Source organism: Sulfitobacter sp. HI0027 (assembly GCF_001634775.1).
GTDB lineage: Bacteria > Pseudomonadota > Alphaproteobacteria > Rhodobacterales > Rhodobacteraceae > Sulfitobacter.
In genome coordinates, this window is the sequence record NZ_LWER01000345.1 from 1 (window position 1) to 46214 (window position 46214).

Genomic DNA, 46214 nt, shown 5'->3' on the forward strand with positions numbered 1-46214 from the left:
GCGCGGGCAGGTCCTCTTTCAGGGGCGGTGGCGTTTCTTTTGGCGTGGGGGCCAGTTCTGCTTCCGCCGCGGGGGCTGACGCTTCTGTTTCCTTTGCCGCAGGGACCATTGCCGCGTCCAGCGCGGCCAGGTTTTCCTCAAGGAGCGGGGGCGTCTCTTTGGGGGTCGGCTCCAACGCCGCCGGGGGTGTTTCCGGCGATTCCTCAGGGGTGGCCAACTCGGGCAGGTTTTCCTCTGCCGGCAGCGGTGTCTCTTCGGGCGTAGCGACGAGATCAGGTTCCGCTACGGGTGTGTCAGCCACGGGCGTATCGGCCACCGGTGTGTTGGCCACCGGTGTGTCGGCCACGGGCGTTGTCTCATCCGTGTCGACGATCGGCCCCGCAGGCGCGCTCATCACGCCGGAGATCACGATGGGTTCCGCTTCGGGGGTCACGGTTTCGCCGGGGTCCAAAAGCGCCGATGCGGCTTGGGTCATGCCGAAATGCGGCACACCTACAAACGCCTCGGCGGCAGGGGCGGCGGCAAAGCTGACAGGGTGGAAACGGTGCTCCACCGCAAAGGCTTCGGCCTCTTCCAAGGTTTCGCGGGCCACGGCGGCCACATGGCTTTGCGCGCCATCGGCGTGGACGTCGAACACCAGATCAGCCACCGGATAGGGCGTTGCCCCCTCAAGCGCCTCCGCCGCTGTGGCACGGCGGGCGGCGGTGTCCATTCCGGCGGTGTCGATGGCAAGGTATTTGATCTGCGCATCCGGGATCAGCAGCAGGCTGCGCAGCCCGCCGGGCTCCAACGCTGTGGCGGTTTTGCGCAAGACCGCCAGTTCCGCCGCCAGATCGGCGCTGTCGAGCGCCACTTCACCAACAAGCTGCCAGCCGCCTGATGTGCGGTGGAGCAAACGAATGCCGTCGAACGACAGGGAGAGGGTAAAATTCGGCTTCATCGGGGTCGACTTTAGCATGGGGTCGGGCGCACTTACAGACGCGCCGCAGTCTTCGCGAAGGATAGAGCAGGAGTTCGCCCAAGGGAAGGGTGCGCGCCGCGCAGGTGCTTGTCAGCGGGGGCCCGCAATGGGCAAATGGCGGCGCATTGATGCACGGAAAGGAACGAACATGCGACTGATGAATTGGGTGGCACTGGCGTGGATGGCGGGGGCGGGGCTGGTCTCGGCCCAGGAGGGACCGGAAGAGGGGATTATCGTCACCGGCCAAGGCAGCATCGCCGCCGCGCCCGACATGGCGACGATCACGCTGGGCGTGACCGAAGAGGCCGAGACCGCCAAAGCCGCGATGGACAAGGTGACCGAAGCGGTATCTGCGATCCTGACCCAGCTTGACGCGCAGGGCATCGCGGCGAAGGACCGTCAGACCAGCCGCTTCTACCTCCGCCCCGTGCATGACCGCCGCCCCGTCGAAAATGGCACGCCGCCGCGCATCACCGGCTATCAGGCGGGTAATTCGGTGACCGTAAAGGTCCGCGATCTGGACCGTCTCGGCGCGATGATGGACGCGGTGATCGACGAAGGTGCGAATGATTTCAACGGTTTGGAATTTGGTCTTCAAGATCCGAAAGACGCGCTGGCCGAAGCGCGCAAAGCCGCAGTTGCCGATGCTACCGAACGCGCCCGACAACTGGCCGATGCCGCGGGGGTGAAGCTGGGCACGCTGATCCGCATGACCGAGAATTCGCATTCCCAGCCCAAGATGTTCGAGGCCGCCCGCATGGGCATGGCGATGGACAGCGCCGTGGCCGAAGGCGAGGTCGAGCTGCAGGCCGAGGTCTCCATGACCTTCGCGATTGCGCCGGGGCAGTAAGCCGCCTTGGATGAAAGTTCCCCCGCCGAGGTGATCGGCGGGGGCGAAGGTTTAGCTGGTCGCTTTGGTCAGCGCTTGATCGAGATCGGCGATCAGATCGTCGGCGTCTTCTGTCCCGATTGAGATGCGCACCACGCCCGGCCCGGCCCCTGCCGCTTCTTGCTGCTCTTGCGTCAGCTGTCGGTGGGTGGTCGATGCCGAGTGGATGATCAGCGAGCGCGTATCGCCCAAGTTCGCCACATGGCTAAAGATCTCGAGGCTGTTCACCAGTTTCACACAGGCGTCATAACCGCCTTTGACCGCAAAGGTGAAAAGCCCGCCCGCGCCCTTGGGACAGACCTTTTGCATCCGCTCGTGATAGGGCGATGACTTCAGCCCGGCGTAGGTGACGTAATCAACGCGGTCGTCCTGTTCGAGCCATTCGGCAACCTTCACCGCGTTCTGCACATGGCGGTCCATCCGCAGTGACAGGGTTTCGATCCCCATCAGCGTGTAATGCGCCGCCTGTGGGTTCATCGTCATGCCCAGATCGCGCAGCCCGATGGCGATGCCGTGGAAGGTGAAGGCCATAGCGCCGAAGGTCTCGTGGAACTTCATCCCGTGATAGGCTTCCTCAGGCTGGCTAAGCGAGGGAAACTTGTCATTAGCGGACCAGTCGAACTTGCCCGAATCCACGACGCAGCCGCCCATGACGGTGCCGTTCCCGGTGAGGTATTTTGTGGTCGAATGCACCACCAGCGTCGCGCCGTGTTCAATCGGGCGGCAGAGGTAGGGCGTGGCGCTGGTGTTGTCGATGATCAGCGGAATGCCCGCCGCATCGGCCACATCGGCGATGGCGCGCACATCCATGATATAGCCGCCGGGGTTGGCGATGGCCTCACCAAAGACCGCGCGGGTGTCGTCGTCGATCGCATCGGCGACGGCTTGCGGATCGTCGAAGTCGACAAACTTGCAGGACCAGCCAAAGCGTTTGATCGTATGGCTGAACTGCGTGACCGTGCCGCCATAAAGACGGGTGGAGGCGACGATATTCTTGCCCGGCCCCATCAACGGGAACAGCGCCATGATCTGCGCCGCGTGACCCGAGGAGCAGCAGACCGCCCCCACACCGCCTTCGAGCGTGGCAATCCGCTCTTGCAGGACGGCGTTGGTGGGATTGGTCAGGCGCGAATAGATGTAACCCACCTCTTGCAGGTTAAAGAGAGCCGCCGCGTGGTCGGCATCGCGAAAGACATAGGCCGTGGTCTGGTAGATCGGCGTTTGTCGCGCACCGGTGGCCGGGTCGGGCGTGGCGCCTGCGTGAATCTGCAACGTATCAAATTGATGTTTGGGGCTATCGGCCATTGGTCTGTCCTCTCAGAAAAATGGATTTCGCGCAGCCTAGGCGCAAAGAACCGTTCAGACAACGGGGGACGGATCGCTCAGCGCATCCAAAAACCGTTGGATTTGATCCGGTTGCGGATCGCCTGTTCGCGGCGCGGCAGGTTGTCTTGATCAAAGAGCGCGCGCACCTTGGCGCCGCGCCCCTGATAGACCATCCGCTTGAACGCATCGCGCTGCTTGAGCAGCTTTTTCATCTGGTTGGGGGCGGTGATGGTCTCTAGAACCTCAATCGCATGGTCGCTTTCGCGGGCATAGAGCAGCGGCAGAAAACGGTAGTGGCAAGTCACCGAGCCATCCAGCAAGCCGGAGGGCAGGGCATCCCGCCCGCCGCCGAGGGCGTGGATCACCAGCGGCAGCACGATCTGGTCGAGCCATGGGTCGAAGCTCTGCGCGCAGAGTTCCACAGGAGGATCATCCCGTACCGCCAGCGCATAGCGCAAAAACAGCGCGCCAAATTCGTGCGGGCAGCGGTAGTAGAAGAACCCGGCGTTAAAATAGAGATAACGGCGCCAATATTCGTCCGGCTGGCTCAGGTCGAGGCTGCTGGCGAAGTCGAGGTCGAACTTGTCGTAAAGCGACTTCCAAAGCGCGGTATAGCCCGGCCCGTAAAGCTGCGGCTCAGGCCATGTCCCTTCGCGCCGCAGGGAGGCCGATGGCCGGTTGAAATCAAAAGGCACGGCCGCCAGATCGCCAGTGATCAGCGTATCTGTGTCAAAGAAAACAAAGGGTTCACCCGCGGGCAGGGCGCTGAGCATCTCGATTTTGTTGCCATAGGGGTAGGCGCTGCCGAAATGCTGGCTCTCGAAGGGGATGAACTCTGCCCCAAGGTCGCTCAGCGCCTCACGCAGCGCGGTATCGGTGATGCGCGGGTCGTTGTCCCAAAGCGGTCCGGGCTGCGGCTCGGCGATCAGCAGGCGGCCTTGGAACTGCGGGCAGGAATGGCGCAGAGAGGCGGCAAAGAGTAGCGCCTCATATGCCAGCCGGCCCTGTTGCCCCACGATGACGACGTTGAAAATTTGCGGGGAACGCGAATTGCGTGTCATACTTATGTGCGGCCTCATGTTTTTTAGCCAGTATAGGGGCAGGCGTCTCTTGGCAAAAGCCAGCAAATTGAGCGGCCTGCAGGAGGGTTCGGAATGTTCGATTTTGTCTTTGCCGTGATCGCGATCAGCTTCGGCGGATCAGCCGCGCCTTTGGACGGGGTTGGCCGACCCGATGCGCCGATGACGGTGCAGGCCCCGGCGCGCCCCGCAGCACCGGCCAGTCCGGCAGCACCTCTCGCACCCGCAGAACCGCCGCGGGCGTTCCACATGGCGGCCGTGCCCCCCGGATTGGTTGCCGAAGATCAGACCCCCACGGGCCGGTTCACAACCGCCGCGGAGGTGAAGCCGATCCTGAACGCCACGCGCGGCAGTTGGATCGCGGTGCGGGAGTATGACGGGCAGGACCTCGTCTATGTCACACATTTGTGGAGCTGGCGATGCGGGCTGGCCGCCATGGCGATCGCGGTCAACGACGCGCCGATGCAGGACTGGCCGATGCCCCCCTGCCACGAGGCGCTGCCTTCGCCCAATGCGATTCTGGATGACGATCCGCAGCCGTATCTGACATTCGACCTCGGGTCTGTTCAGACGGTTCGGGTTCAATTGGTATACGACGATCTCAGCATGGAGCTTGAGGCGTTTTCGCGGGGGGATGTGCTGATCCCGTGAGGCGGGTACGTTGCCGTCGCGTACAGGATTGAACCAACGCCACGACCGTAGCGGTGGCGGAAATCAGTGTCATCGTAGAAGGAGAAAGTGGTGGGCGACACTGGACTCGAACCAGGCGTGCGTCTCCGCGAGGGAGCCGCAGGCGGGCCCTGCCACATGGCTGTAGCACGCAGGATCGATCCGGGGGATCGATCGGTGGCCACGGGCGTATCGCTCGCGTGGTTCCGCGGTCATCTACGGAGGAGAAAGTGGTGGGCGACCCTGGAATCGAACCAGGCGTGCGTCTCCGCGAGGGAGCCGCAGGCGGGCCCTGCCAAATGGCTGTAGCACGCAGGATCGATCCGGCGGATCGATCGGTGGCCACGGGCGTATCGCTCGCGTGGTTCCGGGGTCATCTACAAAGGAGAAAGTGGTGGGCGACCCTGGAATCGAACCAGGCGTGCGTCTCCGCGAGGGAGTTACAGTCCCCTGCCACACCTTGCGGCCTGTCGCCCACTTTGTCCTGTGCATTGCACCTGACGTGGGGGCGTGATTACAAGCGACCCAAAGAAGCGTCAAGGCGAATTCCTGAGAAAAGTCGGGGAAATCGCACGAAAGGATAAAGAGATGAAGAAACCCAAATGGGTCGTGCAAAAAGAGCAGGACAAGAAGGCCGAAGCGGCGCAGACGGTCTGGCTTTTTGGTCTCCATGCGGTCCGCGATGCGCTGATGAATCCGAACCGCGAAAAATTGCAGCTGATGGTAACTCCGAATGCCCAAGCCAAGTTGGAGGATGCCATCGCAGAGGCGGGAATCACGCCGCAGGTCGTCGATCCGCGCAAGTTCCGTCCGCCGCTCGATCCCAACTCCGTTCACCAGGGTGCAGTGCTGGAAGTGAAGCCGCTGAACTGGGGCCGGTTGGAGGATGTCGCTATCGGTGATTCCGCACCGCGGCTGCTGTTGCTCGACCGGGTGACCGATCCGCATAACGTCGGCGCGATTCTCCGCTCGGCTGAAGTCTTGGGCGCTTCGGCGGTCATCGGCACCAAGCACCACTCCGCGCCTGAGACCGGCGCGTTGGCCAAGACCGCCAGCGGCGCGTTGGAGCGTCAGCCCTATCTGCGGGTGCGCAACCTCGCCGATGCGATCCGCGCCCTGCAGGATATGGGGTATCTGGTGCTGGGGCTGGATGGAGAGGCCACACAGACCATCGAGGGCGCCGTAGAGGGCCGCCGTGACCGCCCTGTGGCGCTGGTTCTGGGGGCCGAGGGTCCGGGGCTGCGGGAGAAGACCCGCGAGACCGTGGATGCGCTGGTGCGGATCGATGCGGCGGGCGGATTTGGGTCGCTCAATGTCTCTAACGCCGCGGCGATTGCGCTATATGCCAGCCGGGTCGGGGGCTGAGAATCGGCAAGAACTGGCTCAAAACCGGGCAGGGGGCGGGGCGACAGGGTCCAGCCCCTTTGAAAACGGCCAAGGGTTCCTAAATTTAAAGGTGACCGCAGGCCCGGAACGCCTGCCGGCCACCTACTGTCCCTCGTTCCGTACCTTACGCCCCGTGTTCGTCATGGGGCGTTTTTTTATGTGGGGGCGAGATACACAAAAGCCGCCCCGAGGGGCGGCTTTGCGTCTCCTACGGGGTGGTAGGATCAACCTGGAGCGGGCGAGGCGATTCGAACGCCCGACCCTAACCTTGGCAAGGTTATGCTCTACCCCTGAGCTACGCCCGCATCCGGTTGGTGAGGGGGGAATACCCATTCGCGCAGGGGGCTGCAAGGGGGAAAATTACCGTGATGCGGGGAAAGCGCGAGATTTGTTGGGCTGCGTGAATTAGGGACCAGAAAGCACAAAGGGCCGCATCCGAAGATGCGACCCTGTGAAAACCAGATGGAGCGGGCGAGGCGATTCGAACGCCCGACCCTAACCTTGGCAAGGTTATGCTCTACCCCTGAGCTACGCCCGCTTACCGTCTGGTGAGGGCGAAATACCCATTGGGGCGGGGGGCTTCAAGAGAGAAATGTGGTTTTTAGTGGAAAAAATTGCGCAGGGCGGGGGCGCCGCCCCCGGACCCCCGAGGTATTTGAAAAAGGATGAAGATGAGGGGGCGGTGCGGGTTAATGTGGAGGGCTGATTGGGGCGGTGAGCGGGCTTTAGGGGCAAAAAGAAAAGGCCCCGCGCGGGGGCGGGGCCTTTGATGATTTTGGCAAAGCTTAGTGGCTGTGCTGTTTGTCCCAGTCTTCCTGTTTTGGAAGCTGCTCGAACGTGTGTTCGGGCGGTGGGCTGGGCAGGGTCCATTCCAGCGTGTCCGCAAATTCGTTCCACGGGTTGTTCGCTGTGGAGCGGGCGCCGCGGGTCAGCGTGTAGGCCATGATCCCGAAGAAGAACAGGAAGGAGGCGAAGCTGAGGAAGGCACCGATCGAGGACCACTGGTTCCAGTAGGCGAAGGCCTCGGGGTAGTCGATGTAGCGGCGTGGCATGCCCTGACGGCCCAAGAAGTGCTGGGGGAAGAAGGTCAGGTTGGCGCCGATGAACATCGCCCAGAAGTGCAGCTTGCCGGCCCATTCGGGGTACATGCGGCCTGTCATCTTGGGCAGGTAGAAGTAGATGCCTGCGAAGATGGCGAAGACGGCACCGAGCGACATCACATAGTGGAAGTGCGCCACGACGTAGTAGGTGTCGTGATAGGCGCGGTCCACGGCAGCCTGGCTCAGCACGATGCCGGTGACGCCACCGACGGTGAAGAGGAACAGGAAGCCAAAGGCCCAGAGCATCGGTGTTTTGAACTCGATGGAGCCGCCCCACATGGTGGCGATCCAGCTAAAGACCTTTACCCCTGTCGGCACCGCGATGACCATGGTGGCCAGCATGAAGTAGGCCTGCTGGTTCAGGGTCATGCCCACGGTGTACATGTGGTGCGCCCAAACGACGAAGCCCAGAGCGCCAATCGCGATGATCGCCCAGACCATCGGCAGGTAGCCGAAGACTGGTTTGCGCGAGAAGGTCGCGATGACGTGGGAGATGATGCCGAAGCCGGGCAAGATGATGATGTAAACTTCCGGGTGACCGAAGAACCACAGGATGTGCTGGTAGAGGATCGGGTCACCACCGCCTGCAGGATCGAAGAAGGCGAAGCCGAAGTTGCGGTCCATCAGCAGCATGGTGATCGCGCCCGCCAGAACTGGCAGGGAGAGAAGGATCAGCCAGCTTGTAACGAAGATCGACCATGCGAAGAGCGGCACTTTGAACAGGGTCATGCCGGGGGCACGCATGTTCAAGAAGGTGGTGATCATGTTGATCGCGCCGAGGATCGACGAGGCACCCGAGACGTGGACCGCGAAGATCGCGAAGTCCATCGACATGCCTGCTTCGCGCACGGAGAGCGGCGGGTAGAGCACCCAACCCACGCCGGACCCCAGTTGGCCATTGCCACCCGGTGTCAGCAGCGAGCAGACTGCCAGGGTGGTGCCCGCGACATAGAGCCAGAAGCTGAGGTTGTTCATCCGCGGGAACGCCATATCCGGCGCACCGATTTGCAGCGGCATGAAGTAGTTGCCGAAACCGCCAAAGAGGGCGGGAATCACGACGAAGAACATCATCAGGATGCCGTGGCCGGTGATCAGCACGTTCCACAGGTGGCCGTTGGGCGTACAGGCGGCAGAGCTATCCGCGATGAAACGCGCGCCTTCCATACACATGTATTGAACGCCGGGGTTCATGAGCTCAAGGCGCATGTAAACGGTGAATGCCACCGAGATAAGACCGACCAAGGCCGAGACGATCAGATAAAGGATACCGATGTCTTTGTGGTTTGTGGACATGAACCACCGGGTAAAGAACCCCCGGTCGTCGTGATGATCTTGGCCGTGAATGGCTGCGTCTGCCATGCGGTGCCTCCTGCAAATGAATTGGACACATGGCGCCAGAGGCGGCACATGCGGTGTCGCGCCCGTTTTAGAGCGACCGTCTCGCGGGGGCAATGGGCGCGATGGTCGCAGGGAGGGTATTTTTTCCGCTGCGGCTATCGACGTATATTCGGGTTCTAACGCCGCTTGGCGCGCGCTTTGCCTCTCTCAGGAGGCGATGTCGCAGCTGGCGGAGGGGTCATTTGCAAAGACATCATCGAAGGTGGCGCGCAGGGCCAGATCGACATCGTCCATCGTCACGGGCAGACCCAGATCGACCAGTGAGGTCACCCCATGGTTCGTGATGCCGCAGGGCACGATGCCGCCAAAATGGCTGAGCTCCGGTTCAACATTGATGCTGATGCCGTGGAAGCTGACCCATTTGCGCAGCCTGATTCCAATCGCGGCGATCTTATCTTCGGCGGGGCTGCCATTGGGCTGGGCGGGTTTCTCGGGCCGCTGTACCCAAACGCCGACACGCCCAGGGCGAACCTCGCCGCGCAGGTTGAATTGATCCAATGTGGCGATCACCCAATTTTCAAGCTGGCGCACGAAACAGCGGACATCGCGGCCCCGTGCGGCGACGTTCAGCATCACATAGGCCACGCGCTGGCCCGGTCCGTGATAGGTGTACTGCCCGCCGCGCCGGGTGGGATAGACGGGAAAGCGGTCCGGCTCTGTCAGGTCTTCGGCACGCGCCGAGGTGCCCGCGGTGTAGAGCGAGGGGTGCTCTACCAGCCAGATGCATTCCTCGGCTTCGCCCGCGGCGATGGCGGTGGCGCGCGCCTCCATCCACGCCTCGGCGGTGCGGTAATCGGTCAAGCCGTCGCTGATGATCCATTCAACCATAGGGATGCCTTAGCAAGACCCGCGCCGCACCGCCAGAGGCTCTGCGTCAGGCGGCGGCGTCGCGTTCTTCCAGAACCTTGCGGAGCATCTGGGCATAATTGTCGGCCCCTTGCGCTCCGGTTACGAGGTATTTGCCCTCAAAAATCATCGACGGCACGCCGGAAATGCCGCGCGAGGTCCAAAATTGCTGCGCTTCGCGGGTTTGTTCGGCGAAGCTGCCGCTGCTGAGCACCTCCAGCGCCTCGCTGCGGTCCAGCCCGACGGAGGCCGCGACATCGGCCAGCACGTCGGGATCATTCACATTGTGCCCTTGCGTGAAATGCGCATCGAAGAGCGCCATTTTGAGCGGGTGTTGCAGCCCCTTGGCCTGCGCCCAAGTGAGCAACTGATGCGCGGCGAATGTATTCTGCATCCGCGTGTCGTCAGAAAAGTTGAAGGCAAAGCCCAAGTCGCTGCCCATTTGGGACAGCCGCTTGCGATTCTCGACCGATTGCGCGGGGGTTGAGCCGTATTTCTCGGCCAGATGTTCGGCCATGTTTTGGCCTTCGGCTTGCATCTGCGGGTTCAACTCAAAGGGATGCCAGCGCAGATATGCGCCCACACCGACCGCGCCGAGCGCTTGTTCGAGTTGTTTGTAGCCAACGATACACCAAGGGCACATGACATCCGACACGATGTCGATCTGCACGGTGGGGGCGTCAGTTGAGGGCGTGGCGGTATCTACGGGCATGGCGTGTTCCTTGTTGCTTGGTCCACAGATGGCTTGCCGGGCGCGACGTTTCAACGTCTGAGGTGTCAGATTGCAGGGCATTGAAGGGATTGTGATCAGCGAAGTGGCCCCAGGAAAATAGGGGCTTAACTCGGTTTCTGAAACTCACTGAAAAATTTTGCCGATTGCCTCTTCACAAGCCCTTGGTCTTTGGCTAAACCCCGCCCACCAACCATGGCGTGCGGTCGTGGCGGAATGGTAGACGCGCAGCGTTGAGGTCGCTGTGGGGTAACACCCGTGAGAGTTCGAGTCTCTCCGACCGCACCACCATGCTTTGCAATGGCAAAGCGATGGTTGGATCACCCAAAAAAGAAAACTCATTTCAGCCCTCGTCTCTCGTCGCGTGCAGACTACACTTTGCTGCGCGGTATTTTGCCGATTTTGCGGTCCACTTCTGTGCGAGGCGGGCGAACAGGGCTCTCATACCGCGATTGCCCCGGCAGAATGTTTGCAGCCAAGGCGGCAATGCCGTTTAACGGTTGATGAGAAAAAGGCTCGTGCTGAGCGGGCTAAGGAAAACCGGCGCGAAAACCGGGGTGACGAAACGCAAGGAGGGTAGCGCGTGGCGCAACAAGGGCAGACTCAAGGGGCGGCGTATTGTCTCGCCCTTGGACTTCTTCTTGGTGGGGGGGCTGCGGCGCAGGCGGCAGAACTGGCCATCACCGGTATCGACGATGATTCAGAGCTTTATGCCACCCTGCGCGACGGGTCGCTGCTGGCCGAGCAAACCGATGAGGATGCCGAACCGGCCACACCGCAGGAATTGGTCGCCGCAGCGCAGGCGGACTATGGCAGGCTTTTGGCGTTGCTTTACGACAATGGGTATTTCGGGCCGACGCTTAAAATCACATTGGACGGCGTCGATGCCGCCGCGATTCCCCCGGTGCAGCCGCCGCGCCGCATTGACCGCGCCGTGATCACCGTAGACCCGGGGCCAAAGTTCCGCTTTGGCGCGGCCCGTATCGCGCCCGTTGCCCCCGGTACCGAACTGCCGGAGGGTTTCGCCAGCGGCGAAACTGCGAGCCTTGGTGTGCTCAAGGAAACCGTCTCGGCCGGGGTCAGCGGCTGGCGCGATGTGGGCCACGCAAAGGCGGAATTGGCCGATCAGGATCTTGTGGCCAAACACCGTGAACGGCAGATCGACGCTGCCTTGCGGATCGCCCCGGGGCCAAGGCTGCGCTTTGGTGCGCTGACCGTGACCGGCAACGAAGACGTGCGCACCGCCCGCCTGATTGAGATCGCGGGGCTGCCGGAGGGGGAGGTCTTCTCTCCCGAGGAGTTGGAACTGGCCACCGAACGGCTGCGCCGCACCGGCGCGTTTGATGCCGTGGCCCTGATCGAAGCAGATCGGATTGGCCCCAATGACACGCTGCCCATTGCCGCGCAGGTGACAGAAGCGCCTAAGCGCCGCTTTGGGTTTGGCGCGGAACTGTCTTCGCTCGAAGGGCTGACGTTGAGCACCTTTTGGCTGCATCGCAATCTGCTGGGCGGGGCCGAACGGCTGCGTCTGTCGGCTGAGGTCGAAGGAATCGGCGGCAACTCAGGCGGCGAAGACTATGCGCTCTCCGCTCGGTTCGAGCGTCCGGCGACCTTCAACGAAGATACCGATTTCTATGCGCTTGCCACGCTAGAGCAGCTCGACGAGGTGAATTTCTTTTCGCGTCAGTTGGATCTGGAAGCGGGAATTGAGCGGATCGCTAACCAAAACCGCACCTATTCTGCGGGCCTTGGCCTGCGTGTGGCCGAGACAGAAGATGCGTTCGGCACCAACCAATACACCCTGCTGACCCTGCCGCTGGGAGCCGAGTTTGACTACCGCGACAAGGAACTGGACGCGACGGAGGGTTATTACATCGATGCCAATATCACACCCTTCGTCGCGCTGTCGGGGTCTGAAAGCGGTCTGAGGACCTATTTTGATGCGCGTTACTACCGCAGCTTTGGAACCGAGCGCCCCGTGACACTGGCCTTCCGGGGGCAGCTTGGCTCCGTCGCTGGGCCGGACCTTTCCGAGGCGCCTGCGGATTACCTGTTTTACTCTGGCGGGGGCGGCACCGTGCGCGGGCAGCCCTATCAGTCGCTGGGGGTTGATCTGGCAAGCGGCGACACCGTGGGCGGGCGCAGCTTTGTCGGCCTCTCGGCAGAAGCGCGCGTGGCCCTGACCCAGAAGATCGGCGTCGTGGGCTTTGCCGATGCGGGCTATATCGGGTCAGAAGAATTCTACGACGGATCAGGGACTTGGCACTCCGGCGCGGGGCTGGGGCTGCGCTATGCCACGGGCATCGGGCCGATCCGTCTGGATGTGGCCGTGCCCACGTCGGGGCCGGAAGTTGATGAAGATTTCCAAGTCTATATCGGGATTGGACAAGCGTTTTAATGCGACAGTTTTTGCAGATTCTCACCGCCAGTTTCGTCTATCTGGCCTGCCTCACACCGGCTTTTGCGCAGGATGATGATAAGGGCTTTCTCACCCGGACCATTCAGGATGCGCTGAGTGGCGCGGGCCGCACCGTCAGCATCGACGGGTTTTCGGGGGCGCTGAGTTCGGCAGCCTCCTTTGATCGGATGACGATCTCGGACGACGATGGCATCTGGCTGACACTGGAAGAGGTGGTGCTGGATTGGAACCGCTCGGCCCTGCTGCGCGGGCGGCTAGAGGTTGAGCAACTCACCGCCGGGCGGCTGGATGTTGAGCGTCTGCCGGTCAGCAATGAGGTCGATCTGCCCGATGCCGAGGCCAAACCCTTTGCCTTGCCCGATCTGCCCGTTTCCATTGAAATCGCTGACTTTTCCGTAGATGAGATCAATCTGGGCGAGCCCATTTTGGGTGAGGCCGCGCAGCTTTCGGTTCGCGCCAATGCGCGGCTGACCGATACGGTCGGTATTGTCGATTTTCAGGCCCGCCGGACCGATGGCAAAAAGGGTGAATTCGACATTCAGGCAGATTTCGACCGCACGGAAAACGTGCTGGATCTGCTGTTGAACCTGACCGAAGACCCCGAAGGCATCGCCTCGAAACTGCTGAACCTGCCGGGGCAGCCTTCAGTGCAGATGACCGTCGAAGGCGCGGGCCCGCTGGATGATTTCGCGACCGATGTGACCATCGCCACCGATGGGCAAGAGCGTTTGGCCGGGCAAGTGACCCTTGGCACGCAGACCCCACGCCGCGCCAGCGAAACCCCTGACCGTCGCATTCAGGCCGATATCGGGGGCGACATCACTGCGCTGCTCGCTCCGCGCTACCGCGAATTTTTCGGGGAAGACGTGCGGTTGGCGGTTGATGCGCTGCTTGAGAGCAACGGTGCCGTTGAGGTCAGCAGCTTTGCTCTTGCGGCGAATTCCGTCGATCTGGAGGGGCAGGTCATGCTGAACCAAGAGAAGTGGCCGACCCTGATCGACATCTCTGGCCGGATCGCAAACCCCGATGGCACTTCGACCCTTTTGCCGATTTCGGGGGAGGGCACGCGGGTAGAAGCCGTGACCCTGCGCGTGGACTACGATGCCGCCGATGGCGACCGCTTTGAAAGTGCGTTCGACATCACAGGGCTGGACACGGGCGCGCTGCAAATCGCGCAGACGCAACTGGCGCTTGATGGGATCCTCGAAGGGGACCTTGGCAGTTTGGGCCAATTCCTTGGCGATGTGACCTTTGCCACCGAGGGGCTGTCGCTGACCGACCCGGCCAGCGCCGAGGCCATTGGGGACGCGATCATTGGCAGCGCCGAGATTCGTTTCGTCGAAGGAGAACCGATTGAGATCAACGGGCTGACCCTGTCGGGGGAAGACTATGGCCTGACAGGCGAGGCGGCGATCGATGGGGTGGATACCGGGCTGCTCACGCAGTTGAAGATGACGCTCGAAGCGCAGGATATCAGTCGCTTTTCCGCGCTGGCGGGCCGCGATATCGCGGGCGCCACGGCACTGGCGCTGAACGGGACGGTCACGCCTTTGGGCGGTATGTTCGATCTGGCGATTGCGGGCGGGACGGATGACCTTGAGATCGGGATCGAACAGGCCGATGCGGTTCTGGCGGGGCGCACCAGCCTCAGCATGGTCGCAAAGCGCAATGAGACCGGGACTTATCTTCGTGATCTGGACCTCAAGAACGACGCGATTGATCTGACCGGCAATGTCGAGTTGCGCAGCGAAGACAGCCGCGCGGCTTTGGACTTTACGCTCGCCGATGTCGGGCTGGTCCTGCCGCAATACGAAGGCCCCATCGCGGTCAAGGCAACAGCGGTGCAAGAGACGCGCGGCTGGGTTGTCGATGCGGTCACCGATGGCCCCTATGACGCGGCGCTGACCGTGTCGGGCTTGGCCACGGGCGAGGACGCGCAGATCGATTTCACCGCAGATATCCCGCGGATCGAAGATTTCGTACCCGACGCGGATATCACCGGGCCTGTCACGGCCAAGGGCGAGTTGCGCCAGACACCACAGGGCTGGGAGATCAACACCGACGCCAGCGGCCCGCTTGATGCGCAGGCCTCGGTCAGGGGGCTGGTCACGCCGCGCGTTGATGTGGCCTTTGACCTGTCGTTGCCAGATATCCAACCCCTCGTGCCGCAGATCAGCGGCGGGGTTGAGGCCAGTGGCACGTTGGAGCAGACCGAACAGGGGTTTGTCGTCGATACCATCGCCAATGGCCCCTACGATAGTCGCGTTGCGCTGGAAGGGCTGGCAACCGGCCCTGACATGGCGCTGCGCTTTGACCTGACCTTGCCGGATGTCAGCCCGCTGGCCCCCGGCGTCAACGGGCCGCTTGCCGCGCAGGGCACCGTCCGCCAGCAAGAGGATGGCATTGGCGTGGATGTCGCCGCGACCGGCCCCTACGGCAGCAGCGCCGTGGTCGAAGGTCTGGCAACCGGTCCGAATATGGCGCTCAGCTTTGATCTGTCGGTGCCCGACCTGAGCCCCATCGCCCCCGGTGTGAATGGCCCGCTTTCGGCCACCGGCGACATCCGTCAAACCGAAGACGGGATCGCCGTGGATGTGAGCGCCGATGGCCCCTATGGCAGCAGTGCCATGGTCGAAGGGCTGGTCACCGGTGAGGTCTCAATGCGGTTCGACGTCTCCGTTCCCAACGTGAACCCGCTGGTGCCCAGCGTCACGGGTTCTTTCGCCGCGAATGGCGTGGCGCGCCAGACCGATGCGGGGGTGGTGCTTGATGCAAGCGCCAGCGGCCCCTATGGCGCGCGGGCGACGGTCGAAGGCTTGGTGACAGGCCCCAATGCGGCGGTCGATTTCCAGCTGAACATGCCGGACATCGGCGCCTTGGTGGATCAGGTGAACGGCCCGCTGAGCGTCGCAGGCTCGGCCCGGCGCGAGGGGGAGGCCTGGCGCATCGACACCAATGCCAACGGCCCCGCCGGCACGCAGGCGACCGTGGCTGGGTTGGTGAACCCCGATGGGACGCTGAACCTTGATATCGCGGGCAACGCGCCGCTTGGCCTGTCACGGCCCTTCCTCGCCCCGCGCAACTTGCAGGGGCAGGCGCGGTTTGACTTGCAGATCAACGGCCCGGCGGCGCTGTCCTCGGTCAGTGGGCGCATCACCACCAGCGGCGCGACGTTCACCGCGCCGAACCTGCGCTTGGCGCTGCGCGGGATCAATGCGGATATCCAGCTTGGCAACAACCGGGCGCAGTTGAACGTGACCGGTCAGGCAGTCGACGGCGGAGAGCTTCGCGTGGCGGGGGGGATCACCCTGACACCGGCCTTGCCTGCAGATATCAGCGTGACCCTGCGCAATCTCGTCTATGCGGACCCAAGCCTTTACAGCACCACGCTGAACGGCGACCTGCGGCTTGCAGGCCCCTTAAGCGGTGGGGCGCAGATCACCGGGGTGATCAACGCAGGCGAGACCAATATTCAGGTGCCCGCAACGGGGCTGACCTCAATCGGGGACATTCCGCAGATCACCCATGTCAACGCGCCCGCCGATGTTCTGGCAACGCGGCGCAAGGCCGGGCTGGAGGGGGCCGAGGCGGGGGAAGACCCTGCCGAGGATGCTTCTAGCCCCGGCTTTGGCCTGAACCTGCAATTGAACGCGCCCAACCGGATTTTCGTGCGCGGGCGCGGGCTTGATGCGGAACTGGGCGGCTCGCTCAACCTCAGCGGCACCACCAATCGGATCATCTCTGCCGGGCGGTTTGAGCTGATCCGGGGGCGGCTGGATATCTTGGGCAAGCGCTTCTTGCTCGACGAAGGCTCGGTCCAGTTTCAAGGCGATTTCATTCCCTATATCCGCTTTGTGACCTCGACCGATACCGAAGCGGGCGAGGTGCGTGTCATCGTCAGCGGCCCTGCGAATGAGCCAGAGGTGACCTTTGAATCCACCCCCGCCGCACCGCAAGATGAGGTGCTGTCGCAACTGCTCTTTGGTCGCAACATCTCGGAAATCTCGGCCTTCCAAGCGCTGCAATTGGCCAGTGCGGTGGCGACCCTTGCGGGCCGTGGCGGCGAAGGGGTGATCGGCAACCTGCGCGAAGGCTTTGGCTTGGACGATCTGGATGTGACCACCACCGACGACGGTGCAACGGCGCTGCGGCTTGGGAAATACCTGACCGACAATGTCTATACCGATGTCACGGCGGCCTCTGACGGGACTGGCGAGGTTTCCCTCAACCTCGACATTACCGAAAGCCTGACGGCCAAGGGCACGCTTGGCTCGGATGGCGACAGCAGCATCGGCATCTTCTTTGAGCGGGATTACTGAGAACGGGGGCGCCTTGCGGGGCGCCCTCGGCCGCGTTCAATCCGCGTCGCGCGGGGTAAATTGGCCATAGCGGCCTTGGTCGAACATCAGCCCCGCCGCGCCATCCTCGCGCAGGGCAACCTGTTGCACATGGCCCAAAATCAGCGAATGATCGCCCGCCGGATGCACGGCGTAGGTGTTGCAGTGAAACCGGGCAAGGCAGCCCGAAAAGGTCGGCACGCCTGCGGCATCTTCGGTCCAATCGAAACCGGAAAAGTCGTGACCCTGACCGGCGAACCGCTGGGCCAAATCCTCTTGATCCGCGCCAAGGACATGGATGCAGAACGATGCGGCCGAGGTGAAACTGTCGTGCCGTTTGGATGAAATCGCAGGCGACCACAGCACCAAGGGCGGATCGAGCGAGACCGAAGCGAAGGAATTCGCGGTCATCCCCAAGGGGCCCTGTGCGGTTTTCACGGTCACCACGGTCACGCCGGTGCCGAAACGCCCAAAAGCACGGCGCAGGGCTGGGGCATCGCCGCTGTCGGGCGAGAAGGGGATCAGATCATCACTCATAGCGACAAGCGGTGCCATGTAGCGGCTGATTTGTCCAGCGGTGCCGGGGCGTTGCGCGCCCCGTCACCCTGCGCGGTATTTCGCCTCTGTGGCCACGGGCAGGAACCCCAGCCGGGGATGGGCGTTGGGTCTGCGATGAGAGGCATCATCGGCCCCTACCTGGTGTCGATGCTGGCTGTCTGAAAGGGGCGGGGCAGGTCATCTGCGCCGCCTGTCCAAGGCACCCGAATGCCGTTCAAAGCAGAAAAGGCGCGCAACGCCGCGCCGGAAAGTGACAAAAGATGATGCATGCAACCAAACTGACCCTCGGCGCCGCCCTCTTGAGCGCCACCGCTTTCGGTTCCACCGCGATGGCCGATGACAATGAGACCGTAGACCACGCTGAGATCGGGTCGCTGTCTTGCGATGTGGGCGATGGCACCGGCTTTATCTTTGGCTCCACCCGCGAGCTGACCTGTACCTTCAACCCCATCGAAGAAGGTCTCGAAGATGAGACCTATGTCGGTGAGATCAACCGCTGGGGCGTCGATATTGGCAAGACCCAGAATGGCCAGATGTCTTGGCTGGTGTTGGCCCCAATTGAGCAGGAATACTACGAAGGTGGTCTGAACGGCAGCTACAAAGGCGTTTCCGCCGAGGCGACCGTTGGTGTCGGCGCAGGTGCCAACCTGATGACTGGTGGCTCGGAAAACACGCTGGCGCTTCAGCCGCTGAGCATGAACACCCAGACCGGCGTGAACTTTGCTGTGGGCGTGGGTGAGATCAACCTGCAGCGCGTCGAAGGCTAAGCCAGCGGAAGGCGAGAGCCGAGCTTACAAATATGAAATGAACGTAAGGCCGTCCCTTTGGGGCGGCCTTTGCTTTTCGCCAAACCTCAAAGTTTGGCGAGCTGATCGCCGACCCGCACGGTGCCATCCTGCACGATCTTGCACAGGGTACCGCGCAGGCGGTGGGGGCGGTTTTCCTTTCGGTTGATCCAGCGCAGGCTGTCTTGGCCATATCTGTCGCGCCATTTGGTGCAGCCGGTATTGAACTTGTCGCTCACCTCTAGCACCGCCGATCCGGCCTGTAGCCGTGTGCCGACGGGCAGGTTCTCATGGCCAAGGTCCATGTCCACGATCATCGTATCGCCGGGATGGGGCGTGTTTGCGCGGTCACGCCAGCAGAGGTCCATGATGCGTTTGGGCAGGATCGAAACCTGTATCCGCGGGTCGGGGCTGCCATCGGGCAGGGTCAGCCAAGGTTTCTTGGTCCAACGCTCGCCACGGATGCCTTCGCCGACGGTCAGGTCCAGATGATCGGGGTGGTCTCGCAGGCCGTAATCAGAGCGGAAACAGAGCTGTTCTATGACGGCCCCATCCTTGGGCGCGGAGAGGATATCCGGCAGGGCGGCGTCACATTCCGCTGCTGTGGCGGGCGGCAGTATCTGGGGGGCGGTTTGGTCCATGTCTCTCTTTCTTAGGGCAGGGCGCGGGGGCGGGCAGCCACCCGCGCCCTGCCAAGCTTTAGCGATTCATTCGGTTGTCGATAAGATCATCCACCACGGTGGGATCCGCCAGCGTCGATGTATCCCCCAAGGCGCCATAATCGTTTTCGGCGATCTTGCGCAGGATGCGGCGCATGATCTTGCCCGAGCGGGTTTTCGGCAGGCCGGGCGCCCATTGGATCAGATCGGGCGAGGCAATGGGGCCAATTTCTTGCCGGACCCAGTTGCGCAGCTCGCTGCGCAGGTCTTCGGAAGGCTCTTCACCGCTCATCAGGGTGACATAGCAATAGATGCCCTGACCTTTAACATCATGCGGGTAGCCGACCACGGCGGCTTCGGCCACCTTGTCATGGGCGACCAGCGCGCTCTCGACCTCGGCGGTGCCCATGCGGTGGCCTGAGACGTTGATCACGTCATCCACGCGGCCCGTGATCCAATAGTCGCCGTCGGCATCGCGCTTGCAGCCATCGCCGGTGAAATAGTAGCCGGGATAATCCGCAAAATAGGTTTTCTCGAACCGCTCATGATCGCCCCAGACGGTGCGCATCTGGCCCGGCCAACTGTCGGCGATGCACAGCACGCCTTCGGCCGGGTTGCCCTCAATCTCTTGACCCGAGGTTGGGTCGAGCACCACGGGTTTGATCCCAAAGAACGGTTTCATCGCGGCCCCCGGTTTCATGTCATGCGCGCCGGGCAGGGGGGTCATCAGATGACCGCCTGTTTCGGTCTGCCACCAAGTGTCGACAATGGGACAGCGGCCTTGGCCGACGACATCATGGTACCAGTTCCACGCCTCGGGGTTGATCGGCTCGCCCACTGTGCCAAGGATGCGCAGCGACGACAGATCGCTTTTGGTGACGAATTCCCTGCCTTGGCCCATCAGCGCGCGGATGGCGGTGGGGGCGGTGTAGAACTGGGTGACCTTGTGCTTTTCACAGACCTGCCAGAAGCGGCTGGCGTCGGGGTAGGTTGGCACGCCTTCGAACATCAACGTGGTCGCGCCATTGGCCAGCGGACCATAGACGATATAGCTGTGCCCGGTGACCCAGCCCACGTCCGCCGTGCACCAATAAACATCGCCATCGTGGTAATCAAAGGTCACCTCATGGGTCAGCGCGGCATAGGTGAGATAGCCGCCGGTGCTATGGACCACGCCCTTGGGCTGGCCGGTGGAGCCGGAGGTGTAAAGGATGAACAGCGGGTCTTCGGCCCCCACGGCTGTCGGCTCGCAGGTGTCGGCGGCCTGCTCGGCCAGTACGTTGTAATCGCGGTCGCGGGCGTCGTTCCATGCCACATCCCCGCCGGTGCGGCGCACCACGAGGCATTGCACACTGGCGTCGCACTGCGCCAGCGCCTTGTCGGCATTGGCCTTGAGCGGGGTGGCCTTGCCGCCGCGCGGGGCCTCATCTGCGGTGATCACGACCTTGGCTTCGCAGCCGTTGACGCGGGCGGCCAGCGCATCCGGGGAGAACCCGGCGAAAACGATGGAATGGATCGCGCCGATCCGCGCGCAGGCCAGCATGGCATAGGCGGCTTCGGGGATCATCGGCATGTAGATGATGACGCGGTCGCCTTTGCCCACGCCCAGATCGCGCAGCACATTGGCCATGCGGCAGGTGGCGCTGTGCAACTCGCGGTAGCTGATGTGTTTGGCTGCGTCCTCGGGGCTGTCCGGCTCCCAAATGATCGCGGTCTGATCGCCGCGCGTCTCAAGGTGGCGGTCGATGCAATTGGCGCTGACGTTCAACTCGCCATCCGCGAACCAATTGATGCTGACTGACCCAAGGTCAAAGTTCACATCGCGCACTTGGGTAAAGGGTTTGATCCAGTCGATCCGCTGCGCCTGTTCGCGCCAGAACTCCTCGGTGTCGGTGACCGAGGCGTGGTACATCTTGTCATAGGTCTGCGCATCCACATGGGCGCGGGCGGCCATGTCGGCGGATGGCGGATAGGTCTTTGCGGTGGCGTCGGACATGGTGGTTCCTCCCTTGATGTTCGCGTCTTGCCACGGGGCGCAGATCTCACCCGGCTGCCGTGGCCTCCTCCTGAGCTGGATCATAGCGGCCCGTGAAAAGAAGTGAATAAGCAACTGGAATACAAGGGCTTGCCTGTAAAGGTTTTTCCCAATTGGCGGGGTATCTGTAAATTTTCCGATCTGTGCCGGGGAATGACGCGCTTTTTCAATGCCTTGGCAGTCAAGCCCTGCCCAACTGTCTTGCGGCTGTCGTATTTGCGCGGCATGACGGGGTTGGCAGGCCTGTCCCCTCGGGGTAGCCTGTGCGCCAATCCGCCCATCCAAGGGCGGCAACAATGGGAGAGAGACATCATGAAAAACCTGCTGAGCGGTGCCGCCGCCTGTGCGCTGAGCGTTGCCTTTGTTGGCGAAGCTGCCGCGACCGAATGGAACGCCTCCGTCTGGGGCAAGCGCCGCGCCTTCACCGAACATGTCGAAAAGATCGCCGAACTGGTGAGCGAAAAGACCAACGGCGAATTCACCATCAACGTCAGCTACGGGGGCCTGTCCAAGAACCGTGAGAACCTCGACGGTATCTCCATCGGTGCCTTCGAGATGGCCCAGTTCTGCGCCGGCTACCACGCCGACAAGAACCGCGCGATCACCGTGCTGGAACTGCCCTTCCTTGGCGTCAGCAACCTTGAAGAAGAAGTCGCTGTCAGCCGTGCCGTCTATGACCACCCCGCCGTGGCCAAAGAGATGGCGCAGTGGAACGCCAAGATGCTGATGACCTCGCCCATGCCGCAGTACAACCTTGTCGGCACCGGCGATCCGCGCACCACGTTGGAAGACTTTGACGGCATGCGCGTGCGCGCCACCGGCGGTCTGGGCAAAGCCTTCGAAGCCGTGGGCGGTGTGCCGACATCCGTGACCTCTTCGGAAGCCTATAACGCGATGGAATCCGGTGTTGTCGACACTGTGGCCTTCGCCCAGCACGCGCACCTCAGCTTTGGCACGATCAACAAAGCCGATTGGTGGACCGCAAACCTCAACCCCGGCACCGTGAACTGCCCCGTTGTGGTGAACATCGACGCCTATGAGGCGCTGAGCGACGCAGAGCGCGAAGCGCTTGATGGGTCCGTCGATGAGGCGCTGGATCACTACCTTGCAAACTACGGCGAGTTGCTTGAGCGTTGGGATACCGTTCTCGAAGAGAAGGGCGTCGAGAAGGTCGAATTCTCCCCCGAGGTAATTGCCGAGTTCAAAGCCAAAGCGGCCGATCCTGCGCGCGAAGCATGGATCAAGGACATGGAAGCTCAAGGCATTCCGGGTCAGGAACTCTATGACCTCGTGATGGAAACGCTGGAAAAAGAACGCGCGTCGAACTAAGCCTTGCGCGCATGACTTTAAGGGCCGTGCGGCAAACCGCGCGGCCCTTTCGACTTTAATGACGTAACAAACAGACTTTCTGAAAAGGAGAGCCGATGGCCGGATCATCCGCCGTGCTGGAGGACAGCAGCCTACTCAGCCGCCTCGACCGGGGCCTGCTGAAGCTGGAGACCTTCTTTGCCCTGATCTCGGGGATTGCCGTTTTTATGTTGATGGTGCTGGCCGTTTGGTCCGTGGGGGGGCGCAAGTTCTTTTCCACGCCGCTGGCGGGCTATGTCGACTGGATCGAAGCGGCGATGCCCTTCATCGCCATCATGGGCATCGCCTATACCCAACGTATGGGCGGGCATGTGCGCATGGACATCTTGATCGGCCAGCTTAAGGGCCGCGCGCTTTGGGCGGCGGAGCTGCTGTCGGTCGTGCTGATCCTGCTCTTGATGCTGGCGCTGACGTGGGGCGCTTGGGCGCATTTCGACCGCAGTTTTGATATGGCTGCCCCGATGTGGAGCCGCGACAGCTCGATCGACATCGGCCTGCCGATCTGGCCCAGCAAACTGGTGGTGCCACTTGCCTTTGCCGTGATCTCTCTGCGGCTTTGTCTGCAGATTTGGGGCTATGGCCGGGCCTTAGTGCTGGGGCTGGAACGCCCCGTGGCCGTGCCGCTGGTGCAATCGGCGGCAGAACAAGCAATGGCCGAGGCCGAACAACTGGATGGACGTGACTGATGGATCCTATTGAAATCGGCCTTTGGGTCTCGGGCGGCATGCTGCTTATGGTGGTGCTTGGCATGCGGGTGGCCTTTGCCGCCGCCATGGCCGGGCTTATCGGCCTTATCTGGATTTTTTGGGCCAAGAAGGGCATGGAGTGGGACCAGCTTGGCTGGGCGCTGACCGTGGCGATCAAGACCGCCGGGCAGGTGCCACACTCAAAAGTATCAAGCCAGACACTCTCGCTGATCCCGACCTTCATCCTGATCGGCTTTCTGGCCTATTACGCAGGTCTGACCAAAGCGATCTTTGAGGCCGCGAAACGCTGGTTCGCTTGGGTGCCGGGTGGTTTGGCCGTCTCGACCGTATTTGCTACGGCGGGCTTTGCGGCGGTCTCCGGCGCCTCGGTGGCCACCGCAGCGGTTTTTGCCCGTATCGCCATCCCTGAGATGCTCAAGATCGGTTATAATAAGCAATTCGCGGCGGGTGTCGTGGCAGCAGGGGGCACGCTGGCCTCGCTGATCCCGCCCTCGGCAATCCTCGTGATCTATGCGATCATCGTGGAGCAGGACGTGGGAAAGCTGCTGCTCGCAGGCTTTATCCCCGGTGCTTTCTCGGCCGTGGTCTATGCCATCTTGATCATCGGCATCGCCATGATTTGGAAAAACGTCGGCCCGCCAGTGACCGGTTTCACATGGCGTGAACGCTTTGCCTCGCTGCCTGCTGCCCTGCCGATTGTGGCGGTGGTCGTGATCATCATCTTCTTCGTCTACAACCCCTTTGGCGATGCGTGGGGCACCCCCACTGAGGGCGGCGCCGTGGGTGCGTTCATCGTCTTCTGCATGGCGGTTTTCCGTGGGATGCGTCTGGCCGAGTTGAAGGACGCGCTGTTGGAGACAGCCAAGCTGACGGTGATGATCTTCACCATCATCTGGGGCGTGTTGATCTACGTGCGTTTCTTGGGCTTTGCCGATCTGCCGGGCGCGTTTGCTGATTGGATCTCCTCGCTCGAAACCTCTCCGATGATCATCCTGATCTGCATCCTGCTGGCCTATGCGGTATTGGGTATGTTCATGGACGCCATCGGCATGCTGCTTTTGACGCTGCCCGTGGTCTATCCGGCGGTCATGGCGCTCAACGGGGGCGAGTTCGTCTCTGCGGCTGACAGCGCCTTTGGCATGTCGGGGCCAATGTGCGCGATCTGGTTTGGCATTCTGGTGGTGAAGATGGCGGAGTTCTGTCTGATCACCCCGCCCATTGGCCTCAACTGCTTTGTCGTCGCGGGCGTGCGCCCCGACCTCAGCGTGCAGGACGTGTTCCGCGGCGTGATGCCCTTCTTCATCGCCGACGCGGTGACCATCGGCTTGCTTGTGGCCTTCCCGCAGATCGTGCTTTGGCTGCCGTCCCTCGCGGGCTAGGCAGCTTTAGCCACCGGGCTTTTCCGCGGCGGGTTCATCCGCCGCGGTTGCCGCCACATCGGGGGCGGATTTATCCAGAAAATGCCCGATCATGTTGAGCGCGGTGACATTCTCGCAAATCACCTTGAAGACCACGAGGAAGGGCACCGCCACGAGCGCGCCCGCAATCCCCCAAAGCCAGCCCCAAAAGACCACGGTGAGGAACACGGCAACGGTGTTCAACTCCAACCGACGCCCCACAAGGTAGGGGGTGATGAACTGCCCCTCGATCCCGGTGAGGATCTGATAGCCGATGGGGGCAAGGATCGCATAGCCGACGCTGTCGAATGTGGCGATGGCATAGGCCCCCACCAGCACCGCGCCGATCACCCCGCCGATATAGGGCAGGAAGTTCAGCAAGAACGCCGCCAAGCCCCAGACATAAGGAACGGGCAGCCCAAGCGCGAAAAGGTAAAGCCCAACAGAGACGCCAAGCCCCGCGTTGATGATGGTGATGGTCAGCAGGTAGCGGGACACGCGGCGCTCAACGTCATAGACCGCTTTTAGCGCGCGTTTTTTGCCGGTGAAGGTCTGAAATGACTGAACTAGCTTGAGGTAAAACAGATCGCCCGAGGCCAGCAGGAACAGCGCCAGCACAAGGGCGACGGCCACCGTGCCGCCAATCCGCGCGCCGGTGTTCATGGCATTGTCGAGCAGGCCCGGCTGTTTGACCACCACCTCTTCGGGTTTGCTGGCGCCGTTATCTGCGCCGATCTTTTCGACCTGTTCCGTGGCAGAGCGGACATCCTCTACCGTCTTCATCCAGCCTTGCAGCTTGCGCTGTATCTCATTGCCCATAGAGGGGATTTCATCCGACCACGTGGCCACGGTGCCCGCCGACAGCCCGGCCAGCACAAAGATGATCAGCCCGACAAAGCCAATCAGCAGCACAGCCCCCAGCGGAGGCGAGATGCCGAATTTTTCAAAGGAACGGATCAGCGGGCTGAGTGTCAGCGCGAGGAGGAAACCAAGCAGGATCGGCAGCAGCAAATCCTTGGCGAAATAGGCAGTCACGAAGAGGGCGATCAGTACCAGCACTTCCAACAGCCGTCTGATCGCGGCGATATCGTTCAATGTATTCCCCCCAACATGCCCTGCGCAGATGCTAAGAAGCCAACGCGGGACAGGGGGAAAAGTTCATTCACGCTGGGCACTTGATGCCGTTATTTCTATCGGTCCACCGTTTGCAGCCGCAAAGCCTGTCCGCCAAGGGCACGAAAGGCGCGTTGGCGGCAGGTCAGAACGATGATTTGCATATCGCTGGCCTGCCGGTGCAACGCGTCGAACATCCGCTCGATCCGGTCGTCATCGGTAAAGACCAGCGCGTCGTCCAAGATCACCGGCGCGATGCGTCCCGCACGGGCCAGCATCCGCGCAAAGGCCAGCCGTACCAAAAGCGCCACCTGTTCCTGGGTACCGCCTGAAAGGACATCGATCGGCTCTTCGCGACCTTCGCGGATCAGCGCGTGCGGCAGCAGCGATTCCTCGCCCCATGTCAGCTCAGCATCGGGCCAAAGGAGCTGCAGCAGCGGTTTGAGTTCTTTGACGATGGGGGTGAAGTACCGCTCTCGCGCCTCGTTCCGCGCGTCTTGCAAAGCGCCTTCCAGCCGGGTGAGCACCGCAACCTCATGGGCGATCCGCGCGAGGGTCTCTTCGGCGGCCTGCAATTGGTCTTCGGTCTCGGCGAGCCGTTCCTCCACCGCGTCGCCAGAGGCGCGGGTGATGCGTTCGCTGAGCCGGGCGAGCAGGGGTCGCAGGCGGGCGACTTCCTCTCGGGCTTGCGCCTCAACCGATTCCGCGCGGGTGAGGGCGGCCCGAAGGCTGGCCGCATCTGGCGCGTCTTTGGCCTTTTCGGCGTGGGACAGGCGTGCGGCCTCCAGCGCGGCGGCGGTGCTGGCGGCTTGGGTGGCAAGCGCGTCTTCCGTGACATCGCCCAGCTTGGCCTGCTGCGCCTCGGCGCGCTGCAACCGGTCACTGAGCGAGGCAAGCTGCGCGTCTTTGACCGCGGCATCGGCCTTGGCATCGGCCAGCGCCTCGGCTGCTGTCTCCCGCGCAATCCGGCACGTCTCATGCCCGGTCTGCGCAGTTTCGAGGGCGTTTTCGGCGCGCGCAAGATCAGGTGCGTCGGAAACCTCCTCCGAGGCCGGAATGGCGGCGAGGGCTTGGTGCAGCGCGTCGATCCCCTCAGGGGCGAGGCTGTTGAGAACGGCCTTGGCCTCTCCCTGACGCGCGGCAGCCTCCACACGGGCCGCGGCGGCGGCGCGGGCTCCAGCCAGATCAGCCGCGCCGATCTGGTCGAGCGCGGCTTGCAGGCTAGCGGCGGCGGTTTCGACTGTGCCGTCCTCTGCGCCCCCCGCGCCGGGGTGGACTTCCAAACTGCCGATACCGTCGATCCGCAGGGTGGTGCTGCGCGGAAGCGGCAGGGGGGCGCCCTCCGCCAGCGGCCCGCTGTCGCTATGGATGCTGCCCGATTGGCCGGGGGCGTAGCGGACGATCACTTGGGGGGCTGCGGCATCGCGGGCGGCGCGGCTGGCGGAGAGTTCGGCAGAAAGGGTTTCAAGCCGTTGCATCGTGGCGGCGTCGGGGCCGGATTGCGCGGCGGCACTGGCGGTCTCCATCCGGCGGCGGGCCTCTTCGGCCTCTTTGATGCGATCCTCAAGCGCGCGGCGGCGGTCAGCGCCGTCCCGCGCGGCACGCGCCCGCAAAGCGTGGCGGTGGTGGTCCTCGGCGGTTTTGAGGGCGGCGCGGGCATCTGTCGCGGCGGCCTCTGCGGTGTCAAGCGTCCCGCGGCGTTCAGATAGGGTGCTGTGGGCGGTTTCTGCCGCTTTGCGGGCTGTGGCTTCGGCGGCGCGGGCGGCCTGTTGCTCGACCTCTCCGGCGCGGTAGCTGTCGAGCCGCGATGTGGCGCTTTCAGCCGTGAGACGCGCGAGGTCCACGGCCCGGGCAAGGGTTTCCAGTTCTTCCGCGTGGCGGGTGGCGGCATCATGGGCGGTGCGGGCGGCCTCAAGCTTTTGGCGGCGTTCTTCGACCAACTCGGGCGCTTCGAGGTCGGCCAAGGCCCGCCGTGCCCGCTGACGCTCGGCCAAGGCGTCCTGCAACTCTCGCACAGTGGCCGCCAGTTGGTCGCGCGTGGCGGTTAGCGCCTCCACTTGATCTTGGGCCTCTTTCCACGGTCCGCCGGTACGCGGGCGTCCGGTGCCGGTGGCGTATTGGGCAAGCTCGTCGCGGCATTGTGCCAGCGCCTTGTCCATGCGCCGCCCGCCGGTCATCGCTTCGACCTCGGCCCCGACCGAGGTCATCAGATCGCGCCGCGCCTCCAGCGCCAGTTTCTCCTCTTTGGTCGAGCCGCCGGTCAGCGCGGTCATGCCCTGCCGGACCCAGATCAGCCCTGACGGACCGCCTGCATCCCCGCCCAAAAGCTGCGCGATCCATGCCTCGGCCTCATCCGCCTGCGCGATCAGCCTGCCATCGCGGTGCACGGTGGCAAGGGGCTTTTGGAACCACCGTTTGTGAACGGTAAAGAGCCCTTCGTCGGTTTCGACCTCGATGGTCACCTCCGGCGCACCGCCCGCATGGGGGCGCAGGGCGGCGACCTCTTTGTCGCGAGAGCCGAAGGGTTTGAAGAACAGCGCCTGTATCGCGTCGAAAAGCGTGGATTTGCCGTGCTCGTTCGGCTCGCTCAAGACATTGATCCCGTCGCCTATTCCGGTCACCTGCGCGGGGTCGGTGAAGCGGCGGACGTTGTTGAGGGTGATGGCGCGGATTTTCATGCTTTTGCCCCCTGCACATAGGCATGAAGCCGGGCGAGGGCATCGGCGGCCACATCACGCTCGGACTGGGGCAGGGTGTCGGATTGCGCCTCGTTCACCAAAGCTTCCGCCGCCATGCGCAGGGCACCGCCGCGGTCGATCTCATCAAGGTCTGCGGCCTCATATTGCGTGCCCAAACCTTCGGTCACCAGTTCGAAATGCGCAAAATCGGGGGCGCAGGCCTCGGCCGCGCGGGCAAGCGCTGCGCGATCGGGAAGGCCCGCCCAGCCCCCTGCTTTGACGCGCAGCAGGTGATCCCGGCGGCCCGCAGCGGGCAGCAGGGCCTGCAATGCCGCCGCCGCGTCTTGGCGGGGGTGAAGCGCAAGCTCCGCCTCGGACCAAAGGAATCTGCCGGTTTCGATCTCATCCACCTTGGGGGCAGCGCCGGGGCCTGCAACCTCAACCGCAAGGCAGACGCCCCGGCGCCCGTGTTTGAAACGATCCTGCTCCGGCGTGCCGCAGTATTGGACCCGGTCTGAAACGGCCATCCGCCCGTGCCAATCGCCAAGAGCGAGGTAGTCCAACCCCGCGCGCTGGTCCCGGTCGGGTGCGATCGCCTCTCCGCTGTCGGTGAAATCGGTGACGCCGCCGTGGGCGAGGCCGATGCGCAGATGCCCATCGGGGCTTTGCATTTTGTCCAAAGGTGCGCTTGGATCGCTGGCGCCGGCGCGAAAGGCGACGGGGCAGGGCAACAGGCTTGCATCCGTGCTGATCTCAACCGGGGCAGCGTCCATGAGGGCGCGCAGATTGGCGGGGGCATCGCGGTGGATCACCTCCCACAGGGGTTCGGCATCGCGCAGATTGTCGTGGTTGCCGGGCAGGATCCACCAAGTCACCTCTGCCGCCTCGCCCATGGCGGTCAGGGCCTGCCGCAGCACGGCGGCCGAAGGTGTCGCAGTGTCGAATGTATCGCCCGCCAAGAGCACATGCGCCGCCCCGTGATCCCGCGCGGCTTGGGCCAGTTTGGCGATGGCCCCATGCCGTGCTTCCATCAGGCGCCCCCGGATGTTGCCATCCGCCGCTTGCGGGATATTGGCGAACTTGCGCCCGATGTGCAGGTCAGACGCGTGGATGAAGCGGAATGTCATGCGGTGGTCCTGAATGGCTTTTGGAAATGGCCGCGCGGGCGGAAATGAGAAAAAGGCGATGGCCGATCGGCCCGTTGGGCATGGTAGGCGCGGCGGCTCCATTCATCGCAAACTCAGCGCAGAGTGCAAGACGTTGCAAAATCTGCGCGAGGTGCTGGTTCCGCAGGGATTGCGGGCTACATATGCGTGACGCGCGGTTGAGACGCAGCGGCGCCGCCGCCCAGACCTAAAAATTCCGAGATACGATGAAATCTAGAGCAGCCTCCGAAAACCTCCCTGCCGTAGCGGGCCAAGCCAGGGCAGCCGCGAGACACGGCGCTGCAACCGTCCTTGCCTGACACCTCAAATCAAGATTGAATGCGCGGCTGAGGCTGCTGACCTGCACGTTCCGATAGATAAGAAGATCAACACACGATGACCCATGACTTTGAAAAAATCCTCCAGGCCGCGCCGTCGCCCTTCGTGTTGTTGGACAGTGAGCTTCGGGTGGTCTGGGCGAATGATGCCTACCTACAGGTGACTGATCGCCAGTTAGAACGGCTTATCGGGAAGGACTTGTTCGAGGAATTTCCATCTGACCCCGAAAGCGAGTCGGGCCGCATGCTGCGCGCGTCTTTCGCACGGGTGTTCCGCGATGGCACCACCGATCACCTGCCGGTCATCCCCTATCCAATCGCCAGTGCCGAGGGCAAAACCGAAGACCGCTATTGGAGCGCGACCCATACGCCGATCCTAGATGCGGATGGCGAGGTTGAGTTCATCTTGCAGCACACCCAGGACATCACCGAGGTCTATACCGCCGAAACCCCAAATGAGGCGCATGCAGGCTCGGCCCAAGCCGCCGTGTTGCGCCGGGCCCATGAGGTGACGCAGCAGAATTTGGAACTCGATACCGGGATCAGCCTTTTCAAGCTGATCTTTGAACAGGCACCGAATTTCATGGTCACCCTCATGGGGCCGAACCACGTCTTTCGCACGGTCAACGCCGCCTATTTACGAATGGTTGGTCAGCGGGACCTTATTGGCAAACCCGCGCGCGAGGCTTTGCCCGAAATCGCAGGGCAAGGCTTTTTCGAAATGCTGGACGAGGTCTATCGCACCGGCGAGGCCGTGAGCCAACAGGGGGCCGAGGCATGGGTGCAGCGCAGCCCCGGAGGGCCGACTGAACGGGTCGTCGTCGATTTCGTGTTTCAACCGCTCGACAACGTGCGGGGGGAAACCATCGGCATCGTGATCCAAGGCAATGACGTCACCGCGCATAAGCTTGCCGAAACCAAGCTGCGCGAGGCGGAGGAACGATTCCGCACTATGGCCCATACCATGCCGGTCCATGTCTGGACCGCCACCGCCGATGGGCGTTTGGATTGGGTCAGCGATCAGATATATGCCTTTTCGGGTGCTACGCCGGGCAGTTTGGTTGGGGATGCATGGCCCGCGATCATTCACCCCGAGGACCGCGCCGAGGCGATTGCCACTTGGGCAAAGGCGGTGGAAACCGGGGCGGTCTACGAAAGTGAATTTCGCCTGCGACGGGCCGATGGTGCCTATTGCTGGCACTTGGTGCGGGCCGTGCCGACCAGAGATGACCAAGGCGCGGTGATGCGCTGGGTCGGCACGAATTCCGAAATTCACGAGCAGAAAGAACTGTCCCGCCAACTGGCCGATCTGAACACGACGTTGGAAGAGCGTGTCGAGAAACGCAACCGCGAGTTGGAAGAGCTTCACGACCGGTTGGCCCAAAGCCAGCGGGTCGAGGCGGTCGGCAATCTTGCTGGCGGCGTTGCCCATGATTTCAACAACCTGCTGCAGGTGATGACCGGCAGCCTGACCATGGCCGCGCGCGAAATTGCAGCCGATTCCCCGGCGCGGGTGCGGATCGACGCGGCCATGCGGGCGGTGGAGCGCGGCGCGTCGCTGTCCTCGCAACTGCTTGCGTTCAGCCGCCGTCAGCCATTGCAGCCGCGCTCGATCGACCTGCGCGATCTGCTCAGTGATATCGACGACATCATGCGCAGCGCCTTGGGCGAGGGGATGGAGGTCGAACTCGACACGCCCGAAGCCCTGTGGCCAGCCTACGCCGATGCGGCAAGCACCCAGAATGCCGTGCTAAACCTCGTCATCAACGCGCGCGACGCGATGGAGGGGCGCGGCAAGTTGAAAATTGCGGTCGAGAACCGGCATATCGGCCCCGAAGAATTGCTGGGTGAGCCTGACATGGTGGCGGGCGACTATCTGGAGGTCAAAGTCATCGACCACGGGCCCGGCATCCCGGCGGATACGCTGGCCAAAGTGTTCGATCCGTTTTTTACCACCAAACCGGTAGGCAAAGGCACCGGGCTTGGGCTCTCCACCGTTTATGGCTTCGCGCGGCAATCGGGCGGGCGGGCCACCATCGCCAGCCATCCCGGCGCGGGCACAACGGTGACGCTTTTGCTGCCGCGCGCCGAGACGGCGGCGGAGCCTTTGCAATGGCATGACCCCACCGACATCGCGGGCGGGAACGAGACCGTTCTGCTGATCGAAGACGACGCCGAGGTGCGCGACGCCACCGCCGCCTTGCTGTCGGATTTGGGCTACCGCGTACGCACCGCAGAAGACCCCGCCACCGCCCTCAAAGCCGCGCGGCAAGCACCGGAATTCGATCTTTTGGTCTCGGACGTGGTCATGCCCGGAGAACTGAGCAGCCGTGACATGGCCGAAACCCTTCAGGCCGAGCGGCCCGACCTGCCGATCCTCTTCATCTCAGGCTATTCACGCGATGCGATCGTGCGCGATGGCCGGGTGGATGCCGGGGTGCAGTTCCTCGCCAAACCCTTCACCAAAGACGCTTTGGCGATCAAAGTCCGCGACGCGCTGTCCTCGGCTCCCGCTGCAAAAACAAAGGCTGACGTAGTCCAAGAGCAGCCAGACCGGCCCTGTCATGTGCTGCTCTGCGAAGACGACGCGCTGATCCGGCTTGATCTGGCGGATATCCTCAGCGGGCTGGGCACCGAGGTCACCGAAACCGCGTCGGGTCAGGAGACATTGGACAGGCTGCAAGAGGGGCAATACGACGCGCTGCTGATCGACGTGGGCCTGCCGGATATTTCAGGCGAGGAGGTCGCCACCCGCGTGCGCGCGCAGCATCCCGATATGCCCATCATCTTTGCCACCGGCCAAGCGGAAGTCCCCTCCGCCGCGGCTTTGGGCCACTGCGCCGTGGTTCAGAAACCTTTCGGTGACCGCGATCTGGAACGTGCATTTGCAAGCTTGGGCATTCTGTCACAGACGGAGACGGCCACAGCGTTTTGACGGAGCGTTGCCCGCGCGCGCGACATGACGCGCGGGGAGGGCTGCGGCACAAGAACATCTTGCGCCGCCCCCGGAAAGCCGTGCAGAAGGCCGTGAATTAACGACGGAGCCACCCGCATGCGCGATCAGAGATTCACCCACGCCGAGGTTTACCGCGCAGCGCGTCTGTCGGTGGCACCTATGATGGATTGGTGAGACGTTTTTTTTCTCATTAAATTTCAATACCTTCTGAGCGGCCTGTGTTCCTTGTAGCACTCTTGTAGCAAAGTGAGGCGATCAATGGCTCGGCTGTTTTTTCTGTGTAGGGTCCAAAACCATTCCTAACTTACTTGGCTCCGACGGTAGGGGCCCAAGAAACAAGCCACAACCTTAAGAATACAAACGAAAAACGCCTTCGACCGCAGTATGACTCCGCGTGTGACCGTGAATGTGCGACGCATGTGACAACTTCAGCAAGTGTTTTGTGACAGGTTTGAATCGTATATACCGACCGACTTCCTCCGCGGCCGATAAGGCCCGCGTCGCCTCACCTGGCGACGCGGGTGCGCAGATCAGGTCTGGTCGCAGCGAAGGTCCGCCGCAATCTGCTCCGCTTTCAGCATGTTCTGGATTCCAGCCAACTGTTCTGCGAGATCTCGCAGAAGGCTCCGGAGGTCGATTGCCGCGAGACCATAGCGCTCCACAACCTTCTCTTCGCTCGGTGGATTGATGTCCCATTCCTCGGCTGAGATGTAATGAACAGTTGTCGCTGCGAGGATAACAGGTTCAAGGCGCTCAGCCACTCTCATTGCGGCAATGTGTTCGTCGGTCGCAAAGATGGCCAGTCCATCGATCCGTTCTTTCAAATTGAGCACATCGTCGAGTAGCGCCCCCTCAAGTGCCTCCGTTTCCACTGCGAAAGCGATAGCTTGCAGCGTCTTGTCTGACGTAGCTAAGGCAGATTCGATTTGAGATTGGAGCCTGTCTTCCGAAATGATGGTATCATTCATAATTGCGCTCCTCCTCTTCGCAGTCGAGACCCTTGTCGTAGCAAGCCTCTTCGAAAGCCTGACGAAGCTGGTAAGCCAGAAAGGAGATTTCCTCGAGATGAGGCGACATAGGGTCAATTGCTTTGAAGTATGCCGCTTCGGGACGGGACGGATCATTCACGTGAACGAGAGTTAGTAGACGATGAAGTGCGTTGATTTCACGGCGGACACGGCCGTGAAGGAAATTTTCGGTCCAGAGCGTCTCGAATAGGTTTTGAACTCGCTTGAGCCAGCGGGGACCGCCCAGTAGCAGCGCCGCATTCTGCAGGGCCTCCGTGTTTTCCTGAAATAGGTAATGAACGCGCGTTGGCGCGGTGGGGATATCGAACATGATGTTCTCCCAGGCAATGCCCTCGGCAGACTGCCTCGGGTGACAAGAGCCGTAGCTTCCGGAATGGAAAGAAGCCTTCGACTGCCTACCGGCTCCATGGATCATCAGGAGAATTCGCCTGTCGATCCCTACATTGCGGTGTTGGCAAAATAGACATTGGCCAATTCTGCTGAATCCGAAGGGCGAAATCGAAAAAATTTCTAACTAACTGATTAAAATGTATATCTTGTCGTGACCTTTCATCGCGAGCAAATGCCCCGAGTCAAGGCTTGCCCGCTTCGCCTCGGAGACTATCAGAGGTTGCATGCAACGGGCCTCATACGGCAGAGTAGTTCAAACCGAATTTTTCTACGGTATTTTACAATGAATATTACTTCGATCCTCGATTACATCGACAATGGGCATATGGCTCTTCCCGAATTCCAGCGCGGATATGTCTGGGGACGAGAGCAGGTTCGAGGTTTATTCCACTCCCTCTATCGCGGTCATCCAGTCGGCAGCCTTCTGGTCTGGGCGACAAGTGCTTCGACTGCGGCCCACAGAGGCGACGGGGAGCTTGCGCCAGGCGTGGTCAAGTTACTGCTTGATGGCCAGCAACGGATTACCTCCCTTTATGGCGTGATACGGGGCGAGCCGCCGAAGTTCTTCGATGGGAATGCGAAGTCCTTTACCGAGCTTAGGTTCAATCTCGCGACAGAAGAATTCGAGTTTTACCAACCCATCAAAATGCGCGACGATCCTCTTTGGATCGATGTCACCGAGCTCATGAAAAGTGGCAACGCAGGCGTCGGGAACTTCATTAACGAACTTAACAGCAATCCAGGGCATACGGTTCGGTTGGGCGAGTATGTTGGCCGCCTGAATCAGTTGCTCAGCATCCGCGACAAGAACTTCCACATTGAGGAGGTGACGGGATCGGACAAAACTCTTGATGTAGTCGTCGACATATTTAACCGCGTGAACAGCGGCGGCACCAAGCTTTCCAAGGGTGATCTGGCGCTTGCAAAAATCTGTGCCGACTGGCCGGAGGCTCGCGACACCATGAAGTCGAGCCTCGCTCGCTGGAAAGACGCGGGTTACGACTTTACCCTCGATTGGTTGCTCCGGTCCGTAAATACAGTGCTGACCGGGGAGGCCAAATTCCTCTATCTTCATGATCGTTCCGCCGAAGAAATTGCCGATGCTTTGGCGCGCGCTGTTCGGCATACTGATACTGCTCTGAACATGATGGCAGGCAGACTTGGCCTCGATCACAACCGGGTGCTTTTTGCCCGGTTTGCCGTCCCCGTCATGGTTCGATTTCTCGAAATGCGGGGGGGGCGTCTTGATGAACGCACTCGAGACAAATTGCTGTTCTGGTATGTGCAAAGCGGTATGTGGGGGCGGTTCTCGGCATCTACCGAAAGCGTGATTGATAAAGATCTTGGAATTCTTGAACAAAGCGGCGGCAATCTCGACAAATTGCTCGATGAGCTGCGCTTGACGCAAGGTGGACTTCGCGTTGAACCAGGTCACTTCCACAGCTGGAGTGTGGGGTCCCGGTTCTATCCTATTCTCTACATGCTGACCAGGATGACTGAGGCACGCGATTGGGGAACGGGCCTCCCGCTCAAAAGAGAACTACTTGGCAAGATGAGCTCTTTGGAAGTTCATCATATCTTTCCGAGAGCTCAGCTATATAAGGCGGGCTACAGCCGATCCGAGGTCAACGCTTTGGGGAACTTTTGCTTTCTGACTAAGGATACGAACCTTGTTATCAGCGACAGACGCCCGGAGGAATATTTTGAGGAGGTCGAGGCGGCCCATCCCGGAGCTTTGCGCTCTCAGTGGGTGCCAGAAGATCGCCAGCTCTGGCGATTGGAGAATTTCAGGGATTTCCTCGAAGCCAGGAAAGAGCTGCTCGCAGAGGGTGCGAACACCTGCCTCAGATCGTTGCTTCATGACGATGCCGACGTGCTGGAAGCATCTGCCTCGGCAAGGGTGAGTGACAGCGTTCTTCTCGGCGGTATCGCCAACGAGGATGAGGCACGAGAGCTGGAAGAGCTGAACGCGTGGGTGGAAAGCCAGGGGTATCCGAAAGGTGAGATCGCCTGGGACTTGGTGGACGACAGAACTGGAGAGCAGAAGGCCGTTCTCGATCTGGTCTGGCCGGACGGCATACAAACAGAGCTCTCCGAACCGGTCGCGGTGCTCCTTGGTGAAGGGCCCGAGCTTTTAGCCATAGCAAATGAAGCGGGCTTCCGATGTTTCACATCTATGAAGGCTGCCAAGGCGTATGTGACGAAGCTCGAGAGTGCGCCCCACGCGACAGCGGCTGAATAATCTGGCTGCCTATCTGATCGAGCGTTACCCCTCAGCCTGGATGATAGTAGCCATGTGCAACGTTTCGTTTTCAAAAAGTCTCGCCTGCAGGGGGCGGCTTCGCCACCGCGCCCCGCACCCAGCGGGCAATAACAACGAGTAGAAGAGCAGTTCAGATATGTCGGCACTTGATGATCTCTTGAAGTCCTACCGCGACGCTGCGGTCACAGAACGGGAAAAAGGCACCTACCTCGAGCGTCTGGCATGCGTCTACCTGACCGCTGACCCGGTTCAGGCAGAGGAATACGCGGAAGTCTGGTCATGGTCGGATTGGGCCGCTCAGCATGGCTGGAACGGCAAGGACGTTGGGATCGACCTTGTCGCGAAACTCCGGAATGAAGAAGGCTACGCTGCTGTCCAGTGCAAATTCTACGGGGCAGAATACCGTATCCAGAAAGCGGACATCGACAGCTTCATCTCGGCGTCCGGCAAGGCTCCTTTTGTTCGACGCGTCGTCATTGACACCACAGAGGTCCCCTGGGGTGTCAACGCCGAGGAGATGATTGCGGGTCAGAGCATTCCGGTTGTTCGTTTGTCCCTCACGCATCTCCGCGAAAGTCCGATCGACTGGACGATTTTCGGCATACGGGGCGAAGCGGTGCTTTCGGAGAAGAAATCCCTCAGGCCTCATCAGATCGAAGCGCTGGAGGCCGTGCGCACAGGATTGACCGAAGCTGATCGCGGCAAGCTCATCATGGCCTGCGGCACTGGCAAGACGTTCACTTCTCTCAAGATCGCGGAGGATCTCGTCGGCAAGGGCGGTCGCGTGCTGTTCATGGTTCCCTCCCTGGCCTTGATGTCCCAGACGGTTCGGGAATGGACGAACGACACGGAGACCCCTCTCCGGTCCTTTGCCGTGTGTTCCGATGCGCAGGTCGGCAAGCGCCGTGTCTCTAACGACGACGCGGCCGAGATCGAGGCGCACGATCTCGCCTTCCCCGCTACAACGAACCCCGAGCGCCTCGTCGAGAAGGCCGGTCAGGATGATCCGGAACGGATGACGGTCGTTTTCTCGACCTACCAATCCATCGGTGTGCTGGATGCCGCGCAGAAGACTGGCCTCCCCGCCTTCGACCTGATCGTGTGCGACGAGGCGCACCGCACGACCGGCGCGACGCTGGCAGGCGAGGAAGAGTCGAACTTCGTCCGCATCCACGACGATGCCTGCGTCGAGGGGCGCAAGCGCCTCTATATGACCGCGACGCCGAGGATCTTCGGCGACGCCGTGAAGACGCGGGCCGATGAAGAAGCCGCCATCCTGGCCTCGATGGATGACGAGACCCTCTACGGCAAGACATTGCTCCACAAAGGTTTCGGCTGGGCCGTCCAGAAGGGCCTGCTGACCGACTACAAGGTCATCGTGCTGGCCATGGACGAGGGCCTCGTCAGCGCCAGTGTCCAGAAGCGTCTGGCGGACCAGAATTCGGAACTCGACCTCGACGACGCCACAAAGATCATCGGTTGCTACAAGGCGCTGACCAAGCAGGATCTGAAACAGGACATTTCCTTCGATCCGCAGCCCATGAAACGCGGCCTGGCATTCTGCAAGAGCATCGCCGCCTCCAAGCTGATCCGGGACGAGTTCGCCAATGTCGTGGCCGAATACACCGGCGACGACGCGATGATCGAAGACGACGCGCCCTCATCGCCCGACCGGCTCGACATCGAGATCGAGCACGTCGACGGCACCTTCAACGCCAAGTCCCGCAACCAATTGCTCGACTGGCTCAAGGCCGACGCCGAGGGCAACAAGGCCCGCATCCTCACCAACGCCCGCTGTCTCTCTGAGGGCGTCGACGTGCCCGCGCTCGACGCGATCATGTTCCTGCACCCCCGCAAGTCCCTGATCGACGTCGTGCAGTCCGTCGGCCGCGTCATGCGACGCGCCGAGGGCAAGAAGATGGGCTATGTCATCCTTCCAGTCGGCGTCCCGGCGGGAGTGGAGCCTGAGGTCGCGCTTCAGGACAACGAGCGGTATCGCGTCGTCTGGCAGATCCTGAACGCCCTCCGAGCCCATGACGAACGCTTCGACGGAACCATCAACCAGGCCTCGCTCGGTCAGGATGTCTCCGACCGGATCGAAATCGTCGGCGTCACCAAGGAATCCGAGGAACTCAGGTCGATCACCCACGAGGTGACCGAGCTTCCGACCCGCAAGGCGCAACCGCAGGCCGGGCTGGGCAAAGGGAGCGACACCGGGGATATCGTCATAGAAGGCCCAAGCGCGGAGCAATACGAGCTCTTCATCGACGAGTTTTCCAAGGCCATCATGGCCAAGATCGTCAAGAAGTGCGGCACCCGCGACTACTGGGAAGACTGGGCCACCAACATCGCCGAGATCGCGCAGCGGCACATCTCGCGCATCACCGGCATCCTGGACGAACCCGGCACCAACGCCCGCAAGGCCTTCGACGACTTCCTCGCCGAACTCCGCGACGACCTGAACGACAGCATCACGGATCAGGACGCCATCGAGATGCTGGCCCAGCACCTCATCACGCGCCCCGTCTTCAAGGCACTCTTTGCCGGGCACCAGTTCACCGACCAGAACCCCGTCTCCCGCGCCATGCAGCAGGTGCTCGACGTGCTGGACGAGAACCGCATCGGCAAGGAAACCCGCGACCTCGAGAAGTTCTACGACAGCGTCCGCAACCGCGCCCACGGCATCACCGACCCGCAGGCCAAGCAGCGCCTGATCGTCGAGCTCTACGACAAGTTCTTCCGCAACGCCTTCCCTCGCACGACCGAGAAGCTGGGCATCGTCTACACGCCGGTCGAGATCGTCGATTTCATCCTGCACTCGGTCAACGAGATGTTGCAGGAGCACTTCGGTCAGACCCTCGGCTCGCGCGGCGTCCACATCATGGACCCCTTCACCGGCACGGGCACCTTCATCACGCGGCTGCTGCAATCCGGTCTGATCGCGCCGGAGGAGCTGGAGCACAAGTATCGACACGAGATCCACGCCAACGAGATCGTCCTGCTGGCCTACTACATCGCCGCGATCAACATCGAGGCGGTCTATCAGGGCATCGCCCAGAAGAACGAGTATGTGCCCTTCGAGGGGATCTGCCTCACCGACACCTTCCAGATGTATGAGGGCGACGACGAGCTGGCGCTCTACATGCCCGACAACTCCGAACGCCGGACCCGGCAGAAAGAGCTGGATATCCGGGTGATCGTGGGCAATCCGCCGTATTCTGCGGGTCAAGGCAGCGCCAACGACAACAACGCCAACGTAAACTATCCGGGGCTGGATAGTCGGTTGCGGGACACCTATGCAGCGCGCTCCACGGCAACAAACAAGAACGCTCTCTACGACAGCTACATCCGCGCGATCCGTTGGGCCTCCGACCGAATCGGGGATGCCGGTATTGTCGCATTCGTCAGCAATGCGGGTTGGCTGGAAGGTAATGCAGCCGACGGCATGCGAGCGTGTCTCGCAGAAGAGTTCTCTAATCTATACATTTTTCACCTTCGTGGAAATGCGCGGACCAGTGGTGAGCGTCGCCGGAAGGAGAAGGGAAACGTTTTTGGCGAGGGCACACGGACGCCGATCGCCATCAGCGTCTTTGTCAAGAACCCCGACACGGCGGCCCATGGCCACATCTTCTTCCACGATATCGGCGACTACCTCGATCAGAAGCAGAAGCTGGCCATAATTCGTGACTTCGGTGCTGTCGGCGGTATCAGCAAGGCAGACGGCTGGGACCGAATTGTTCCTGATGACCAACATGATTGGATAAATAAACGGGATACGAGCTTCGATGCCTTCATCAAAATTGGAGACAAGAAAGAAAAGGAAGCCACGGTTCTTTTTGAGAACTACTCGACTGGCGTCAAAACCCAACGTGATGCTTGGTGTTACAACGCCTCCCGAGACAAGTTGGAAAACAACATCAGAAGACTGATTGGAACTTACAATTCCGAGAGGGAGCGAGCGTTCCGTTGCAAGGAGGATGTTGATCGGTTCGTGACTGCTGATCCCAAGAAAATAAGTTGGTCCACGGCGCTCCGCAACGACCTTGCTCGTAGAAAATCGCTTTCTCTGGATGAGGGGGTATTTCTTCAGAGCATTTACCGACCATTCGAAAAACAGTGGCTGTATTTCGGGCGTCGCCTCAATGAGCGCGTCTACCAGACGCCCAGATTATTCCCCAACCAAAAATCTGAAAATAGGGTAATTTGGGCAACGTCACCTGGTGCGACTTCTGTTTTTTCCGCGTTCATGAGCGGCGCTATCAACGACGCGCAAACATCGGATAAGCCGCAATGCTTCCCCCTCTACCTCTACGATCAGCAGGACGAGGAACCCGGCGGCCTCTTCGAAGGCCAGTCCTCAGGCCTCCAGCGCCGTGACGCGATCACCGATGCCGGGCTGGCGCATTTCCACGCGGCCTATCCGGGCGAGGAGATCACCAAGGAAGACCTCTTCTACTACGTCTACGGCCTGCTGCATTCGCCCGGCTACCGCGACCGCTACGCCGACAACCTGACTAAGGAACTGCCCCGCATCCCGGCGGTGAAAACCTACGCCGACTTCCGCGCCTTCTCCGATGCCGGGCGGCGCCTTGGTGACCTGCATGTCAACTACGAGACGGTGGAACCATACCCCGTCACCTACAAGCAGGGCACCCCCGCGTTGTGGAAGATCGATGACCCCAAGGCCTTTTACCGCGTCACCAAGATGAAGTTCGGCGGCAAGGCCCGCGACAAGGACAAGACCACCGTGATCTACAACGCCAACATCACCATGACCGACATCCCGCTGGAGGCCTACGACTACGTCGTCAACGGCAAACCCGCGCTGGAATGGGTGATGGAGCGCCAGGTGGTCAAGACCGACAAGGCCAGCGGCATCGTCAACGACGCCAACGACTACGCCAACGAGACTATGGGCGACCCTGCCTATCCCCTTGAGCTATTCCGGCGCGTGATCAATGTTAGCTTAGAGACGATCGAGATCGTGCGCGCGCTGCCTAAGCTGGACCTGCCGGCATGAGGCTCGCAACTCTTGTGCTGGGGTTACTTCTGGTCCCGATCGGCAGCATGACTCAGCAGGGCGCCATCTGCTCCTACGGCGGCTAAGAGGCCTGTCTTGGCTCTCCCCACCCCGACCGACGCCTTCGGGCAAAATCGCTTCCCGCCACGCGACCAATATCCATTGCAGGGTGGGCGGGAAGCGGACCTTCGCTGCAACTTGTGCCGATGTCCGGTGCGCGAGTGGTAGCGGCCAAGGCCACAACGTCGGGCGCCAGACCTTCGTCAACATTTGCATGACCTCATCGGCACGCTCAGTTCCACGCTTTCTGGCGTTATCGCTTGTGGCTTGCGCCAATCAAAGGGGATTGCCTTAATCATTGCGGATTGGATATGCTGTGATGATCATGACACAGAGTGAATCTTCAGAACTCGACGCTCCAGAAAGCCTTCAACAGCACCTCGCCGCGATCGTCGAGGGGTCGGATGATGCGATCATCACGAAGGGGCTCGACAGCATCATCCGGAGTTGGAACCCGGGCGCGGAACGGCTTTTCGGATACACCGCCGAGGAGGCTATCGGTCGGTCGATTACGTTGATCTTCCCTGATGACCGCATGGACGAAGAAGCCGGTTTCATCGCTCGGCTGCGTCGGGGCGAGCGGATCTCGAACCTGGAGACGGTCCGGAAGCGCAAGGACGGAAGGCTCGTGCCGATCTCGCTCACCGTTTCCCCGGTGCGCAATACCAACGGCAACATCATCGGCGCGTCGAAGATCGCAAGGGATATTACCCTGCAACGCCAGGCCGCAGAAAGGCAGCAGCTCCTTCTTTCCGAGATGCGCCATCGGGTCGGAAATTCCTTCGCGGTGGCCGGCGGGCTTCTGTCCATCGCCGCGCGGCAGGCGGACAGCGTCCAGGAGCTTGTCACAGTAACGCGCCAACGCCTCCATGCATTGGCCTCGGTCCATGCGCGCGCCGTTGATGATCCCGCTGGAGCAAGGCCGGAGGGCACTGCTCTGGTCCAACTCGTCAACTCGATCCTGGAACCCTTCAGCGGGGGCGCTTCCGTGACACTGGATGTGCCGGAGCTCAACGTCAGCCCGGCCGCCATCACACCCCTGTCGCTGGTCATTTTTGAGCTGGCGACCAATGCCGTCAAATACGGAGGCCTCTCTGAAGCAGGAGACGGCGTCGTGATCCGGGCGGAGCAGCATGGCGATCGGCTGATTGTTCGGTGGACGGAAGACTGCGCCACCAAGCCCGCGTCTGGCGAGCCCGGTCACGTGGGTTTCGGGACGCGCATGTGCCAAAGCACGGTTGGCTCGTCGCTCGCAGGGAAATTCTCCAGGGACTTCAGCCCGAACGGCATGACAGCGACGCTGGACCTCGACCTGAGAGCCGTGACGGGCTTGCAGGCGTAGGAGTCCCAACTGGCCTCGCTGGGGAAGTGCGCCGAAGTATTATGAGGCTGGACAGGCTTGGTGACGCGCGTCCGAGCTTAATGAAATGAAGTGGGAGCCAGATCAATGGTTTGCACTGGTTTGTTGAGACTTTCGAACCTTTCAAGCTTCGGGTCGCCGCAGAAAAAAGATGTTTGAAACATCAAAGATAATCCTTTAAGTATCGCTTATCACATTTCAGATAGGCACTATGATCACAGGCCCACAGATGCGCGCGGCGCGCGCCCTTCTCGGCATTGACCAGAAGACGCTGGCCCAACTGGCGGGACTCTCCGTCCCGACGATCCAGCGCATGGAAGCCGGCAGCGGCAATGTGCGCGGCGTCGTGGACAGCTTGACCAAGGTCGTCGCAGCACTCGAGCACGCCGGCATCGAATTGATCGGAGAAGGCTCCGTCAGCACGGCAACCGGGCGCGGTGTGCGTCTGAAAGGTCCTCCACCAGAACCCTAATTCTTCTACCCGCGACGGCGACCGCCGACACCAAGCCGACGATCCCGCCGCTTCCTTCCCAAAGGTGCGGCCACACATGAAAAACACGACAACCGGGCAGAGCGACGTCCCCAGATTCTCCGAACTGTTCACCCCCAAGCTCGTCACCGTCCTGCGCGAAGGTTATGGCCCGGTGCGGTTGCGGGCCGATGCGATTGCCGGACTGACCGTGGCCATCGTTGCGCTGCCGCTCTCGATGGCCATCGCCATAGCCTCCGGCGCAACGCCGGCACAGGGTCTCTACACGGCCATTGTCGGCGGCTTCCTGGTCTCGCTTCTGGGTGGATCGCGCTTCCAGATCGGCGGCCCGGCCGGAGCCTTCATCGTGCTGGTTGCCGCGACGGTGGCGCAGCACGGAATGGAGGGTCTGATCCTCGCCACCTTCCTCTCGGGGCTGATGATGACCGCCGCGGGATTCCTGAGGCTTGGCGGCTTCATCAAGTTTATCCCCTATCCGGTCACGGTCGGCTTCACCGCTGGTATCGCGGTGATCATCTTCGCCAGTCAAGCCAGAGAGCTGTTCGGCCTGGCTCTGGAGAATGAACCAGGAGAACTTTTGGAAAAGGTCCCGGCTCTCTGGGCCGCACGATCGAGCCTGACGCCAGCCGCGCTCGGCGTTTCCGCTGCAACGGTCGCCGTGACCCTCGTGGTGCGACGCTGGCGCCCGCACTGGCCGGGGATGCTGATCGCCGTCGGGTTTGCCGCCACAGCGACCGCTGTGCTCTCGTTGCCGGTGCAGACCATTGGCACAAGGTTCGGCGGCATCCCGTCGACGCTTCCGGCGCCCAGCCTGCCTTCGCTCTCGATAGAGACCATCTTCGCGGTCCTGCCGGCCGCAATCTCCTTCACCTTGCTGGGTGCCATCGAGTCGCTGCTGTCTGCCGTCGTCGCTGACGGCATGACCGGCCGCCGCCACCGGTCGAATTGCGAACTCGTGGCGCAGGGTGCGGCCAACATTGGATCGTCCCTTTTTGGTGGCTTCTGCGTGACCGGCACGATCGCGCGAACCGCGACCAATGTCCGTGCCGGCGCGCATGGTCCGGTTGCCGGGATGTTGCACGCCGCATTCCTGCTTCTCTTCATGCTGATTGCCGCGCCACTCGCCTCATATATCCCGCTGGCCGCGCTGGCTGGTGTGCTGGCCGTCGTTGCCTGGAACATGATCGAGAAAACGGCCATCGCGATCCTTGTCCGCTCGGGGTTGGGGGAAGCGACGGTGCTGGGCGTCACCTTTTTCCTGACTATTTTCCGTGATCTCAACGAGGCCATCGTCGTCGGCTTCGCACTCGGGTCGGTCCTCTTCATTCATCGCATGAGCCGCACGACAGATGTTGAGGCAGACGGTGCCTTTATCGGTCTCGATGAGGCCGACACCGTTCACCCGCGCGGAAACTACGATGAAGAGCAGGCCCAGAACCCCGACCTCGTCATCTACCGGATCACCGGTGCGTTGTTTTTCGGAGCGACCGCCTCCATCGGCTCCGTGCTCGATCGCATCCAGGATACCCACAAGGCGCTGATCGTCGATTTCTCGTCCGTGCCTTTTCTCGATTCGACCGGGGCCAACATGATCGAGGGGCTGGCCTACAAGACGCAAAAGCGGGGTGTCGCGCTGTGGCTAACGGGGGCAAGTCGAGAGATCCAGCGTGTCTTCGCCACCCACGGCCTGGAGCCCCCAACGGTCCACTACGCCACGACGGTCGACGAGGCCGTTGCGGAGGTGCGCGATGCCGCCGCGACCGAGCGGGAGGCCGCTTGATGCCCGGAACCAGCAGGGTAGCAAGTCGCCCGGCACGGTGCCGGAACGGTCCGGCCGAGGCCCGGCTGCGCTATGTTCTGAAGGCTCTCGAGCGCCCGCGAACCCAGGCGGAGTTGCGGGATGCGCTCGGGATGAGCAACAGCGGTATCCTCCATCTTCTGCGGCGGATGGAGCGCGACGGACTGGTTCGTCCCGCCGAGCGGGTCGCTTGGACACGAATCTGGGAGCGCGCGGTCACGTCGACGACGGATGGACGTCTATGAGGCCAGAAGCTGGGATTTCCCCAGCTGAGAACATTGGTTTGCTCAACAATATCCGTCATTACGCCCTCGGACGAGGGATACGGTCATCCCGCAGGTCAGGGCCCGCGCGGGTTTCGATATGGGTATGGCTCGCATCGAGCTGAGGAGCGGTCATTCGAGAGGCCTCGTTTGAATGACTGCTTCTCTAATTGGGCGTTTGGGTCAAGCTCGTTTTCCTTCTTTCTTGTGGATCATTGTCACTCATCCGGGTCACGCTTCTCTTCGCAGTTTGGTTGATGCCGTCGGGCATCGCTGCACGCATGTGTCGGATTGGCAGCGGAGAGCCTTGCTAAGGGACGCGCTTCTCGTTGCGCAGCAGCCATTTTCGGCTTCTTCCACAGACCTCGTCCGGTGAGGGACGATCCCGTTCGGCTTTTGAGGGTGGCGGATCAGATCATGCTGTGCCCTCCACCTGTGCCGGACGGAACTCGGTGCCATCTGTCCACATTCTATGCAGCAGGACGGCGAGCTTTCTGGCCACCGCGACAACGGCGCGGCGGCGTCCTTTGGTTCGCACCAGTCGCATGCCCCAGGACTTGATCTGAGAGCCTGCTATCGTGCGCATTAGCAGTGCATTCGCGGCCGCATAAAGCGTCGCTCTTACATCCCGGTCTCCGGCTTTCGAAATCCTGCCAGGATTGT

At 61.8% G+C, this 46214-nt stretch carries 29 protein-coding genes, 4 tRNA genes and 2 pseudogenes; 17 read left to right on the forward strand and 18 right to left on the reverse strand.

The features are described 5' to 3' along the window. A pseudogene (locus A3722_RS16625) lies at window positions 1-958 on the reverse strand (hypothetical protein); the annotation flags it as partial. Window positions 959-1109: 151 nt separating this feature from the next. Between A3722_RS16625 and A3722_RS16630 the strand changes: the two are divergent. After that, window positions 1110-1811 (forward strand): SIMPL domain-containing protein, encoded by a 702-nt coding sequence (locus A3722_RS16630; RefSeq protein ID WP_067626579.1) that lies wholly within the window; start codon window positions 1110-1112, stop codon window positions 1809-1811. A 51-nt stretch (window positions 1812-1862) separates the two neighbouring features. Here A3722_RS16630 and A3722_RS16635 read toward each other — a convergent pair whose 3' ends face one another. Together A3722_RS16635 and A3722_RS16640 are read right to left on the reverse strand one after the other, a co-directional pair. After that, a complete protein-coding gene (locus tag A3722_RS16635; RefSeq protein ID WP_067626576.1) occupies window positions 1863-3155 on the reverse strand; it encodes an O-acetylhomoserine aminocarboxypropyltransferase/cysteine synthase family protein in 1293 nt (430 codons plus the stop codon). Between the two features lie 77 nt (window positions 3156-3232). Further along, window positions 3233-4237: a hypothetical protein gene (locus A3722_RS16640; RefSeq protein WP_067626574.1), complete on the reverse strand. Its 1005-nt coding sequence runs from the start codon at window positions 4235-4237 to the stop codon at window positions 3233-3235. A 93-nt stretch (window positions 4238-4330) separates the two neighbouring features. Here A3722_RS16640 and A3722_RS16645 point away from each other — a divergent pair, with 93 nt between their 5' ends. Then, window positions 4331-4906: a hypothetical protein gene (locus A3722_RS16645; RefSeq protein WP_067626571.1), complete on the forward strand. Its 576-nt coding sequence runs from the start codon at window positions 4331-4333 to the stop codon at window positions 4904-4906. 410 nt (window positions 4907-5316) lie between these two features. Here the strand turns inward: A3722_RS16645 and A3722_RS24075 are convergent. Beyond that, window positions 5317-5400 (reverse strand) — tRNA-Tyr (locus A3722_RS24075). Window positions 5401-5512: 112 nt separating this feature from the next. Between A3722_RS24075 and rlmB the strand changes: the two genes are divergently transcribed. Then, a complete protein-coding gene (rlmB, locus tag A3722_RS16650) occupies window positions 5513-6289 on the forward strand; it encodes a 23S rRNA (guanosine(2251)-2'-O)-methyltransferase RlmB (protein ID WP_067626569.1) in 777 nt (258 codons plus the stop codon). A gap of 251 nt (window positions 6290-6540) precedes the next feature. Here rlmB and A3722_RS16655 read toward each other — a convergent pair. From A3722_RS16655 to A3722_RS16675, 5 genes are all read right to left on the reverse strand, one after another. Then, window positions 6541-6615: transfer RNA gene (locus tag A3722_RS16655), tRNA-Gly, on the reverse strand. A gap of 158 nt (window positions 6616-6773) precedes the next feature. Continuing rightward, window positions 6774-6848, reverse strand: a tRNA-Gly gene (locus A3722_RS16660). A gap of 247 nt (window positions 6849-7095) precedes the next feature. Continuing rightward, the gene (gene ctaD / locus A3722_RS16665; RefSeq protein ID WP_067622408.1) at window positions 7096-8769 is read right to left on the reverse strand and encodes a cytochrome c oxidase subunit I; all 1674 of its coding nucleotides are present in this window, start codon (window positions 8767-8769) and stop codon (window positions 7096-7098) included. 186 nt (window positions 8770-8955) lie between these two features. Continuing rightward, window positions 8956-9636: a lipoyl(octanoyl) transferase LipB gene (gene lipB, locus A3722_RS16670; protein ID WP_067622406.1), complete on the reverse strand. Its 681-nt coding sequence runs from the start codon at window positions 9634-9636 to the stop codon at window positions 8956-8958. Between the two features lie 46 nt (window positions 9637-9682). After that, a complete protein-coding gene (locus A3722_RS16675) occupies window positions 9683-10366 on the reverse strand; it encodes a DsbA family oxidoreductase (protein WP_067622403.1) in 684 nt (227 codons plus the stop codon). Window positions 10367-10586: 220 nt separating this feature from the next. Between A3722_RS16675 and A3722_RS16680 the strand changes: the two genes are divergently transcribed. The 3 genes from A3722_RS16680 to A3722_RS16690 all read left to right on the forward strand — a co-directional run bounded on the left by A3722_RS16680 (window position 10587) and on the right by A3722_RS16690 (window position 17122). Next, window positions 10587-10672: transfer RNA gene (locus A3722_RS16680), tRNA-Leu, on the forward strand. Window positions 10673-10967: 295 nt separating this feature from the next. After that, complete coding sequence (locus A3722_RS16685; protein WP_067622400.1) at window positions 10968-12782, forward strand: autotransporter assembly complex protein TamA; 1815 nt, start codon at window positions 10968-10970, stop codon at window positions 12780-12782. After that, window positions 12782-17122 (forward strand): translocation/assembly module TamB domain-containing protein, encoded by a 4341-nt coding sequence (locus A3722_RS16690; RefSeq protein WP_067622397.1) that lies wholly within the window; start codon window positions 12782-12784, stop codon window positions 17120-17122. Before A3722_RS16685 ends, A3722_RS16690 begins: the two co-directional genes overlap by 1 nt. A 36-nt stretch (window positions 17123-17158) precedes the next feature. Here the strand turns inward: A3722_RS16690 and A3722_RS16695 are convergent, their stop codons facing one another. Next, complete coding sequence (locus tag A3722_RS16695) at window positions 17159-17695, reverse strand: flavin reductase family protein (protein ID WP_150119960.1); 537 nt, start codon at window positions 17693-17695, stop codon at window positions 17159-17161. 263 nt (window positions 17696-17958) lie between these two features. Between A3722_RS16695 and A3722_RS16700 the strand changes: the two genes are divergently transcribed. Continuing rightward, window positions 17959-18465, forward strand: a complete 507-nt coding sequence (locus A3722_RS16700; protein ID WP_082849524.1) for a DUF992 domain-containing protein — start codon at window positions 17959-17961, stop codon at window positions 18463-18465. Between the two features lie 86 nt (window positions 18466-18551). Here A3722_RS16700 and A3722_RS16705 read toward each other — a convergent pair whose 3' ends face one another. Further along, the gene (locus A3722_RS16705; RefSeq protein ID WP_067622389.1) at window positions 18552-19124 is read right to left on the reverse strand and encodes an MOSC domain-containing protein; all 573 of its coding nucleotides are present in this window, start codon (window positions 19122-19124) and stop codon (window positions 18552-18554) included. 58 nt (window positions 19125-19182) lie between these two features. Beyond that, window positions 19183-21138, reverse strand: a complete 1956-nt coding sequence (gene acs, locus A3722_RS16710; protein WP_067622387.1) for an acetate--CoA ligase — start codon at window positions 21136-21138, stop codon at window positions 19183-19185. 351 nt (window positions 21139-21489) lie between these two features. Between acs and A3722_RS16715 the strand changes: the two genes are divergently transcribed. The 3 genes from A3722_RS16715 to A3722_RS16725 all read left to right on the forward strand — a co-directional run bounded on the left by A3722_RS16715 (window position 21490) and on the right by A3722_RS16725 (window position 24631). Continuing rightward, entirely contained in the window at window positions 21490-22506 is a 1017-nt protein-coding gene (locus A3722_RS16715) for a C4-dicarboxylate TRAP transporter substrate-binding protein (protein WP_067622384.1), read from the forward strand. Window positions 22507-22601: 95 nt separating this feature from the next. Then, window positions 22602-23231, forward strand: a complete 630-nt coding sequence (locus A3722_RS16720; RefSeq protein ID WP_067622382.1) for a TRAP transporter small permease subunit — start codon at window positions 22602-22604, stop codon at window positions 23229-23231. After that, on the forward strand, window positions 23231-24631 hold the full coding sequence (locus tag A3722_RS16725) for a TRAP transporter large permease (RefSeq protein ID WP_067622379.1): 1401 nt from the start codon (window positions 23231-23233) through the stop codon (window positions 24629-24631). The genes A3722_RS16720 and A3722_RS16725 overlap by 1 nt, the downstream gene beginning before the upstream one ends. A 6-nt stretch (window positions 24632-24637) precedes the next feature. Here the strand turns inward: A3722_RS16725 and A3722_RS16730 are convergent, their stop codons facing one another. The 3 genes from A3722_RS16730 to A3722_RS16740 form a co-directional block, all read right to left on the reverse strand. Then, window positions 24638-25744, reverse strand: a complete 1107-nt coding sequence (locus A3722_RS16730; protein ID WP_082849525.1) for an AI-2E family transporter — start codon at window positions 25742-25744, stop codon at window positions 24638-24640. A 95-nt stretch (window positions 25745-25839) separates the two neighbouring features. Then, window positions 25840-28440: an AAA family ATPase gene (locus A3722_RS16735; protein ID WP_067622376.1), complete on the reverse strand. Its 2601-nt coding sequence runs from the start codon at window positions 28438-28440 to the stop codon at window positions 25840-25842. Then, window positions 28437-29567 carry a metallophosphoesterase family protein gene (locus A3722_RS16740; protein WP_067622373.1) on the reverse strand — a complete coding sequence of 377 codons (1131 nt, stop codon included), beginning with the start codon at window positions 29565-29567 and terminating at the stop codon, window positions 28437-28439. The genes A3722_RS16735 and A3722_RS16740 overlap by 4 nt, the downstream gene beginning before the upstream one ends. Window positions 29568-29981: 414 nt before the next feature. Between A3722_RS16740 and A3722_RS16745 the strand changes: the two genes are divergently transcribed. Continuing rightward, window positions 29982-32858, forward strand: a complete 2877-nt coding sequence (locus A3722_RS16745; RefSeq protein ID WP_067622370.1) for a hybrid sensor histidine kinase/response regulator — start codon at window positions 29982-29984, stop codon at window positions 32856-32858. Window positions 32859-33409: 551 nt separating this feature from the next. On the opposite strand, the gene A3722_RS16750 is transcribed toward A3722_RS16745, so the two are convergent. Beyond that, on the reverse strand, window positions 33410-33847 hold the full coding sequence (locus A3722_RS16750) for a hypothetical protein (RefSeq protein ID WP_067622367.1): 438 nt from the start codon (window positions 33845-33847) through the stop codon (window positions 33410-33412). Continuing rightward, on the reverse strand, window positions 33840-34217 hold the full coding sequence (locus A3722_RS16755; RefSeq protein ID WP_067622411.1) for a hypothetical protein: 378 nt from the start codon (window positions 34215-34217) through the stop codon (window positions 33840-33842). The genes A3722_RS16750 and A3722_RS16755 overlap by 8 nt, the downstream gene beginning before the upstream one ends. Before the next feature lie 363 nt (window positions 34218-34580). On the opposite strand from A3722_RS16755, the gene A3722_RS16760 reads away from it, so the two are divergent. From A3722_RS16760 to A3722_RS25350, 6 genes are all read left to right on the forward strand, one after another. Beyond that, window positions 34581-36539, forward strand: a complete 1959-nt coding sequence (locus tag A3722_RS16760) for a GmrSD restriction endonuclease domain-containing protein (RefSeq protein ID WP_067622363.1) — start codon at window positions 34581-34583, stop codon at window positions 36537-36539. A 157-nt stretch (window positions 36540-36696) separates the two neighbouring features. Further along, a complete protein-coding gene (locus tag A3722_RS16765; protein ID WP_067622360.1) occupies window positions 36697-41580 on the forward strand; it encodes a DEAD/DEAH box helicase in 4884 nt (1627 codons plus the stop codon). 379 nt (window positions 41581-41959) lie between these two features. Beyond that, entirely contained in the window at window positions 41960-42982 is a 1023-nt protein-coding gene (locus A3722_RS16770; protein WP_150119959.1) for a sensor histidine kinase, read from the forward strand. A 247-nt stretch (window positions 42983-43229) separates the two neighbouring features. Next, on the forward strand, window positions 43230-43472 hold the full coding sequence (locus A3722_RS16775) for a helix-turn-helix domain-containing protein (RefSeq protein WP_236627464.1): 243 nt from the start codon (window positions 43230-43232) through the stop codon (window positions 43470-43472). Between the two features lie 76 nt (window positions 43473-43548). Next, window positions 43549-45270 carry a SulP family inorganic anion transporter gene (locus A3722_RS16780; protein WP_067628127.1) on the forward strand — a complete coding sequence of 574 codons (1722 nt, stop codon included), beginning with the start codon at window positions 43549-43551 and terminating at the stop codon, window positions 45268-45270. Further along, window positions 45270-45533, forward strand: a complete 264-nt coding sequence (locus A3722_RS25350) for a winged helix-turn-helix transcriptional regulator (protein ID WP_150120202.1) — start codon at window positions 45270-45272, stop codon at window positions 45531-45533. Before A3722_RS16780 ends, A3722_RS25350 begins: the two co-directional genes overlap by 1 nt. Window positions 45534-45966: 433 nt before the next feature. Here A3722_RS25350 and A3722_RS23550 read toward each other — a convergent pair. After that, window positions 45967-46214, reverse strand: a pseudogene (locus A3722_RS23550) (IS110 family transposase); the annotation flags it as partial.

Bases quoted from the DNA above. Each gene is read 5' to 3' on its own strand.
- A3722_RS16630 (WP_067626579.1), top strand. From the start codon at position 1,110: ATGCGACTGATGAATTGGGTGGCACTGGCGTGGATGGCGGGGGCGGGG.
- A3722_RS16635 (WP_067626576.1), bottom strand. From the start codon at position 3,155: ATGGCCGATAGCCCCAAACATCAATTTGATACGTTGCAGATTCACGCA.
- A3722_RS16640 (WP_067626574.1), bottom strand. From the start codon at position 4,237: ATGACACGCAATTCGCGTTCCCCGCAAATTTTCAACGTCGTCATCGTG.
- A3722_RS16645 (WP_067626571.1), top strand. From the start codon at position 4,331: ATGTTCGATTTTGTCTTTGCCGTGATCGCGATCAGCTTCGGCGGATCA.
- rlmB (WP_067626569.1), top strand. From the start codon at position 5,513: ATGAAGAAACCCAAATGGGTCGTGCAAAAAGAGCAGGACAAGAAGGCC.
- ctaD (WP_067622408.1), bottom strand. From the start codon at position 8,769: ATGGCAGACGCAGCCATTCACGGCCAAGATCATCACGACGACCGGGGG.
- lipB (WP_067622406.1), bottom strand. From the start codon at position 9,636: ATGGTTGAATGGATCATCAGCGACGGCTTGACCGATTACCGCACCGCC.
- A3722_RS16675 (WP_067622403.1), bottom strand. From the start codon at position 10,366: ATGCCCGTAGATACCGCCACGCCCTCAACTGACGCCCCCACCGTGCAG.
- A3722_RS16690 (WP_067622397.1), top strand. From the start codon at position 12,782: ATGCGACAGTTTTTGCAGATTCTCACCGCCAGTTTCGTCTATCTGGCC.
- A3722_RS16695 (WP_150119960.1), bottom strand. From the start codon at position 17,695: ATGGCACCGCTTGTCGCTATGAGTGATGATCTGATCCCCTTCTCGCCC.
- A3722_RS16700 (WP_082849524.1), top strand. From the start codon at position 17,959: ATGATGCATGCAACCAAACTGACCCTCGGCGCCGCCCTCTTGAGCGCC.
- A3722_RS16705 (WP_067622389.1), bottom strand. From the start codon at position 19,124: ATGGACCAAACCGCCCCCCAGATACTGCCGCCCGCCACAGCAGCGGAA.
- acs (WP_067622387.1), bottom strand. From the start codon at position 21,138: ATGTCCGACGCCACCGCAAAGACCTATCCGCCATCCGCCGACATGGCC.
- A3722_RS16715 (WP_067622384.1), top strand. From the start codon at position 21,490: ATGAAAAACCTGCTGAGCGGTGCCGCCGCCTGTGCGCTGAGCGTTGCC.
- A3722_RS16720 (WP_067622382.1), top strand. From the start codon at position 22,602: ATGGCCGGATCATCCGCCGTGCTGGAGGACAGCAGCCTACTCAGCCGC.
- A3722_RS16725 (WP_067622379.1), top strand. From the start codon at position 23,231: ATGGATCCTATTGAAATCGGCCTTTGGGTCTCGGGCGGCATGCTGCTT.
- A3722_RS16735 (WP_067622376.1), bottom strand. From the start codon at position 28,440: ATGAAAATCCGCGCCATCACCCTCAACAACGTCCGCCGCTTCACCGAC.
- A3722_RS16740 (WP_067622373.1), bottom strand. From the start codon at position 29,567: ATGACATTCCGCTTCATCCACGCGTCTGACCTGCACATCGGGCGCAAG.
- A3722_RS16745 (WP_067622370.1), top strand. From the start codon at position 29,982: ATGACCCATGACTTTGAAAAAATCCTCCAGGCCGCGCCGTCGCCCTTC.
- A3722_RS16750 (WP_067622367.1), bottom strand. From the start codon at position 33,847: ATGAATGATACCATCATTTCGGAAGACAGGCTCCAATCTCAAATCGAA.
- A3722_RS16755 (WP_067622411.1), bottom strand. From the start codon at position 34,217: ATGTTCGATATCCCCACCGCGCCAACGCGCGTTCATTACCTATTTCAG.
- A3722_RS16760 (WP_067622363.1), top strand. From the start codon at position 34,581: ATGAATATTACTTCGATCCTCGATTACATCGACAATGGGCATATGGCT.
- A3722_RS16765 (WP_067622360.1), top strand. From the start codon at position 36,697: ATGTCGGCACTTGATGATCTCTTGAAGTCCTACCGCGACGCTGCGGTC.
- A3722_RS16770 (WP_150119959.1), top strand. From the start codon at position 41,960: ATGATCATGACACAGAGTGAATCTTCAGAACTCGACGCTCCAGAAAGC.
- A3722_RS16775 (WP_236627464.1), top strand. From the start codon at position 43,230: ATGCGCGCGGCGCGCGCCCTTCTCGGCATTGACCAGAAGACGCTGGCC.
- A3722_RS16780 (WP_067628127.1), top strand. From the start codon at position 43,549: ATGAAAAACACGACAACCGGGCAGAGCGACGTCCCCAGATTCTCCGAA.
- A3722_RS25350 (WP_150120202.1), top strand. From the start codon at position 45,270: ATGCCCGGAACCAGCAGGGTAGCAAGTCGCCCGGCACGGTGCCGGAAC.